Genomic DNA, 57,671 nt, shown 5'->3' with positions numbered 1-57,671 from the left:
CCACCACGTGCCGTAGGCGCCGGGCCAGGTGAACGAGCCCACCCCACCGGGGCCGAACAGCGGTGCCGACTTCGCCGCGTCGGTCACCACCGACAGGTTCAGGCCGAAGCCGCGGCCCACCCAGTACGGCATGCCCAGGAAGGGAATCCGCTTCTGCGCCTCGGTCAGTCGGTCCGTGCGCATCAGCCGGGCCGACTCCTCGGACAGCACCCGGGTGCCGTCGAGCGACCCGCCGGCCAGCAGCATCCGGGCAAACCGCAGGTAGTCGTCGACCGTCGACCACAGTCCGGCGCCGCCCTGGCAGAACGGCGGTGCGGCGATCGGGGCCGGACCCATGACGTTGTGCTGCAACGTGTTCTGGGCGTCCAGCCGATACATGGTGGCGGCGCGGCGCCGGGATTCCGGGGTGAGGAAGAAGCCGGTGTCGGTCATCTGCAGCGGCGCGAAGATGCGCTCGGACAGCACCTCGTGCAGCGGCTTGCCCTCGATCCGGGACACCACGATGCCCAGCACGTCGGTGGCGTGGCTGTAGGTCAGCTGCGCGCCGGGCTGATGCACCAGCGGCAGCTGCGCCAGCTCCGCGAGCCAGCGGTCCTGGTCCTGGCGCATCGGCAGCCGCGCGTAGGCCCGGGCCAGCGGACCCGGGATGGAGAACTGGTAGGCCAGCCCGCTGCGGTGGGTCATCAGATCGTCGACGGTGATCGGCCGCTGGGCCGGCACGGTCTGCTCGAGGGCGCCCCGCGGGTCGGCCAGCACCCGCATCTCGGCGAACTCGGGCAGCCAGCGCGTCACCGGATCGGTCAGGGCCAGCCGGCCGTCGTCGACCAGCGCCATGGCCGCGGCGACCGTCACCGGCTTGGTCATCGAGGCGATGCGGAAGACCGTGTCCCGCTGCATCGGCAGGCCGGCCTCGATGTCGCGGTAGCCGATCTCGTTGACCTGGCGGACCGCGCCGCCCTGCCACACCATGGTCACCGCGCCGGACAGCAGGCCGGCGTCGCAGGCCTCGCGGATGGAGGCGGCGTTCCCGTCGAGTTTCATCGTCGTCAGCGTAGGTCAGTCCATCGGGCGACCACCGGCGATGGGGTGTTCGCCGCGCGCGGCTGCTAAGCTGCCCGGCAGTTCGACATCCTTTAACGACCCGTCCAGAGAGGCGGAGAAGGAGGTCAGGTTCCTCCGTGGGCGCCAAAAGCGGCTCTGACGACACCGACCGGGAGCTGATGTCCGCAGCGGACGTCAGCCGCACCATTTCCCGTATCGCCCATCAGATCATCGAGAAGACCGCGCTGGACGGCGCCGATGCGCCCCGCGTGGTGCTGCTCGGCATCCCCACCCGCGGCGTGGAACTGGCCCGCCGGCTGGCCCGCAACATCGGCGAGTTCTCCGGTGTGGACGTGGCGCACGGCGCCCTGGACATCACGCTGTACCGCGACGACCTGAACACCAAACCGCCGCGCCCGCTGGAGGACACCTCGATCCCGACCGGCGGCATCGACGGCGCCCTGGTGATCCTGGTCGACGACGTGCTGTACTCCGGCCGCTCGGTGCGCTCGGCGCTGGACGCCCTGCGTGACATCGGCCGCCCCCGCGCCGTGCAGCTGGCGGTGCTCGTCGACCGCGGCCACCGCGAGTTGCCCATCCGCGCGGACTACGTCGGCAAGAACGTGCCCACCTCGCGCAGCGAGAACGTCAAGGTCCGGCTCGCCGAACCGGACGGCTACGACAGCGTCCGGATCGCCCCGCATGGAGGTCCCGCCCGGTGCAACACCTGCTGAACGCGGCCGATCTGAGCCGCGATGAGGCGACGGCCATTCTCGACGACGCCGACCGGTTCGCCGCGGCGCTGCTGGGCCGCGAGGTCAAGAAGCTCCCGACGCTGCGCGGCCGCACCGTGATCACCATGTTCTACGAGAACTCCACCCGCACCCGGGTGTCGTTCGAGGTCGCCGGCAAGTGGATGAGCGCCGACGTCATCAACGTCAGTTCCTCGGGATCCTCGGTGGGCAAGGGGGAATCGCTGCGCGACACCGCGCTGACGCTGCGCGCGGCCGGCGCCGACGCCCTGATCATCCGGCACCCCGCCTCCGGGGCCGCCCAGCAGCTCGCGCACTGGACCCGGCCGCTCGACCCGGCCGAGTCGGGGCCGGCGGTCATCAACGCCGGCGACGGCACCCACGAACACCCGACCCAGGCGCTGCTCGACGCGCTGACGCTGCGCCAGCGGCTCGGCGAGATCGCCGGCCGACGCGTGGTGATCGTCGGCGACGTTCTGCACAGCCGGGTGGCGCGCTCCAACGTCACGCTGCTGGCCACGCTCGGCGCCGAGGTGATCCTCGTCGCCCCGCCGACGCTGCTGCCCGTCGGGGTCGACGCGTGGCCGGTCACGGTCTCCCACGATCTGGACGCCGAACTGCCGGCCGCCGACGCGGTGTTGATGTTGCGGGTGCAGGCCGAGCGGATGAACGGCGGCTTCTTCCCGTCGCCGCGGGAGTACTCGGTGCTCTACGGGCTCTCCGAGCGCCGGCAGGCGCTGTTGCCCGAGCATGCGGCGGTGCTGCATCCGGGCCCGATGCTGCGCGGCATGGAGATCGCCTCCTCGGTCGCGGACTCGTCGCAATCGGCGGTGCTGCAACAGGTTTCCAATGGTGTGCACGTGCGGATGGCGGTGCTGTTCCATCTGCTGGTCGGGGCGGACCGCTCCGACGAGGTGGCCGCGGACGCGGGAGGTGTCAAATGAGCGTGCTGATCGCCGGGGTACGGCGCTACGGACAGGGTGATCCGGTCGACGTCGTCATCGAGGACGGGCAGATCGCCGAGATCGTGGCCGCGGGCACCGCCGAGACCACCGGGCGCACCGTGATCGAGGCGGCCGGTCAGATCCTGCTGCCCGGCTTCGTCGATCTGCACACCCACCTGCGCGAGCCGGGGCGCGAGGACACCGAGACCATCGAAACCGGTTCGGCCGCAGCCGCTCTCGGTGGATACACCGCGGTCTTCGCGATGGCCAACACCACGCCGGTGGCCGATTCGCCGGTGGTCACCGACCACGTCTGGCACCGCGGCCAGCAGGTGGGCCTGGTCGACGTGCACCCGGTCGGGGCCGTCACGGTGGGCCTCGAAGGCACCCAGCTGACCGAGATGGCCATGATGGCGGGCGGCGCCGCGCAGGTCCGGATGTTCTCCGACGACGGCCACTGCGTGCACGACCCGCTGGTGATGCGCCGCGCGCTGGAATACGCCAAGGGCCTCGGTGTGCTGATCGCCCAGCACGCCGAGGAGCCGCGCCTGACCGTCGGCGCCGTCGCCCACGAGGGTCCCACCGCGGCGCGGCTGGGCCTGACCGGCTGGCCGCGCGCCGCCGAGGAGTCCATCGTCGCCCGCGACGCCATCCTGGCCCGTGACGCCGACACCCGCGTGCACATCTGCCACGCCTCGACCGCCGGCACCGTGGAAATCCTGAAATGGGCCAAGGCGCAGGGTATCTCGATCACCGCCGAGGTCACCCCGCACCATCTGCTGCTCGACGACAGCCGGCTGACCGGCTACGACGGGGTCAACCGGGTGAACCCGCCGCTGCGCGAGGCCTCCGACGCCGTCGCCCTGCGCCAGGCGCTGGCCGACGGCGTGATCGACTGCGTGGCCACCGATCATGCGCCGCACGCCGAACACGAGAAGTGCTGTGAGTTCTCCCAGGCCCGCCCCGGCATGCTCGGCCTGCAGACCGCGCTGTCGGTGATTGTCGAGACCATGGTCAACCCGGGCCTGTTGGACTGGCGCGGCGTGGCGAAGGTGATGAGCGAGAACCCGGCCCGCATCGCCGGGCTGCCGGATCACGGCCGTCCGCTCGAGGTGGGGGAGCCGGCCAACCTGACGGTGATCGACCCGGACACCAGCTGGACGGTGTCGGGGCCCGGGCTGGCCAGCCGGTCGGCCAATACGCCGTTCGAGTCGATGACGCTGCCGGCCACGGTGACCGCGACGCTGCTGCGCGGCAAGGTCACCGCGCGGGACGGGGCGCCCGGCTCGTGAACACCCCGACCCTGATGGGTTCCCTGGTCTTCGCCGCGGTGGTCGCGGTGCTCATCGCCTTCCTCATCCACCTGGTGCTGCGGGGCTGGCGCCGACGCGCCGAGCGTCAGTTGGCGCTGATCGGGCAGCTGCCCGCGCTGCCGGACACCGTGGGACCCGCCCTGATCCCCGGCATCAAAGGCCTCTACGTCGGCAGCACGCTGGCGCCCAGCTGGCAGGACCGGATCGCCGTGGGCGACTGGGGTTATCGCTCCAAGGCCGTCATCACCCGCTACCCGGAGGGCGTGATGTTGCAACGCAGCGGCGCCACCCCGATCTGGATTCCCGACGAGGCGATCACCGCGATCCGGACCGAGCGGGGGATCGCGGGCAAGGCCCTGACCCACGAGGGGATCCTGGCGATCCGCTGGCGGCTGCCCTCGGGGACCGAGATCGACACCGGCTTCCGCGCGGACGACCGGCGACAATACAGCCAGTGGGTGTCCGACGGCACTGACGATTCATCCAACGGAGCGGAGGTCGTGTGAACGACGCAAGCAGCGATACCCGGGCCGTGCTGGTCCTCGAGGACGGCCGGGTCTTCACCGGCACGTCCTTCGGCGCGGTCGGGCACACCCTGGGCGAGGCGGTGTTCTCCACCGGGATGTCCGGCTACCAGGAGACGCTGACCGATCCCAGCTACCACCGCCAGATCGTGGTCGCGACCGCGCCGCAGATCGGCAACACCGGGTGGAACGGCGAGGACAGCGAGAGCCGCGGCGACAAGATCTGGGTGGCCGGCTACGCCGTGCGCGACCCCTCGCCGCGCCCGTCCAACTGGCGGGCCACCGGCTCGCTCGACGACGAACTGATCCGCCAGGGCGTGGTCGGCATCGCCGGGATCGACACCCGGGCCGTGGTGCGCCACCTGCGTAGCCGCGGATCGATGAAGGCCGGCATCTTCTCCGGCGCCGAGGCCGCCGCCCCGGCCGCCGAACTGCTCGAGCGGGTCAACGCCCAGCCGTCGATGCTCGGCGCCGATCTGGCCGGCGAGGTCAGCACCGACGTGCGCTATGCCGTGGAACCCGCGGGCGCACATCGGTTCACCGTCGCCGCGATCGACCTCGGCATCAAGACCAACACCCCGCGCATCTTTGCCGGCCGCGGCGTGCGCAGCGAGGTGGTGCCGTCGTCGACGACGTTCGCCGAGATCGCCGACCTCGAACCGGACGGGCTGTTCCTGTCCAACGGGCCCGGCGACCCGGCCGCCGCCGACCACGTGGTGGCGGTGGTCCGCGAGGCCCTCGGGGCCAACATCCCGGTGTTCGGCATCTGCTTCGGCAACCAGCTGCTCGGGCGCGCGCTGGGCCGCTCCACGTACAAGATGACCTTCGGGCACCGCGGGATCAACGTCCCGGTGATCGACCACACCACGGGCCGGGTGGCGATCACCGCGCAGAACCACGGCTTCGCCCTCGAGGGGGAGGCCGGCGAGCGGTTCGACACCCCGTTCGGCCCCGCGGTGGTCAGCCACACCTGCGCCAACGACGGTGTGGTCGAGGGCATTCGGCTGCTCAGCGGGCGGGCCTTCTCGGTGCAGTACCACCCCGAGGCCGCGGCCGGCCCGCACGACGCGGAGAACCTGTTCGACCAGTTCATCGCCGTCATGGCCGGAGAGGACCTCTCGTGAGCGGGCGAGTCCCCGGCCGACACGCCGACCATCTGACCGGGTTTGCGCACCTTCGCGCAGGAATGGGAGAGCGCTGATGCCGCGTCGTACCGACCTCGAGCACGTCCTGGTGATCGGCTCCGGGCCGATCGTCATCGGTCAGGCCTGCGAGTTCGACTATTCGGGCACCCAGGCCTGCCGCGTGCTGCGCAGCGAGGGCCTGCAGGTCAGCCTGGTCAACTCGAACCCGGCGACCATCATGACCGACCCGGAGTACGCCGACCACACCTACGTCGAGCCCATCACCCCGGCGTTCGTCGAGAAGGTCATCGCCCAGCAGGCCGAGCGCGGCAACAAGATCGACGCGCTGCTGGCCACCCTCGGCGGGCAGACCGCGTTGAACACCGCGGTGGCCCTCTACGAGAACGGCGTCCTGGAGAAGTACGGCGTCGAACTGATCGGCGCGGACTTCGACGCCATCCAGCGCGGCGAGGACCGGCAGAAATTCAAGGACATCGTGGCCAAGGTGGGCGGCGAATCCGCCCGCAGCCGGGTGTGTTTCACCATGGACGAGGTCCGCGACGCGGTCGGTGACCTGGGCCTGCCCGTGGTGGTCCGGCCCAGCTTCACCATGGGCGGCCTGGGCTCCGGCATGGCGGCCAGCCTCGAGGACGTCGAGCGGATGGCCGGCGACGGGCTGGCGGCGTCCCCGTCGGCCAACGTGCTGATCGAGGAATCGATCTACGGCTGGAAGGAATACGAGCTCGAGCTGATGCGTGACGGCCGCGACAACGTCGTGGTGGTGTGCTCGATCGAGAACGTCGACCCGATGGGCGTGCACACCGGTGACTCGGTCACCGTCGCCCCCGCGATGACGCTGACCGATCGCGAGTACCAGGTCATGCGCGACCTGGGCATCGCGATCCTGCGCGAGGTCGGCGTCGACACCGGCGGCTGCAACATCCAGTTCGCGGTCGACCCGCGCGACGGCCGGTTGATCGTCATCGAGATGAATCCCCGGGTGTCGCGGTCCAGCGCGCTGGCGTCGAAGGCCACCGGCTTCCCGATCGCCAAGATCGCCGCCAAGCTGGCCATCGGCTACACCCTCGACGAGATCGTCAACGACATCACCAAGGAAACCCCGGCCTGCTTCGAACCCACGCTGGACTACGTGGTGGTCAAGGCCCCGCGGTTCGCCTTCGAGAAGTTCCCCGGCGCCGACGCGACGCTGACCACCACCATGAAATCGGTCGGCGAGGCGATGTCGTTGGGCCGCAACTTCATCGAGGCGCTCGGCAAGGTGATGCGCTCGCTCGAGACCAAGCGGGCCGGCTTCTGGACCGGGGCGGACCCCGACGTCGGCGTCGAGGAGCTGCTGGCGCGGTTGCGGGTCCCCACCGACGGCCGGCTCTACGACATCGAACTCGCGCTGCGCAAAGGCGCGACGGTCGAACAGGTTTCGCAGGCCTCCGGCGTGGACCCCTGGTTCCTCGACCAGATCGCCGGGCTGGTCGAGCTGCGGGCGCAGCTGCTGGCCGCACCGGTGCTCGACGCGCAGCTGCTGCGCCGGGCCAAGAATCAGGGCCTGTCCGATCATCAGATCGCCTGTCTGCGTCCCGAACTGGCCGGCGAGGTCGGCGTCCGGGTGCTGCGCGAGCGCCTCGGCGTGCACCCGGTGTTCAAGACCGTGGACACCTGCGCCGCGGAATTCGAGGCCAAGACGCCGTACCACTACAGCAGCTACGAGCTCGACCCCGCGGCCGAGAGCGAGGTGGCCCCGCAGGCCGACAAGCCCAAGGTGCTGATCCTGGGCTCGGGTCCCAACCGCATCGGTCAGGGCATCGAGTTCGACTACAGCTGCGTGCACGCCGCCCAGACGCTCAGCGCCGCCGGCTTCGAGACCGTCATGGTCAACTGCAACCCGGAGACGGTGTCCACCGACTACGACACCGCCGACCGGCTCTACTTCGAGCCGCTGACCTTCGAGGATGTGCTGGAGGTCTACCACGCCGAACAGGTTTCGGGGGCCGGCGGCCCCGGTGTCGTCGGGGTGATCGTGCAACTCGGCGGGCAGACGCCGCTGGGCCTGGCCGACTCCCTCGAGCGCGCCGGCGTCCCCATCGTGGGCACCCGGCCCGAGGCCATCGACCTGGCCGAGGACCGCGGCCGGTTCGGCGAGGTGCTCGCCGCCGCGGGCCTGCCCGCACCGCGGTTCGGCACCGCCACCACCTTCGAGCAGGCCCGCACCATCGCCGCCGACATCGGCTACCCGGTGCTGGTGCGCCCGTCGTACGTGCTGGGCGGCCGCGGCATGGAGATCGTCTACGACGAGGAAACCCTGCAGGGCTACATCATGCGGGCCACCGAACTCTCGCCCGAGCATCCCGTGCTGGTCGACCGGTTCCTCGAGGACGCCATCGAGATCGACGTCGACGCGCTGTGCGACGGCACCGACGTCTATATCGGCGGCGTGATGGAGCACATCGAGGAGGCCGGCATCCACTCCGGCGACTCGGCGTGCGCGCTGCCCCCGGTCACGCTGGGGCGCACCGATATCGCCGCGGTGCGCCAGGCCACCGAGGCCATCGCCAAGGGCATCGGCGTGGTCGGCCTGCTCAACGTCCAGTACGCCCTCAAGGAGGACGTGCTGTACGTGCTCGAGGCCAATCCGCGGGCCAGCCGCACCGTGCCGTTCGTCTCCAAGGCCACCGCCGTGCCGCTGGCCAAGGCGTGCGCGCGGGTGATGCTGGGCGCCACCATCGCCGAACTGCGCGCCGAGGGGGTGCTCGCCGCCGAGGGCGACGGGGCCAGCCCGGCCCCCAACGCGCCGATCGCGGTCAAGGAGGCCGTGCTGCCGTTCAACCGGTTCCGTCAGGCCGACGGGTCGGGCGTCGACTCGCTGCTGGGGCCGGAGATGAAGTCCACCGGCGAGGTGATGGGCATCGATTCCGACTTCGGCAAGGCCTTCGCCAAGAGCCAGACCGCGGCCTACGGGTCGCTGCCGGTGCGCGGGACCATCTTCGTGTCGGTGGCCAACCGCGACAAGCGCTCGCTGGTGTTCCCGGTGAAACGGTTGGCGGATCTCGGTTTCCGGGTGCTGGCCACCGAGGGCACCGCGGAGATGCTGCGGCGGAACGGGATTCCGTGCGATGTGGTGCGGAAGAACTTCGAGGAGCCCAGCCCGGACCGCCCGGCCATGACGGCGGTCGACGCGATCCGCGCCGGCGAGATCGACCTGGTGATCAACACGCCGTACGGCAACTCCGGGCCGCGCGTGGACGGCTACGAGATCCGTTCGGCGGCAGTGCAGATGAACATCCCGTGCGTGACGACGGTGCAGGGTGCCTCGGCGGCGGTGCAGGGCATCGAGGCCGGCATCCGCGGCGACATCGGGGTGCGGTCCCTGCAGGAACTGCACGCCACGCTGGACGGCCACTGAGCATGGCCGGCTTCGGGACGCGGCTGGCCGAGGCGATCGCCGCGCGCGGGCCGCTGTGCCTGGGTATCGATCCGCATCCGGAACTGCTGGCGGCCTGGGGGCTGCCGGCCGACGCCGACGGGCTGGCCGCCTTCAGCGCCGTCTGCGTGGAGGCGTTCGCGGGCTTCGCCGTCGTCAAGCCGCAGGTCGCATTCTTCGAGGCGTACGGCGCGGCGGGCTACGCGGTCCTGGAACGCACGATCGCCGACCTGCGCGCGGCCGGGGTACTGGTGCTCGCCGACGCCAAGCGCGGCGACATCGGGACCACCATGGCCGCCTACGCCGCGGCGTGGCTGGGGGACTCGCCCCTGGCCAGCGACGCGGTGACGGCGTCGCCGTACCTGGGGTTCGGGTCGCTGCGGCCGCTGCTGGACACCGCCGAGGCCCACGGCCGCGGGGTGTTCGTACTGGCGGCCACGTCCAACCCAGAGGGTGCCAGCGTGCAGGCTGTGCGGCGTTCTGACGGCCGCACGGTGGCCCAGGGCATGGTGGACGCCGCCGCGCAGGTCAACGCGCGTGCGGCCGGCCTGGTGGGTGTTGTGGTGGGTGCGACGCTGGCCGAGGTGCCCGACGTCAGCGGGCTCGGCGGGCCGGTGCTGGTTCCCGGGGTCGGCGCCCAGGGCGGGCGGCCCGACGCGCTGGCCGGTCTGGGCGGCGCGCTGCCCGGACAATTGCTGCCCGCGGTCTCCCGCGAGGTGCTGCGCGCCGGGCCGGGGGTGGCCGAGGTCCGCGCGGCCGCAGAACGGCTTCGCGACACCGTCGCCTACCTGGCGTGACGCCGACACGCCCGCGACACGCGCGTTAACTTTCAGTTTCTTCGAAATCGGGCAGATTTCCGCTCCGAACAGCGGCATCAGGTGTCGACGCCGTCGCGGTCCAGGGCCGGCGAGCTGCCCGGAAATTGCGCTGAACAGGACTTATGAAATTGACGTCGGCGGCCGTGCGCCGGGTCGTCGGCGCCGGTCCCGGGCCCGCGGCCGGCGCCCCGGGGGCGCCGCGGACGCCCCAATACGCTGCGGCTTTGACGGAAAAACAGGGGGGTGGGGTTAGATTTCGTCAGGGAGGCTGGGTACGGTCGTCGTCGCTGGCCTGAAGTACCCGGCCAAACCAGATAGATGGCTAATGAGCAGGAGGAATCGTGGCCCTTCCCCAGTTGACCGACGAACAGCGCGCGGCAGCGTTGGAGAAGGCTGCTGCCGCACGTCGAGCCCGAGCTGAACTCAAGGATCGGCTCAAGCGCGGCGGCACCAACCTCAAGCAAGTCCTGAAGGACGCCGAGACCGACGAGGTCCTCGGCAAGATGAAGGTCTCCGCCCTGCTGGAAGCCCTGCCCAAGGTGGGCAAGGTCAAGGCCCAGGAGATCATGACCGAGCTCGAGATCGCGCCGACCCGCCGCCTGCGCGGCCTCGGCGACCGGCAGCGCAAGGCGCTGCTGGAAAAGTTCGACCCCTCCTAAGGGGGTCGTGGGCACCAGCGGGGGACCGGACGGCCGCGTGATCGTGCTGTCCGGCCCCTCCGCGGTCGGCAAGTCGACCATTGTCCGCTGCTTGCGAGATCGGGTCCCGGAGCTGTACTTCAGCGTGTCCGCCACCACCAGGGCGGCGCGCCCGGGCGAGGTCGACGGTGTCGATTATCACTTCGTCACGCCCGCGGCGTTCCAGGACCTGATCGACCGCGGTGAACTTCTCGAATGGGCCGACATCCACGGCGGGCTGCACCGCTCCGGGACGCCCGCCGAACCGGTCCGCGCGGCCATGCAGGCCGGGCGGCCGGTCCTGATCGAGGTCGACCTGGCCGGGGCACGGGCGGTCAAGCAGACGCTGCCGGCGGCCACCTCGGTGTTCTTGGCGCCGCCAAGCTGGGCCGTACTCGAGTCCCGACTGGTCGGGCGGGGCACCGAATCGGCCGAGGTCATAGCGCGCCGCCTGGCCACCGCGCGCGAGGAAATCGCCGCTCAGGGCGACTTCGATGCGGTGGTGGTCAACAGCGAATTGGAAACGGCCTGCGCCGAATTGGTATCCTTGCTGGTAACGCGCCCTTGAGATCAACATTTTGAGAACAAATCTTTCGAGAATTTGCTTTCAGCAACCGCCAGGAGAGTTTTTCAGTGACTAACACGCACGCCGACACCCTGACCGCCACCGACGCGGTCGACACCGCGGGATTCGGCGCCTACGACACGCCGTTGGGCATCACCAACCCGCCCATCGATGAGTTGCTGGAGCGGGTGTCGAGCAAGTACGCGCTGGTGATCTACGCCGCCAAGCGCGCCCGGCAGATCAACGACTACTACAACCAGCTCGGCGACGGCATCCTCGAGTACGTCGGCCCGCTGGTGGAGCCGGGCCTGCAGGAGAAGCCGCTGTCGATCGCGATGCGCGAGATCCACGGCGATCTGCTCGAGCACACCGAAGGCGAGTAGCGAGCAGCGCCCCCGAGATGGCTGCCAAACGGATCGTCGTCGGTGTAGCCGGCGGAATCGCGGCCTATAAGGCCTGTTCAGTAATTCGCCAGCTGTCCGAGGCCGGTCATCAGGTCCGCGTCGTTCCCACCGAATCCGCGCTGCAGTTCGTCGGGGCCGCCACCTTCGAGGCGCTGTCCGGGCAGCCGGTGCGCACGGGGGTCTTCGAGGATGTGCCCGAGGTCCCGCACGTCCGCATCGGGCAGCAGGCCGACCTGATCGTCGTCGCCCCGGCCACCGCCGATCTGCTGGCCCGGGCCGTCGCGGGCCGCGCCGATGATCTGCTGACCGCGACGTTGCTGACGGTGCGGTGTCCGGTGCTGTTCGCCCCGGCGATGCACACCGAGATGTGGCAGCACCCGGCCACCGTCGCCAACGTGGCCACGCTGCGCGCGCGCGGCGCCGTGGTGCTCGAACCGGCCGCCGGCCGACTCACCGGCGCCGACACCGGCCCCGGGCGACTCCCCGAACCCGACGAGATCACCACCTTCGCCGAACTGCTGCTGGCGCGCGGCGACGCGCTGCCGCACGACCTGTCGGGAACCCGCATCCTGGTGACCGCCGGCGGCACCCGGGAACCGCTGGACCCGGTGCGTTTCATCGGCAACCGCAGCTCCGGCAAGCAGGGCTACGCGGTGGCCCGGGTCGCCGCCCAGCGCGGCGCGGAGGTCACCCTGATCGCCGGCAACACCGCCGGCCTGGCCGACCCCGCGGGCGTCGAGGTGGTCCGCATCGGATCGGCCGCCCAACTGCGCGACGCGGTCTCCAAGCACGCCCCCGAGGCCAACGTCCTGGTGATGGCCGCCGCGGTCGCCGACTTCCGGCCCGCCTCGGTGTCGGCCGCCAAGATCAAGAAGGGCAGCGACTCGGAACCGAGTTCGATCGACCTGATCCGCAACGACGACGTGTTGGCCGCCACCGTGCGGGCCCGCACCGACGGCCAGTTGCCAAACATGCACACCATCGTCGGGTTCGCCGCCGAGACCGGTGACGCCAACGGCGACGTGCTGTTCCACGCGCGGGCGAAACTGCAGCGCAAGGGCTGCGATCTGCTGGTCGTCAACGCGGTCGGCGAGGGCCGCGCGTTCGAGGTCGACAGCAACGACGGCTGGTTGCTGGCCGCCGACGGCACCGAGGTGGCGCTGGAGCACGGGTCGAAGACGTTGATGGCGAGTCGTATCGTTGACTCGATCGCGGCGTTGGTCGGGGACCGATAATCCGCGAATCGCTGCCCTCAGCGTGCGCCGAAAGGTTGCGTCGCGGGCGGGATAAGCTTCGATGAACTAAACGATTTGGACCAGCAGTTGGGCCAGAAGGGCGGAAACGTGAGCGGTAAGAGTCGGCTGTTTACCAGTGAGTCGGTGACCGAGGGACATCCCGACAAGATCTGTGACGCGATCAGCGACTCGGTGCTCGACTCGTTGCTGCGCCAGGATCCCAGGTCGCGCGTCGCGGTCGAGACGCTGGTCACCACCGGCCAGGTGCACGTCGTCGGCGAGGTCACCACGACCGCCAAGGAGGCGTTCGCCGACATCACCCAGACCGTGCGGGAGCGCATCCTCGACATCGGCTACGACTCCTCGGAGAAGGGCTTCGACGGCGCGTCCTGCGGCGTCAACATCGGCATCGGCGCCCAGTCGCCGGACATCGCCCAGGGCGTCGACACCGCCCACGAGGCCCGCGTCGAGGGCGCCGGCGACCCGCTGGACGCCCAGGGCGCCGGTGATCAGGGGCTGATGTTCGGCTATGCCATCAAGGACACCCCCGAGTTGATGCCGCTGCCGATCGCGCTGGCGCACCGGCTGTCGCGTCGGCTGACCGAGGTCCGCAAGAGCGGCGTGCTGGACTACCTGCGCCCCGACGGCAAGACCCAGGTCACCGTCCAGTACGACGGGACCACCCCGGTCCGGCTCGACACCGTGGTGCTGTCCACGCAGCACGCCGCCGGCATCGACCTGGACGGGACGCTGACCCCGGACATCCGGGAGAAGGTCGTCAACACCGTGCTCGCGGATCTCAACCACGACACCCTGGACACCTCCGATTTCCGGCTGCTGGTCAACCCGACCGGAAAGTTCGTCCTCGGCGGTCCGATGGGCGACGCCGGCCTCACCGGCCGCAAGATCATCGTCGACACCTACGGCGGCTGGGCCCGCCACGGCGGGGGCGCCTTCTCGGGCAAGGACCCGTCCAAGGTGGATCGCTCCGCGGCGTACGCGATGCGTTGGGTGGCCAAGAACGTGGTGGCCGCGGGTCTGGCCGAGCGGGTCGAGGTGCAGGTCGCCTACGCCATCGGCAAGGCCGCCCCGGTGGGCCTGTTCGTCGAGACGTTCGGGACCGAGACCGTGGACCCGGCCCGCATCGAGAAGGCCATCACCAGCGTCTTCGACCTGCGGCCCGGCGCGCTGATCCGCGACCTGGATCTGCTGCGGCCCATCTACGCGCAGACCGCGGCCTACGGGCACTTCGGTCGCACGGACATCGAGTTGCCCTGGGAGCAGACTGACAAGGTCGAGGACCTCAAGGCCAGCGTCTGACTCAACCGGTGAACGCGTAGTCGTCGAGATCGAACCGGCGACTGCGCACATCGGCCTCGAACGTCGTCGCCGGCCGCAGCGGCACGTCGCCGTTCTTGTCGAAGTAGTAGCTGTTGGCCTGCGCGCAGCTGTCCTGCCAGAAGATCTGCCGGTGCCGCTTGCGCATCATCTCGGCGAAGTAGCGGGCGTTGGCCTCGGGGCGCACCTCGACGCGGGTGGCGCCGTCGTCCCGCGCCCGCCGCAGGCACCGCACGATGTGCCGGGTCTGGGTCTCGATGAGCGCGAAGAACGACGAGCCGACATATCCGTAGGGTCCGCACACGCAGAAGAAGTTGGGGAAGCCCGGCACGCTGACGCCCTCGTAGGCCTGCATCCGGTTGGCGCTCCAGAATTGCGACAGCGTGATCCCGTCCGGGCCGGTCAGCGCGAACGAGTCGCTGTCGACGTCCATCACCTTGAACCCGGTCGCCAGGATCAGCACATCGATCTCGTGGTCCGCGCCGCCCGCGGTGGACACCCCGGCCGCGGTGATCCGCTCGATGGGGTCGGTCACCAATTCGACGTTGTCGCGGTTGAACGTCGACAGATAGCTGTTGTGGAAGCCGGGGCGCTTGCAGCCCACCGCATAGCGCGGCGTGAGTTTGTCGCGCACCACCGGATCGTCGACCTGGCTGCGCAGATACGCCCGCCCGGCGGCTTCGGCGCGCGCGGCCATCGGGAACAGCGTGTGGTATTGGGCCGACAGCGGAAAGGTCACCTCGACGAGGGCCTGGCTCAGCACCCGGCCCACCAGCTTGCCGCCCGGGACCCGCATCGCCAGCCGCGCGGCCCAGGGGAGCGGCAGGTCCACCTTCGGGAAACACCAGATGGGTGTGCGCTGAAACACCGTGAGGCGCTGGACGATCGGGGCGATCTCGGGAATCACCTGGACCGCTGAGGCGCCCGTGCCGATGATCCCCACGCGTCGGTCCGCGAGTCGCACGTCGTGGTCCCACCGCGCGGTGTGCAGTGTGGGTCCGGCGAAGCTGTCCACCCCCTCGATGTCGGGCAGCTTGGGTTCGTTGAGCACCCCGGCGGCGTTGATCAGGTAGCGCGCGGTGAGCTCGCCGGAGTCGGTGCTGACCCGCCACAGGTTGTCCCGGGCGTCGAAGGCGGCCCCGGTGACGGTGGTGCCGAACCGCATCCGGTCGCCGATGCCGTACTTGGCCACGCAGTGCTCGGCGTAGGACTTGAGCTCGGCGCCGGGCGCGTAGGTGCGGGTCCAGTCCGGGCTCTGCTCGAAGGAGAACTGATACGAGAACGACGGGATGTCCACGCCGATACCGGGATAGGTGTTCCAGTGCCAGGTACCGCCGGGCTCGGGACCGGCCTCGACGATCAGGTAGTCGGACAGGCCGGCCCGGTCGAGTGCGATCGCGGTGCCGATCCCGGAGAAACCGGCGCCGATGATCAGCGTCTGGTGGTCGGGTTGGTGGCCCATGTCCCGACTCTAGGCGTGCAGTGCGGCCCTCAGGGCGGCCAATCCGCGATCCATCGCCGCGGTGGTCGCCGGCACCACCCCGGCGTAGCCGAGGTAGCCGTGGATCAGCGTCTCGGCGTGATCGACGGTGACGGCGACGCCGGCCTTGTCCAGCTGTTCGCCGTAGCTGATGCCGTCATCGCGCAGCGGGTCGTGGCCGGCCACGGCGATGTAGGCCGGCGCCAACCCGGTCAGGTTGGCGGCGCGGCTCGGCGCCAGCGTGGCGGGCAGCGCCGACAGATCGGACAGGTCGAGATCCGGGGCGTACCAGGCGCTGAACCCGGCGATGGCCTCGAGGTCCAGGATCGGCGCCTGCGCGTTCTCGGTGTAGGAGGCCAGCGTGGTGTCCCAGGTGATCGCCGGGTACCACAGCAGCTGGAAGCGCAGCTCCGGTCCGCCGGCGTCGCGGGCCAGCTGGGCCAGCACCGCCGCGAGGTTGCCGCCGGCCGAATCGCCGGCCACCGCCAGCCGCCGCGGATCGCCGCCGAACTCGTCGGCGTGCCCGGCGATCCACTGCAGCACGGCCCAGGCGTCGTCGACCGCGGCCGGGTACGGGTGCTCGGGGGCCAGCCGGTAGTCGACGGCGACGACGATCGCGTCGGTCCCGACGACATGCTGGCGCGCGGTCCCGTCGTGGGTCTCGAGGTCGCCGGCGGCGAACCCGCCGCCGTGCAGGAACAGCACCACCGGCGCCGGGCCCGAATGTTCCGGGGGCCAGTAGATCCGGATCGGGATGGGCCCGGCCGCACTGTCGACCTTGCGGTCCTCGGCGCGCACCTCCGGGTGCAGCGGCGCGCGCGGCAGATCCCGCAGGGCCTTGCGGGCCGCCTCGGGGCCGTCGGCGGGGGACAGGCGGAAGGGAACCGCCTCGAGGACCTGCTGCAGGATGGGGTCGATGCTCGCCATCGACTCAACCTAGCGGTAGCCGTCGGCTACCTTCGCAGAGTGGTATCCCCCTCCTCGGTGACACGCGCGCCGCAAACCCGGCTGTGGATCGCCGGCGTGGTGGTCGGCGCCGCCTACGGAATCTTCCTGCTGATCGCCGCGCTGCGCCTGCCCGCGGGCGCCGACCTGACCGGCCAGTTCTGGGCTCAGCCGGTGGTCAAGGCCGCGATGGCGCTGCTGTTGGCCGCGGCCGCGCTGAGCCACCCGCGGGTGCGCGAACGGCGCTGGCTACTGGGCGCGCTGCTGTTCTCGGCGCTGGGCGATCTCCTGCTGGCCATGCCGTGGTGGGAGCCGTCCTTCGTGGGTGGCCTCGGCGCGTTCCTGGTGGCGCATCTGTGTTATCTGGGCGCGTTGGTCCCGCTGGTCCGGGTCACGCCCGGGCGCGCCGGCGCCGCGGGGGTGGTGGTGCTCGCCTGCGCGGCGCTGCTGATCTGGTTCTGGCCGCACCTGGCGGTCGACGGGCTGACCGTGCCGGTGACGCTGTACATCGCGGTGCTCGGCGCCATGGTGTGCGCGGCCCTGCTGGCGCAGCTGCCCACCTGGTGGACGGCCGCGGGCGCGGTGTGCTTCGCGGTCTCGGACTCGATGATCGGGATCAGCGAGTTCATCCGGCACGACCAACTGCTCGCGGTGCCGATCTGGTGGGCCTACGCACTGTCCCAGGTGCTGATCACCGCGGGCTTCTTCTTCGGCCGCCCGTCCCCACCGTGACCGCCGAACGCAAGGCCGCCGAGCATGAGCCGATCGCTCGCGTGCTGCCGATGCTCACGGTGCCGCACCTGGATCGCGAGTTCGACTACCTGGTGCGCGAGGAACAGTCCGACGACGCCCAGCCCGGGGTCCGGGTCCGCGTCCGGTTCCACGGCCGGTTGGTCGACGCGTTCGTGCTCGAACGACGTTGGAACACCGACCATGAGGGCAAGCTCGGCTGGCTGGATCGGGTGGTGTCGCCCGAACGGGTGCTCACCCCGGAGGTGCGGCGGCTGGCCGATGCGGTCTCGGCGCGTTACGCGGGTACCCGGGCCGACGTGTTGCGCCTGGCGATCCCGCCGCGCCACGCCCGGGTGGAGAAGGAGACCGCGGCGGTGCCACCCCCCTTCGAGGCGACCGCGCCGGACGCCGCGGCCTGGGCGGGCTACGCCGGCGGTCCGGCCTTCCTGACCGCGCTCGAGGAGGCCCGCGCGGTGCGTGCGGTGTGGCAGGCCCTGCCCGGCGAGTCGTGGACCGACCGGATCGTCGACATGGCCGCGGCCACGCTGCGCGGCGGCCGCCGGGTCCTGGCGGTGGTCCCGGATCAGCGGGACGTGGATGCGTTGTCGCACAGCGCCGTCGCGCGCTGCGGCCCCGACGCGGTGGTCGCGCTGTCGGCGGGGCTGGGGCCCACCGCACGCTATCGGCGCTGGCTGTCGGTACTGCGCGGCGGGGCCCACTTCGTGATCGGCACCCGCAGCGCGGTGTTCGCGCCGGTGCACGATCTGGGTCTGGTCGTGGTGTGGGACGACGGCGACGACACGCTGGCCGAACCGCGGGCACCGTACCCGCACGCCCGCGAGGTGGCGATGCTGCGCGCGCATCAGTTGCGCTGCGGCGCAGTGATCGGCGGGTTCGCGCGCACCGCCGAGGCGCAGGCGCTGGTGCGCAGCGGCTGGGCGCACGACCTGGTGGCGTCGCGGCCGGTGCTGCGCGAGCGGGCCCCGCGGGTGGTCGCCCTCGACGACGACGGCTTCGAACAGGAACGCGACCCGGCGGCGCGCACCGCCCGACTGCCGTCGGTGGCGCTGCGGGCCGCCCGCACCGCGCTGCAAGCCGAGCAGCCGGTGCTGGTGCAGGTGCCGCGGCGCGGATATGTGCCCTCGCTGGCGTGTGCGCGATGCCGCACCGTCGCGCGCTGTCGACACTGCACCGGGCCGCTGTCGCTGACCGAACGCCGGGCGGTCGGCGCCGAATGCCGATGGTGCGGGCGCGTCGACCCGAGCCTGCGCTGCGTGCGGTGCGGTTCGGATGCGGTGCGGGCGGTCGTCATCGGCGCCCGGCGCACCGCCGAGGAGTTCGGCCGCGCGTTCCCCGGGGTCCCGGTGATCACGTCCTCGGGCGAACACATGGTCGACACGGTCGACTCCGGGGCCGGCCTGGTGATCGCGACGCCCGGCGCCGAACCGGTGGCCGACGGCGGATACGGGGCGGCCCTGTTGCTCGACGGCTGGGCGCTGCTGGGTCGGCAGGACCTGCGCGCGGCCGAGGACACCCTGCGCCGCTGGCTGGCCGCGGCGGCGCTGGTCCGCCCGCACCGCGACGGCGGGACGGTGGTGGCCGTCGCCGAGGCCGCGATCCCCACCGTGCAGATGCTGATCCGGTGGGATCCGGTCGGGGCCGCCGAGGCCGAACTCGACGAACGCGCCGAGGTGGGGCTGCCACCCAGCGTGCACATGGCCGCCCTCGACGGCACCTCCGACGGGGTGGCGGCGTTGCTGGCCGAGGCCGGGATTCCCGGTTCGGCCCTTGGCTCGGCTCTTGGATCGGCGGATGTGCTCGGACCCGTCGAACTGCCGGTGGGTGCGCGCCGACCGCCCGGACTGGACCCGAGCGCCGAGGTGGTTCGGATGCTCGTGCGGGTGGGCCGCGATCAGGGGTTGGCGTTGGCCTCGGCGCTGCGCGGGGCCACCGCGGTGCTCAGCGCCCGTCGCGAACACGATCCGGTTCGGGTGCAGATCGACCCGCTGCATTTCGGTTGAGCGCATAAGGTATTACCGGCCAAGCGGACGCGGAGAACGCGGGGGACTGTCATGGGTTGGTTCGGCCGAGGTCTCCGTTGGCTCACCGCAGCGATCGTCGTCGCCCTGGCGGTGCTGTGGCCGTTGGTGTTCACCGGGGAGTCCACCGGGGCCCCGGCCTCGGATCCGGTCACCATCACCGACTACCGCGCGGACTACCATGTCGACGCCGACGGGAACCTGGACGCGACCGAGACCATCACCGCGCGCTTCCCGGGGGACCGGCACGGCATCTTCCGCTACTGGGACGTGACCAACCCGAACAGCCCCCGGGTGCGGCAGGAGCCGACCATCACCTCGATCCGGATGGACGACGGCGAGATTCCCTACGAGTTGCAGTGGTCGGGCCGAGATCGCTTCCGGGTGGCCAAGATCGGCGACCCCGACCGCTACCTGGACTACGGCGAGCACGTCTTCGAGATCCGCTACACGGTGCCCGGTGTCCTCGACCCGGGCGATACCGGGGCGCAGTTCTACTGGAACGTGATCGCGCCGGGCTGGGACAACGTCATCGAACGCGCCGAGATCACCGTCACCCTGCCGGCCGCCGTGACCGGGGTGCAGTGCTGGGTCGGCCGGGGCACCGGCACCGGCACCCCCTGCCCGGGAATCCACGCCGACGCGACGAGGCTCACCATCCTCGCGGCGGGTTTGGCGCCCCGCACACCGGTGACCGTGCGGGCCGGGTGGACATGGCGGCGCCGGCGCGCACCGAATTGCCCTGGTCCTATCGCTGGGATCCGATCCTCGGCCGCTCCGTGCCGGGCGTGCTCGCGGTGGTGGGGCTGACGGTGCTGGCCGGGGCGGGCGCGGTCCTGATGTACCGCCGCACCGTCGAGCCGTCGCCGGGGTTCCCCCTGCAGTACGCCCCGCCGCCGGGCCTGAGTCCCGTGCAGTCCGAGTACATCCGCACCGAGGCGGTGAGCCGGAATGCGTTGACCGCCACGCTGTTCTACCTCGCCGAGCGCGGGCTGATCGAGATGCACCAGCACGGTGAGAAGAAGTGGTCGATCCGCAACGTCGCCCGCGCCCAGGACTGGGCCGACCTCGACCCGGCCAGCAAGGCCGTGGCTTCGGCCCTGAAGATCGATCGCGCGGGCGCGGAGTTCAAGGCCCACGGGACGGTGTCGGCGGGCAAGCGGCTCTCGCAGGCCAAGACCGATCTCGACGAGGCACTGCGGGCCTGGGGATTCGACGCGGGCCTGCTGGTGTCCCGGCCCTCGGAACACTGGGTGCGCGTCGCCAACCTGGTGGCGCTGCTCTGCGCGGGGCTGGCCACCTTGCGGTGGATCTTCCCGGCCACGATGTGGGTGGTGCCGTTCGCGGTCTTCTTCGTCCTGTCGGCCCGGTCCTGGCGCGCCGGCACCGGAACCCGGCGCACCGCCGCCGGCCGCGAATTATGGTCGCACGCGGGCGGTTTCCATCGCGTGTTGGTCACCGACTCGGCCGAGGCCCGATTCGATTTCGCCGCGCGCAAGGACCTCTACACCGCCTATCTGCCGTTCGCGGTGGCCGCCGGCGCGGCGGCGTTGTGGGCGCAGAAATACCAGGCGGCCACGGGCGCCGCGGCGCCGGCCCCCACCTGGTATCACTCCTCGGACTCCGGCCAGTCGTTCTCGGCAGGTTCGGGATCGGCCGGTTTTGATAGTTTCGAGTCGGCGTTGTCGTCGTCCATCGGCGCCTACACCGCCTCCCAGTCGTCCTCGAGCAGCAGCGGCGGCGGAGGCGGGGGAGGTGGCGGCGGCGGCGGAGGTGGAGGAGGCGGGTCATGGTGACGTTCGTGCTGGCCCTGGCGCTGCTGGTGGCCGTCGGCGTTCTGCTCACCTTCGTGGTCGGCTACAACAAGCTGCGGGCGGCCGACGTCCGGGTCGACGAGGCCCTGGGCGGTATCGACGTGGAACTGACCCGACGGGCGGCGCTGCTGCCGGCGCTGGTCAGCACGGTGGGTGCGGTCGCCCAGCACGAGCGGGCGACCCTGGAGCGCGTGACCGCCGCGCGCGCCGCGCTCACCTCGGCGACCGCCGGGGCCTCGGTGGCCCAGCGCAGCGCCGCCGAGCGGCAACTCAATCGCGCGCTGGGCCAGGTGCTGAAGGTGGGAGCCGGTCACCCGCAGCTGAATTCGTCGAACAACTTCCTGCACCTGCAGCAGACCCTGGCCGACACCGAGGACAAGCTCGCGTTCGCCCGCCAGTACTACAACGACGCGGTCGCGACCCTGAACCGGACCATCGGCACCATCCCGTGGATGTTGGTCGCCGGTTCGGCGGGCGTGACCGAGCGCGATTACTACCAGGACGAGCCCTAGACTGACCGGATGCGTTTGGTGTTTGCCGGCACGCCCACGCCGGCGTTGCCCTCGTTGCGTCGGCTGATCGCCTCGCCGCGCCACGAGGTGGTCGCGGTCCTCACGCGACCCGACGCCGTCTCCGGTCGGCGCGGCAAGCCGACCCCGTCGCCGGTCGCCGCGCTGGCCGCCGAGCACGGCATCCCGGTGCTCAAACCGGCCCGTCCCAATTCCGCGGAGTTCGTCGCCGAACTCGTCGAGTTGGGCCCCGAATGCTGCCCGGTGGTGGCCTACGGCGCGTTACTGGGCGAGCCGCTGTTGGCGGTCCCCCCGAGGGGTTGGGTGAACCTGCACTTTTCGGTGCTGCCCGCCTGGCGGGGTGCGGCGCCGGTGCAGGCCGCCATCGCCGCCGGCGATACCGTCACGGGCGCGACGACTTTCGAGATCGAACCGGCGCTGGACAGCGGACCGGTCTACGGCGTGGTCACCGAGACCATCCGCGGCGACGACACCGCCGGCGACCTGCTGGAGCGGCTGGCGGAGTCCGGGGCCGGCCTGCTCGAGGCCACCCTCGACGGGATCGCCGACGGCGCCCTGACCGCGGTGCCGCAGGCCTCCGAAGGGGTCAGCCTGGCGCCGAAGATCACAGTCGAGAGCGCCCGGGTCCGCTGGACGCTGCCGGCCCACGTGGTCGACCGCCAGATCCGTTCGGTGACACCGAATCCGGGGGCCTGGACCATGATCGGCGAGCTGCGCGTCAAGCTCGGCGCCGTGTCGGTGGTCGACGCCGACGCGCTGCAGCCGGGGCAGATCCGGGTCGAACGCAACCGCGTGCTCGTCGGAACCAGTTCGCAGCCCGTGCAATTGGGTTCGGTGCAGCCGCCGGGCAAGAAGCCGATGGCCGCGGCCGACTGGGCGCGCGGGGCCCGGCTGACGGAAGCGACCGCGACATGAACGACCGCCGCCCACCCCGCCGCGGCCGCTCGGCGCGCCGCCCGCTGGATCCCGCCCGCCGCGCCGCGTTCGACGTGCTGCGCGCGGTGTCCGAACGCGACGCCTACGCCAACCTCGCATTGCCGGCCCTGCTCGCCGAGCGCGGGATCACCGGCCGGGACGCCGCCTTCGCCACCGAACTGACCTACGGCACCTGCCGCAGCCGCGGCCTGCTCGACGCGGTGATCGCCGCCGCGGCGAACCGGCCCGTGGAGCGGATCGACCCGGTGTTACTCGAACTGCTCCGCCTCGGCGCCTATCAGTTGCTGCGCACCCGCGTCGAACCGCACGCCGCGGTGTCCACCACCGTCGAACAGGCAGGTATCGAATTCGATTCCGCCCGCGCGGGATTCGTCAACGGCGTGTTACGCACCATCACCGCCAAGGATGAGGCCGGCTGGGTGGCCGAGCTGGCGCCGGCGGCGACGACCGACCCCATCGGGCACCTGGCCTTCGCGCAATCGCATCCGCGCTGGATCGCCCAGGCGTTCTCCGACGCCCTGGGGGCGCGGGCCGGTGAACTCGAGGCGCTGCTGGTCAGCGACAACCAGCGTCCCGGTGTACACCTGGCGGCCCGCCCCGGCGTCCTGACCGCCGCGGAGCTGGCCGCCGCCGTCGACGGCGAGATCGGCAGCTACTCCCCGTATGCGGTGCACCTGCCCGGCGGCGACCCCGGTGCGCTGGCCCCGATCCGCGACGGCCAGGCGCTGGTCCAGGACGAGGGCAGCCAGTTGGTGGCCCGCGCGCTGACCCTGGCCCCGATCGACGGTCCCGACCAGGGGCGCTGGCTGGATCTGTGCGCCGGCCCGGGTGGTAAGACCGCCCTGCTGGCCGCCCTGGCCGCGCAGCGGGGGGCCGCGGTCACCGCAGTGGAACCGGCGCCGCGCCGGGCCGAACTGGTCGAGCAGAACACCCGTGGCCTGGACGTGGAGGTGCTGCGGGTCGACGGTCGCGATCCGGGCCTGCAGCCCGGCTTCGACCGGGTGCTCGTGGACGCGCCCTGCACCGGGCTCGGCGCGTTGCGGCGCCGCCCGGAGGCGCGGTGGCGCCGGCAGCCCAACGACATCCCCGAGCTGACCAAGTTGCAGCGCGAACTGCTCGCCTCGGCGATCGCGCTGACCCGCCCGGGCGGGGTGGTGCTCTACGCGACCTGTTCACCGCATCTGGCCGAGACCGCCGGGATCGTCGCCGACGCGCTGCGCCGGCAGCCGGTCGTCGGCCTCGATACCCGCGAGCTCTTCGCGCCGGTGCAGGATCTGGACGCCGGTGGCGCGGCAGCCGGCGCCGTGCAGCTGTGGCCGCACCGGCACGGCACCGATGCGATGTTCGCCGCCGCGCTGCGCCGGACCGAGTAGCTTGTCCCTGCCCGGTCGCCGGGGTGAAATCTCCCCGGGTGCAAGGGTTTTCGACGACAATTCACGCGCTGGGCGGAAGCCCGCGCCCTGACCGCGCTGATCGGGCGGTACCTGCTGGTCAGCCCGGTCCGAGGAAGGGGACCTCACCAAGTATTGTTAGGCTAACCTATTATGGTTCGGGACGGCTCGGGCCGATCTCCCGCACTCGAGAGGTGACAATACTCAATGACCGATTCGATAAGCCGACGGTCTTTCCTGGGGACGGGGCTGGTGTTGCTCACCGGAGTGGGCGCGGCTGTGTCCGGTTGTGCCACCGAGGAATCCCCGCAGCGCGAGGTGCGCTCGCTGCCGGACCCGATGGTGACCGAAGACTACGTCGTCTATCAGGATCTGGCGTACGCGGCGCCGGTGGGCGAGGGACACCTGCTGGACTTGTATATGCCGCACGACGCCACGTGGTCGGTTCCGGTCGTGATACATCAACTCGGGTCGGCATTCCGCAGTGATGACTCCAAGGGGGAGGCGTTGGCCGCTGAAGCCCCACCCGCCCCGCCGGTCCCGCCGCCGCCGGCGGATCCAGCGTTGCCGGATGCGCCGATCGCACCCGCCGAGTTGAGCGGCATGGTCGGCCCGCGCGAGATCGCGCGCAAATGGGTCCGGCACGGTTATGCCGTTGTCGGGCTCAATGTTAGGAACAGCAGCCAGACAAAATTTCCCGGACAGTTGCACGATGTCAAGGCCGCCATCCGATTCCTGCGAGCGAACGCGGGCGCCTACGGCCTGGATTCGACGCGATTCGCGATCATGGGAAGCAGCAGCGGCGCATGGGTCGCGACGATGGCGGCACTGACCGCGGACATCCCGGAGTTCGAGGGCGATCTCGGCAATCCCGGCTGGTCCAGTGCGGTCCGTGCCGTGATCGATCTCTACGGTCCGACCGACTTTCTGGCGATGGACAGTCACGCGCTGCCCGGCGAGGCCACCCATGACGCCGCCGACTCGCCGGAATCCGAGCTCATGGGTTTCCCGATCCAGTCCGATCCGGCGGCGGTCGCCGCGGCCAACCCGGCGCGCTATGTCCACGCGGACAGCCCACCGGCCTACATCGTGCACGGCGCCGCCGACCCGTACGTGCCGGTCAATCAGTCCGAGATCCTGTTCGACGCCTATATGCGGGCCGGCGGCACCGCGTCACTGACGGTGGTGCCGGGGGTCGGGCACACCGACGCCTATCTGGATAGTCCCGGGCACTCCCAGGGACGTACGGTCCGGGCAACGGCCAACGGGGTCACGACGACGTCGGACGGACCTGCTCCCACCTTCCATTCCCTGCTGGAGTTTCTCGACACCAACCTGCGCGTCGATCGACCCGTAGGTGGCTCGGGAACACCCGGCTGACGGTGCCCCAGCGTGCTCTGGCAACTCGGAAGGATCCCACAGTGAATTGGAGCCGGTGGTGGGGGCCACGCTCGGTCCGGCCGGCCCGCGGGGCGATCCACCGTCAACTTGCGGCCGTTCTACTGGCGGCAGCGCTGTGCGGCTGCGCCGCCGAAGCACCGGTCGGACAGGCCGAATCATCGGACCAGACAGTGCTTTTCGCCGACGAATTCGATGGCCCGGCCGGTGCCCTGCCCGGCGGGCAATGGCATTACGCCAAGGGCGGCGGCGGCTGGGGCAACAAGGAGCTGCAGACCTATACCGACAATCCGGAGAACGTCAGCCTCGACGGGAACGGCCACCTGGTCATCACCGCGCTGCTCGATGGTCCCGAGGGGATCACCTCGGCGCGGCTGATGACGGAAGGCAGCTTCGAGTTCACCCACGGCCGCGCCGAGGCGCGGATCGCGCTTCCCGCGGGCACGGGACTGCACCCGGCGTTCTGGTTGCTCGGCAGCAACGTCGATGACGTCAGTTGGCCGGAGTGCGGCGAGATCGACGTGATCGAAACCATCAACCTCGCCACGGACTATCACACCGGAATCCATGCACCCAGCGCCGAGTCGGAGCGAGGACAGGAGATTGCGAAGTCCGGTGCGGTGCCGTTCCCGCTGGCGGGACAGTTCCGCACCTACTGGGTGGAGCGTAGCCCCGGCAAGATCGTCACCGGCATCGATGACCGGACGCTGTTCACCGTGAAGCCGGCGGACCTGGCCGCCAAGGGTGACTGGGTGTTCGACGATCCGTTCTTCCTGGTGCTGAACCTTGCGGTGGGCAGCGATTGGTCCGGACCTCCGGACGATTCCACGCCGAATCCGTCACGGATGGTGGTGGATTGGGTCAGGGTGACCGCCCATCCGTCCGGCCGATGATCCGGGTGGCGCCCGATCGGCCGGTCTCGACGTTGCTGCGCTGGTGCGCCGCCGCAGTGGGTTGGGCGGGGATGTCGGCGGCCGTGCTGGGGATTTCGGCGCATTCGATCGGGACCGTGAGCACCACGATGACGTTGATCGCCTCGTTCACCCCGCTCGCGGTACTGGCCGGTGTCCTCGCGGTGCCGGCGCTGCTGGTGGCGCGGCAGCGGGTGGCCGTGGTGCTGGCGGCCGTGGTTGCGGTGGCCGGGATATGGTCGCAGCTACCGCAATTCATCAGTGCTGACCCCGCGACGCAGGCGGACGGATCGGTGACGGTCCGGCTCATGCAGGCGAACATCTGGCTGGGACGGGCCGACCTGGAAGCGCTGACCCGAACCGCTACGGCCAACGACGTCGACGTGCTGACCGTCATCGAACTGACACCGGAGGCGGTGCACCGACTGACCGAGACGGGCCTGACCGACGCGCTGCCGTACTCGGTGCTGTATCCGCGCAAAGGCGGTGGGGGCGCGGGGATCTTCTCGCGCTTCCCGCTGCGCGACGGCGCGGTGCTCGACGGGTTTGCGCTGAACAACATCAAGGCCGTCGCCGACATCCCGGACCTCGAACCCCTCGTCGTCTACGCCCTGCATCCGCTACCCCCGTATCCGGAGCCGGCGTGGAAGTGGGCCTATGAATTGCGCCGACTCCGGGGCGCGTTGGCCGAGGATCCGCGCCCGCTGGTGGTCGGCGCCGATTTCAACTCCACCTACGACCACCGCCAGTTCCGGGATCTGTTGGCCAACTCCGCCGTCGAGGGCGCCGGCCCGCTGCTGGACGCCGCGAATTTCCTCGGCAAGGGGATGGTCGGAACCTATCCGGCCGGCCGCCGCTACCCCGCGGTGCTGGCCATCGACAAGGTCCTCACCCGCGGCGGTACCCCGACGGACCTGCGCCGGATCGATCTGCCGGGTTCAGATCATCACGGTGTTGTCGGCGACATCCGGTTCGACACGTCCTCGTGAGCCCGGCCGGCGTCGTAGTCGGCCATGAAGCCGGCCACAGCGGAGGCATACGGTTCCCGCAGAATCGAATTGTGGTCACACGACAGCGTTTCCGTACGCAGATCACCGGTCAGTAGCCGGCTCCACAGCGCTGGATTGGCGGGGTTCAGGCAGCTGAGGAGTAGCAGGGCGCGACCGCTCCACGGTTGTGGGCGGTGCAGTCGGCCGACCCGGACGCCGACCTCCTCCAGGGCCTGCGCCTGCCGCTGGCCGTTGTACTGGACCAGCCCGGCCGTCGGGATCAGGATCCGCCGTCGCCAGAGTTCCCGACGGCTCTGCAGGTGCTCGGCCGCCGGTGCCGCAGCGCGCGCAGCCAGCGCCGGGTTCTCCCGGCGTGCGGCACGGACCACCGCGGGCGGCATGAACGGATCCAAAAGCGTGACCAGTTCTACGGTTTCGCCCTCGCGTTCGAGTTGCCGGGCGATGTCGAGGGCGATGTAGCAGCCCAGCGAGTGACCAACCAGACGATAGGGACCGCTCGGCTGCAGCCGGCGCAGATCGGTCAGGTGCCGGCGGGCCGCGCGGGCCACGGACCAGTCCGGCAACCCGCGGTTCTCCAACCCGTGCGGAATGAACGCGTACACCGCGGTCGCCGGGTCGATCCGATCGGCCAGCGGGACAAAGGACAGTGCCGAGGCGCCGGCGCCGGTGAAACAGAACAGCACGGGCCCGTCACGCCGGCCGGCGTCCAGCGCGCGCAGGGGCACGGTGGTGGGCGCCAGCGTCCTGCGGTGCTCAGGGAGCTGTGCCGAGGTTCGGTCGGTGACGGTGGTGGTGAACTGCGCCAGGGTGGGGGCACTGGCCAGGTCCGCATGCGAGAGGCGCACGCTGTGGGTGTCGCCGACCCGACTGAGCATGTCGGTGACGGCCAGCGAATCGCCGCCGAGGGCATAGAAGCTCTCGGTGCGCCCGACCTCCGCGAGTTGCAGTACCTCGCACCAGATCTCGGCGATCGTCGTCTCCAGGCCGCCGCGGGGTGGTTCCGAGACGGCCCGGGTCGGCACCGGCAGCGCCTGCCGGTCGACCTTGCCCCGTTCGGTGCGGGGGAGTTCCGACAGGATCATCAGGTCGGCCGGGACCATCCAGGCCGGCAGGTCGTGGTGCAACCGGGTGCGGATCTCGGCGATCGAGGGCGTTCGCGCGTCGGGCCGGGCGACCAGATAGGCCGCCAGCCGCGGGTCGGCGGCTTCGACTGCACCGGGCCGCGGGCTGAGCACCACGACGGCCTCGCGCACCTCCGGGTAACTCAGCAACACCGCCTCGATCTCGGCGGGCTCGACCAGGTAGCCGCGCACCTTGACCGCGGTGTCGGCCCGGCCGAGCAGAATCAGGTTCCCGTCGGAGTCCAGGCGGCCGACGTCGCCGCCGATGAACGATCGGGTGCCGTCGGCATTGCACAGAAAGCGGCTCGAGGACGCTTCGGGTTCCAGGTAGCCCAGCGCCAGGTAGCGCGAACTCACCGTGACCGCCCCGGTGTCATCGACGTCGATCCTCTTGTGCGGTGAGGCGGTTCCGGCCGGGATGGCGCCGTCGGGCAGCTCGGCGGCGGGGTCGACGTCGTAGGTCGCGATGGAACTGGCCTCCGAGGAACCCACCCAGTTGGTGAACACCGCGCGAGGCGCCAGACCCCGGGAGCACTCCACGTGTCGGGCGTAGGCCGCTTCTCCCGTGGTCACCACCCGCGACAGACTCGGCAGTTGATCCCCGTGCGCGGCGGTTGCCAGCGCTTCGAGGAACGCGGGGGTCGCCACCATGATCTCGGCACCGCTTTCTCCGATGCGTTCGAAGGCGGCGCGGGCGTGTTCGCGCCGGGAGTCGATGGCGATCACCTCGGCGCCGTTGAGCAGCGAGCCGATCAGCACATTGAGTCCCGCCCCGAAGCTGATCGGCATGCACAGCGCCACCCGGCGTCCCGGTCGGATACCAAAGCGGGTGCTCATGAGCTGCGCGTCGCACAACCACATGCCGTTGCCGTGCAGGACCGCCTTCGGAACCCCGGACGAGCCCGAGGTGAACTGGATGCTGGTCACGTCGTCCCGGCCGGCCGTCGGCGGTGGGGCGTCGATGTCGCCGCCGACCGTGTCGGCGACGGTGGTCTCGACGCGGCAGGTCGGCGCCAGCGCCGCGGCGAGGTCGCCGTGCGGGTCGTCGGTCAGCAGCAGGTCGGCGCACCGGCCATTGCGGGTCAGAATCTCGACGATGGTCTGCACTCGCGGCACCGGCAGTCCGGGGTCGAGGGCAACGAGCACGGTGGTCGAGCTGAACGTCCCGAGGACGGCTCCCACGGTCGCCGGCGACAGACCGGCCGAAAGCAGTACCACCTGATTGTCGTTGGCCGTCGACATCCGTGCCGCCCAGAAGCGGGCGGCGGCGGAAAGGTCACGGTAAGTGATCGCGTCGGCGGCGGTGCGCACCGCGATGCGGTCGGGCTGATCCTGCACCACGGCGGCGAATTGCGCTGCCACCGAGTCGAACTGCAGCGGGCTGTCGGTGTATTGCGGCGTCGTGGCCGTGGAGTCATCGGCGGTTTCGGTCGGGGTGGAACTGCGCAGCGCACGCCGGACGTGTCGGAAGGTCGGCACCGCGACGATGGCGACGGAGATCAACTCGGCGCTCAGATAGGCGTATCCGACGGCGTCGATGCCCCAGATCGGTGTGGTGTAGGCGACCCCGCAGATGATCAGGATGGCGCCGAACAACTGGACGGTGACCGCCAGTCTGAGGCGGCGGCGCAGCCGAGCCATGGCGGTATAGATGCTCAGCACCGCCAGCATCGGCAGCGTCAGCGCCATCAGGCGGATCAACCGTCCGCCCTCTTCGGCGTACTCCGGACCCATGATGGACAGCACCGTGGGACCGGCCACGAACAGACCCGCGCTGCCGAGGATCCCTGCGGCCGAACACATCACGGTGAATCGCAAGGTACAGGCGCGCAGGTCTGCCCCGGGTGCCGAGGCGGTGGCGATGAAGGGAGCGGCGGTCGCGCCGAGCAGCACACCGAGGGTGCTGACCAGCAGCCAGCACATCGAGAAGTAGGCGTTCATCTCGGTGCCCAGCCGGGAGACGATGATCAGCGGCACCACCAGCGGGACCACCACCAGGACGGCATTGATGGCACAGGAACTCGCGAAGAACTGGAAAAGCGACGAGCGCGGTGGCAGATCGGGGTCGCCGTCATGGCGGCGGCTGACGGGCGTGATCACCCGCAGGCCCACCACGATCGCGATCACAGCCGCCGGCAGCATCCAGGACCATACAATTGCTGAGCCGGTGGCGAGCGGGATCAGCGCCGCCACGGCGATCAGTTTGATGACCGACTGGCTGACGTTCTTGGTCAGGATCACGCGGGTGCGGCCCAGTCCGATCAGGATCTGATCCTGCAACGCAAAGAGCGCCAGAATCCCGACGAAACCGGGGAACAGCAGCATTTCGACGGCGTCGGGAAAGAGCTGCTCGCGCGGGCCCAGCACAAGAAATACGGCGCCGAACAGCATGGCCGTCGTGACGACCACGGCAATCCCGGAGCGAACGTAACGTCGTGAATCCCGGCCGGCTACGGGCAGGAACCGCTCGTAGAGGCTGCCGAGGCTCAGCGTGGCCAGGGTGGCCGTCGTGGCCGCGGAGGTGATGATGGCCGACGCCCGGCCGACCTCAGCGGTGCTGTAGCCGCGCGCGGCCACCGTCCAGAAGACGAATCCCAGCACACCGGTCGCGGCGCTGGAGGCGATGACCGCCATGATGTCGATCCCGAGCGCCCGTCCCCGCAGCCAGGACCGCCGCCCCGTCGTGGATCCGAGCTCAGCGTTCGTCACAGAACTCAGTGATGGGCAGTCCGACGTGGCGTGATTCGGTGGGGACGTAGCCGAGGAGGTGGTCGCCGGTTTTGAGTTCGGTGACGTTGTTGACGGTGCCGCCGGGTCCGAGGAGTCGGACGTGCCAGTCGTCTTGGGTGATGACGTTGATGGTGGCTCCGTCGGGGGTGGTGGCGGTGATGGAGAGTAGGGGGCGGCGTTCGATTTTGACTCGGCCGATGCGGACTTCGCGGGCGGTGCCGTCGCTGCGGATGGCGAGGATGGGTTGTCCGGCGCGGAGTTCGGAGACGTAGCGGGTGCGGTTGTCGGGCATCAGGACGTAGGAGTGCACGGCGCCGGCGTTCCAGCGGAAGGGGCGGGTGGGCATGTAGGGCAGGGGGTGGGTTTCGCTGCAGGACAGGAACATTCCGCTGGCGAAGGAGCCGATGAGGCAGCCTTCGTCGGTTTCGAGTAGTGAGCAGGTGTCGATGCAGGCGCGGTCGCCCATGCCGATGTGTTCGATTCCGGTGACGGTGAGTTCGACCAGGGGGATGGTGTGGTGGCGGTGGGTGACGACTTGGGCGAGGGTGGCGACGTCGTCGGGGCTGGTGGGGGTCAGGAGGAGGCCGTCGGAGCCGTGTTCGAGGACGAGTTTGACGATTTCGGCGTCGGTGATGTCGTTGACGACGGTGACGGTGTGTCCGCCGGAGTTTTCGGCGGCGGCGATGACGATTTCGAGGGGGATCTTGGTGGGGTCGGTGAAGGTCAGGACGGTCCAGGGGGTGCTGCGGACGGCGTTGCAGGCTGTCTGCAGGGTGGTGGCGTCGGAGACGATGAGTTCGGTTCCCCATTGGGACTGGCCCGATGGGGGGTTGGTGTTGTGGTTGGTGCTGGTGGACAAGACGATGTCGACGGTGAGGTCGGTCAGTTCGTCGGGTTGGTGGTCGGCGGTGACGGCCAGGATGCGGCGGATGGTCGGGGGGAGGTCGCTGAGCAGGACCAGGTCGTCGGAGACGATGCCGTCGATGCGGTGGTGGATGGCCGCCTGCAGCACCGCATCCCGCAGATCGCCGGAAACACCACGCAAGTCGATCCAGGCGAAATGCTCTACCCGCCGGCCCTCGCCGTTGCCTACGGCGGGAGTGATGTTGTCGGTCACGATATCGGATACGTCGCTCATGAACTGGGTCCTCTTAGATGATGAAAGTTGGTCATTGTCAGTCTGTTTCGAATCTCTGCGCGGCGCCGGCGAATCACGGCGCTGGGCCCTCGAGGGGCGACCAACAGCCTTCCGAGCCTAACCCACACGACGGCGGAGAACTGCTGCAGGTGCAGGTGTTGTGCCGGGTGCGTACCGCCACGACGCTGGCCGCAGGGGAGTCGCCGGATCGGAAGTCCATCAGCTACCCCCGATCCCGAGCGCGTCGTTCTGCTCGGGCGCGACCCAGTTCCACCATTCCTCGCCGGAGCCGGCATGGAGGTAGATGACGGTTTCCCCGTCGCGGTACACGGCCTCCCACTTCGGGGAGGCGTCCAGGTACTCCCGGAACTCGGCCACCCCTTCGGGCCGGTATCGACGGTAATACTCGATGGCCCGCTGCGACTGCTCGCTGAAGATCATGTAGGTGTCGAAAGGATGCTGCTCGACATTCCACTCCAGGTCGCCCAACTGTTCCCGGGTCGGGAATTTCGCCCGGTCCCTACCCAGGTCCATACTGATCGGCTTGTCGAAGTCCGGGAACTTCAACGTCTGCTCGGCATAGGGTGCGCCGATCCGGGCGGGCATACCGCTGGGATGCATCATCATGATGCGGGTCCCGGGTCGAGCGTCGGCGGTGATTTGCTCCATGAGCGCGATCTGGTGCTTGGTTTCGTAGACGAAGGGCCACAGCGCCACAAAGGAATTCAGACTGGCCAGCGAGATCACGGCCATCCCTAAGGTTGCGGCGACGGCAGGTAGCGCGATGCGGCCCCGCGCCGGCCGCTCGAGCGCCCACACCAGCAGGGGAGCGATGAGGAATCCCAAGCCCAACAGGCTGTACAGGTAGACCCGGAAGATGGCCTCGCCGCCGTAGCTCATGCCGAGGAGCATCAGCAGGGGACAGAACGCCAGGATGGCTGAAACCAGCACCGGCCGACCATTTCTGCGCAGCCACCAGGCGGCTCCGAGCGCGATCAGGAACACTGCCGCCGACACCGAACGACACACCGCGGAGGTGAACCAACTCGCCGGGGTGCCGACCGCGTCGCCCAGATTGCTCTCGGCGTTCTTGACGGGACTGGTGCCGGAGAGCAATCCGTACGGGGCCACCGCTTCCAGATTCATCAGCAGGTATCCGCCGGCAACGGCGGCCATCACCAGCAGGATCCACCACGGTCGGACCCGCTTGGCGATCATGAGCAAGGCGGTGACCAGCAGCAGCCAGTACGGCGTCAACTGATGGGTGGGCACGATGGCCACGAACGGAAGGATGGCAAGGATCCCGGCCGTTCGATGCTCGCGGGATCTGATGAGGAGCGTCAGCAGTCCGATCGCCATCACCAGGGCCCAGGACTGCGGCGAGAAGTAGTCCTGGCCGACCCAGTTCACGATCTCGATGACGAAGGCGGCGGCTATTGCCACCAGGGGACTGAATCCGAAGGCCCGTGCCGCGCTGTAGACGACCACCGAGATCAGGATGTGAATGACCGGCGTCCAGACGTGCGCGAGGGTCGTCGGATCGAGGCCGGTGACATCGCAGAACCAGGTCATGGCGACGAAGAAGGACGGCCACTTGGTATAGATGTCGGTTCCGGGCGGCATGATCAGACCGTGCTGCTGGATGTAGTCCACCACCGCGATGTGCTTGTACGTCCAGTCATAGAGCGGTATTTCGGTCGCGACGAAGGTGGTGACGCGGGAGACCGTGATCGCGCTGCCAAGTGCGAACACTGCCGCGGCCAGTTGACGGGCGCGGATGGCCAAGGCGAAGGACACCGTCGTCAGCATGATGGCGACACCGATCAACGGTCCGGTTCCGGAGAACAGCAGGCCGTAGAGGCTGGCATCGACGCCGGGTAGGCCCGGCACACTGACGGCCCAGACCGTCAGCGCGATGATGCTCAGCACGAGCGAGGAATTCAGCCGTACCGCAGGTACTTTGACCGTGCTGCGCAGCGACTCCATGGTGGGCACGCCCGGCCAGCCGTTGCGGTGGTACCACAGTCCGCTGCTGCCCAGGACTGCGACGACGCCGACCACGAGGATCCCGTGGGGATCCCACCGGTAGGACCACATGGCGCCCACGGTCACGAGCGTCACCGCGGACATACCCAAGGCGAGGGTCACCCCAGCGCGGCCGCGGACGGGGACGCTGACCCAGCTCAGGATCGCCGCACCGGGCGCGACGGCGATGAAACCGGCCAGCAGCAGAGCGCTCAGCCACGGCGGCAACGGGATCAAGGCGAACAGACCCAGAACCGCTCCGACGGCGGCGAGGTCGGCGGGTCGACCCGAGACCCGTAGGCGTGGCTGATCGGCAACGGCCGGCACGTGCACCACGTCGGTGCTCGGTTCGACGGGAGTGCTCAGTGCTGGTTGGGTACTGGCTAGTTGGATGCTGGTGCTCATCACGCCCGGTTCAGGGATGAGTGCGCAGCGCCGGCGGTAGCGGCGAGCGGAACAGGGCGGCGGCCCTGGCGCCGCCCGCGCCACAGCGCCCACGGGCCGCCCAGTACGGAGAAGATCTCGGTAGCGCCTACTCGACGGGGGACCATGCCGTTGAACTCGCTCTTGGGCGCAGCGATCGCACCGTAGGCAAGCCCGCGATCCGCGGTGTCGCGCAGTCGCCGGCGAGCGACCGTGAAGGCAAGGCGGCGACCGTCGCGGTCGAGCATCACCTTTGTGGCCCAGGCGCCGAAACCCACGCCGTAGCCCGTGGCCTGCTCCAACAGGGTCGACGCTTCAGCACGGTGTCGATGCCAGACGATCGCCGCGGGATCGTTGACCAAGACGCGGCCGGCCATGACGAGTCGATAGAACATATCGATGTCCTCACCGCCCCGGGTCGGCGAGCCGGCCCCCAACGCCTCGTCGAATCCGCCCATCTCGATGGCCTCGGCCCGTTTGATCGCGAAGTTCGCGCCGGTTCCGTAGCGACCCACCTGAAAGGGGAACAGCGGGACGCCCGCGGGCTGGTCGTCCATCGAGAAACGGGTGGGCACCAGTGTGGATGCCCACGACACGCGTTGGTCGAAATAGGCTTGGGCCGCGGTCCGGAGTTCACCGCTGGGGACCAGGCCGCAGATGCACGCAGCGTCCGGGTTCCGGGCGAATCCTCTGGCGAGAGCGCGTAACCAGTGGGGGTCTACGACCACATCGTCGTCGGTGAAAGCCACGATCTCGTGGCGGGCGGCGCCGACTCCCGTGTTGCGAGCGTTGGACAGCCCCGGCTTGGGTTCGACGACGCGGCGCACCCGCGGGTCGGCGAGCTCGGCGATCACCCGTGCGGTCTTGTCGTCGGGCGGCGCATTGTCCACGACCACCACCTCGAACTCCGGGTAATCCAGCGCGGTGATCGAGGCCAGCGCATGGGCCAGGTCCTGCGGGCGATCCCGGGTGCACACGACCACCGAAATAGGCAGCGCCACAGCGGGATCAGACTTTTCCCGGGTAGTAGGTTCAGTGGGTATCGGCAGCGTGACGGTGCCGTCGACGATCTCGGCCTCGACGAAGTCGAGCAGATCCAGGTCGTCGCGCAACAGGACGCGCGCCTTCCGGTAGTGATCGGCGCCGACGGGGCGCACCTCCACCTGGCCGCGGGCCCGGTCGTCGGCAGTGACCTCGAGCCAGCCGACCCAGCGCGCGTGGGGGCTGCCGTCGGGCGCACCGTTGCTGGGCATCGCCGCTGCAAGTTCGCGGATCATCAGATATTCCTCACTCGTACCCAGTCAACGAGCATCGTGACCGGAAATGGGGTGGTGTCGTCCGCCTGCCCGGGCCATTCGCCACCGACGGCAAGGTTCAACAACAGAAAGAACGGCTGGTCGAACACCCAACTCGTGCCGGGTTCCAGGTTGTACTCGGTGATGGTGACCAGGGTGACGTCGTCGACACCGGTGACTATCCGCCCGGGCGTGCGTTCCACCCAGTAGGTACGAAATTCGCCGGCGAGCGGGAACGGGACCGGGCCGCTGCCCGAGATCTGTTGTCCGCGTTCCGATCCGGTCTGCGGCGCGTGCACACCCGTGTGGTACTCGGTGGCGTCGTTCAGCGTCTCGATGACGTCGATCTCCCCGGCAGCCGGCCAGCCGACCTCGTCGATGTTGGCGCCGAGCAACCAGAATGCGGGATGCAGGCCGGTGCCCGCCGGCAGCGCGATGCGCGCCTCGGCCCGCCCTCGGGTGAATTCGAAGGAATCCTGGGTGAACAGCCGCGCCGAAGTGATGACTCCGGCCGCGTCGCGGCGCGCGGTGATGGCCAGGTGGCCGTCGCCGTCGAGGCCGACATTCGCCGGATCGTCGGTGTACTCCTGCATCTCCTGGTTGCCCCAACCGCCGCCACCGATCGCGAACTGCCAGGGGCCGTCCGGCAGGGGGCCCGCCGGTCCGTCGAACTCTTCGGCGAACACAAAGCTGTCCCGGGCATCGTCGGCGTGGCCGACGAGCGATGGTAGGACGCAACCCGCGGCCAACAACACGGTGGCGATCACGGCGAGCCGGGCATACGGCCGTCGCCAGGGTCCCCGAGCCCGAATCATGGTTCGGCTGCTTCGAGTTCGGCCGGCGACTCCGGAATGGTCACCTCTGTTCGAGCGTGCCGACCCGAGACACCCAACACGATCGCCGCGATGAGGACCGAGTAGACCGCCACGCGTTCAGTGCCGCCGGAACCGAGGAGGGTCACGAAATGCCCGGTGTAGGCAAAGCGGGCGATGATGCCGAGCAGTCCGACCACCGCGGCGAACAGCTTGGCGGAGGCGGGAAGTCGAGTGGTGTTGGAAGCACCGATCAGCAGCATCGCGATGGGGCCCAGCACAGTGAACACCGCAAGGCCGGTGGCATACGTCGGATAGCTCACCTGTTCGGTGAATATCCCGGAGACTGCGAAGCCCGCGCCGGCGGCCGCCAGCAGCACGCCGTGGGTGGCCGCGACCGACCGAGCGGCCATCCAGGACAGCGCGAGAGTGATGATCGCGAGTCCGGTGAGCACTGTGGCGATGTTGAGAACTGGGTACAGGGCGCTGCACGGCCAGGTTCCCTCGGTTCCGCAGAACGCCACGCCCAGGGGGCCGATCCGGTCCTCCCGATAGCTGTAGTGGCCGCGCCAGGTTGCCGAGACGACCCATTCGGCCGCGAAAAAGCACAGGGTTGTCAGCGCGGCCACCAGCGCGGTTCGCGGGCCTGCCAATGCCGTCAGGATCCTGGTCATCGAACGTGATCCTGACGTGCCGTGCCGACCGCGACCACCCGGGTTCTTCCGAGCAGTGCTGCCTGCACCAGGCCGAGCGCGAAACCCGCACAGGTGAGCGCGAATCCGCCGACGAGGGCGGCGGCTCGGGCCGGATTGCCTCGGGCATGCCACAGTCCCGAGGTGAGGATCTTGGTGGTGTAGCTGCGTTCACTCGACAGGGCGTCGCGCTGGCCGGCCATCCGGGTGAGGATGGATTTGGAGCGGCCCTCCTGGAAGCAGCGTCGGGTGAAGTACTTGACGGTCGCACGGTTGGCGGGGACGTAGTGACTGACCCGGAATCCGGTGTTTCGGACGATCCGGTGGTCGGGAAACTCCCGTTGCAGGCGAACACCCATGTGGGTCTCCTCGCATCCGGTGGGAAACGCACCGTACCGGCCGAGGTCGCTGGAGAACCCGTTGATCTGGTGCAGGGCCTCGCGCCGGACCGCCATGGCGGCTCCGATCGGGTTGCGGAGCGCGCCGCCGTGATCGGGCAGCCCCCGGTAGTCGCAGCCGACGACCCAGCCGAACTCCGCGGGGAACCAAGCCGGTGCCGCGCCGTTCTCCCAGTTGCCGTCGATGGCGCCACCGATCGAAACCACCGATTCGTCGGCGAAGGCGGCCCGGACCGCGGCAAGTGCGCCTGGCTGCAGCGCTGCGTCATCGTCGATGAACACGACGACCTCCTGGTCGGCGAGCTGGGTACCGGTATTTCGAGCACCGGAGACCCCTTGCTCGAAGACGTTGTTGGACAGAATGACCCGGTCGCCGAAGACGGCGGCGAGATCGGCCTGGAGCTCGTCATTGTGGTCGACCACCACGATCACCTTCTCGCCGGGTGCCGTTTGGGCCAGCGCCGACTCCGCAGCCTTGATCAGCTGCTCCCGGCGGGCAAACGTGAAGCAGCACAGCACGAAGCTCAGTCCGACGTGGCGTGATTCGGTGGGGACGTAGCCGAGGAGGTGGTCGCCGGTTTTGAGTTCGGTGACGTTGTTGACGGTGCCGCCGGGTCCGAGGAGTCGGACGTGCCAGTCGTCTTGGGTGATGACGTTGATGGTGGCTCCGTCGGGGGTGGTGGCGGTGATGGAGAGTAGGGGGCGGCGTTCGATTTTGACTCGGCCGATGCGGACTTCGCGGGCGGTGCCGTCGCTGCGGATGGCGAGGATGGGTTGTCCGGCGCGGAGTTCGGAGACGTAGCGGGTGCGGTTGTCGGGCATCAGGACGTAGGAGTGCACGGCGCCGGCGTTCCAGCGGAAGGGGCGGGTGGGCATGTAGGGCAGGGGGTGGGTTTCGCTGCAGGACAGGAACATTCCGCTGGCGAAGGAGCCGATGAGGCAGCCTTCGTCGGTTTCGAGTAGTGAGCAGGTGTCGATGCAGGCGCGGTCGCCCATGCCGATGTGTTCGATTCCGGTGACGGTGAGTTCGACCAGGGGGATGGTGTGGTGGCGGTGGGTGACGACTTGGGCGAGGGTGGCGACGTCGTCGGGGCTGGTGGGGGTCAGGAGGAGGCCGTCGGAGCCGTGTTCGAGGACGAGTTTGACGATTTCGGCGTCGGTGATGTCGTTGACGACGGTGACGGTGTGTCCGCCGGAGTTTTCGGCGGCGGCGATGACGATTTCGAGGGGGATCTTGGTGGGGTCGGTGAAGGTCAGGACGGTCCAGGGGGTGCTGCGGACGGCGTTGCAGGCTGTCTGCAGGGTGGTGGCGTCGGAGACGATGAGTTCGGTTCCCCATTGGGACTGGCCCGATGGGGGGTTGGTGTTGTGGTTGGTGCTGGTGGACAAGACGATGTCGACGGTGAGGTCGGTCAGTTCGTCGGGTTGGTGGTCGGCGGTGACGGCCAGGATGCGGCGGATGGTCGGGGGGAGGTCGCTGAGCAGGACCAGGTCGTCGGAGACGATGCCGTCGATGCGGTGGTGGATGGCCGCCTGCAGCACCGCATCCCGCAGATCGCCGGAAACACCACGCAAGTCGATCCAGGCGAAATGCTCTACCCGCCGGGCATTTCCACTGCGGTCGGCGGTGGCCACCGGCGTGATGCTGTCGGTGACGACGGAAGAAAGGTCTGGCACAGGTTGGGTTTCCTCGCGTGGTGCGGATCGATGAGATCAGGCGGATTCGAGCGTCGGACTCAACGCTCGGGACGCCGCGGGCCGTCCGCTGTGCAGGCGGCGGGAAAGCTCGGCGGCGACCCGTTGGGGCTCGTCGGCCCCGAAGATGAGGCGCCCGAAACTCAGTCCGGCCACGTTGGATTCGGCGACCTCGCCGCCGAACGCGATGGCGGATTCATCGCCGGAGTCGGACGGGCCGCCTGCGACGAGGACGGGCAGGGGACAGGAGTGCACGACGTCGTTCATCGCGCTGCGGTTGCCCGCGTAGTCCAATTTGACCAGATCGGCGCCGAGGTCGGTGGCGATCGCCGCCAGGTGCGACAGGGTGTCCACCAATTCCACCGGGGAACCGATGTTCGGCCCGCGTGCGTACATCATGGCCAGCAGTGGGATGCCGAGCATGTCGCAGGCCGACGATACGGCGCCGAGGTCGGCCAATTGTGCCGACTCCGTGGGTGAACCGACGTTGACGTGGACGCTGACCGCATCGGCGCCCAGCCGGAGGCACTCTTCGACGGTCCCGACCAGCACCTTGCCGGTCCGGTCCAGTGCCAGATCCGTTCCGGCCGACAGGTGGATGATCAACCCCATGTCGGTGAAGTGGATCGGGTTGATCGACCGTGCCCGACCCTTGTGTACGACAATCGCGTCGGCGCCGGCGGCCGCCAGCATCTCCGCCGTGCGGTCCGCGTGGTCGGCTTTGCCGAGCGGGCCCATGGTCACCGAGTGGTCCATCGGTACCACCAGGGCACGCCGCGAATGCGGATTGAAGATGCGGGACAAGCGAATCCGCTTGCCGCTATCGCCACGTCGACGCCAACCGTGGTTGTCGAACATGGTCGCTCCTATCGCAAAGCCTTCGGTTGACAGTTAGGTAATGCTAGCCTGAAAAAATCCTGAGAAGGGGGCTACGTCCGCGTCTCGGCTCGCCACGGGGTGGGGAACGGCAACCCGAAATACACCTCGCCCAGGGCATCCTGCTCTGCGTCCGAAGACGCCCAGCGCCGCAACTGTGCGCGTCGCAGTTCGTACTCCATGGGGTCATCGCTGAGACGGTGCAGAACCGAGGTCAGCTTCGCCGAAAAGTTCTGTGCCTGCCACACTCTCGGTAAGGCAGTGGCACTGTAGGCGTCCAGGAACTCGCTGTTCCCGGTGCAGTAGTACGCGCCGAGTGCGTGGGACAGCACGCATGCGTCCGACAGTGCGAGGTTGAGTCCCTTGGCCCCGGTGGGCGGCACGATGTGGGCGGCGTCGCCGAGCAGGAACAGTGATCCGTATTGCATCGGCGCGGTGACCTCGCTGCGCAGCAGGGCGATGCTGCGGTCGAAGATCTCTCCGGTTTCCAGCGGCGGGTGGTCGTCAGATTCACTGCGGCGCAGCAGTTCTTGCCAGATCCGCTCGTCCGGCCAATCCTGCAGTTCGGTGTGGGCCGGTACCTGGAGGTACTGCCGGGTGATGCGCGGTCCGCGCATGCTGTGTACCGAAAGCCCGTCGGGGTGAGCGCAATACATGCCTTCGGCGGTGACCGGGGCGGTGTGCGCGAGGATCCCCAGCCATGCCACCGGATAGCTGCGGACGAATCGGGCCAGCGCGCCGGCCGGCGGCAGAGTCCGGCATATCCCCTGGCTGCCGTCACAGCCGGCGACGAAATCAGCATCGATGCGGTGAGTTTGCTGGCCATCGGAGAAGGTGACGACAGGTCGGTCCGTGTCGATGCCGGTGACCGATACCTCATCGGCACCGAAGATCAATGGTTGTCCTGCAGATATGCGGGCCTCGATGAGGTCATGGACGACCTCGGCTTGACCGTATACATAACTGTGTCGACCCGATCGCGAATTTAAATTCAAATGGTGGGTTTCGCGATCGAAACGAATGTAGAAGCCGTTGTGGACCAGGGCCCGGTCGTGCAATCGTTCGCCCAGGCCGAGGTCGGTGAGCAGGTCGACGCTGGGCTGTTCCAGGACTCCGGCGCGCACTCGCTGCTCCACGTAATCGCGGGTGCGGCGCTCGACGATGATGCTGTCAATACCCTGAAGGTGCAGCATATGGCCCAGAACGAGGCCCGCGGGCCCGGCACCGACGATGGCAACTTGGCAGCGCACGGTAGACCTGTTCTTCCTGTCGTCGACTGATGATCGGCGGGCGTCAGCCTAGCCGGTAGTTAGGGTAGGGTTACCTTCTTGTGACGCTCATCACCCGGAGTGGGGTAGAGGCAAGCCTGGCCTAAATATATATTACGGTGTCTCAGAACCGTCTCAGGTTTGTCCTTTATGTGAGCCGATGGAATTCGTTGTGTACGGCTCGAGACCACAGGTGTTCTGGTCGCCGACCGAACGAGAAAGAGGCTGAGTTTTCGTGACTGAATTGGTTTCCGAACCTACTGATAGCCGGCCTGAGGAGACCTTTGCTGCACTTGATGCTGGCGAACGTAGCCCGAGTCGGCCGGACGGCAATGCGAAGGGCGGCGGGGGAGCCGACAAGCCGAAGGTCACGGTGGTCATCCCCGCGCTGAACGAAGCGCTGAACCTTCCCTACGTCGCCGAGCGCATGCCCCCGGTCGATCAGATCGTAGTGGTGGACGGGGGATCCGACGATGACACGCTGGCGGTGGCCCGGAAGCTTTGGCCGGACGCTACCGTGATCAGCCAGACTCGTCGAGGCAAGGGTAATGCGCTGGCCTGCGGATTCGAGGAGGTCCGCGGGGACATCGTGGTGATGATCGACGCCGATGGTTCCACCGATCCCGCCGAAATCCCGTTGTTTGTCGAGGCATTGACCGAAGGTGCCGACCTCGCCAAGGGCAGCAGATTCGTGCGTGACGGCGGTAGCGACGACATCACCGCGTTCCGCCGGCTGGGTAACTGGGGGTTGAACTGGTTGGTGAACCGGATCTTCCACACCTCCTTCACCGATCTCTGCTATGGCTACAACGCGTTCTGGCGGGCGGTGCTGCCGACCTTGGACCTCCCGCCGACCCACCTTGCCGCGCCGCAGTGGGGTGATGGATTCGAGATCGAGACGGTCATCAACGTTCGGATCGCCCGTAGTGGCCTGAGTATTCGCGAGGTTGGAAGCTTTGAGCGCGAGCGGATTCATGGGCGGAGCAACCTGAATGCGGTCAGCGATGGGTGGCGGGTGTTGCGCACGATCAATCGCGAACGTCGCGAGCACAAGGCGGTCAAGGCCCGGATCTCGCTGCGGGACTGAGCCCTTCGTGACCGGAGTGTGAGTATGTGACCAGCGCGTTGTGACCGGAAGCGCCGCCGGCCACAGGGGTAGCCCCCAAAGAGGTCCAAAGTCACTGTAGGGTGCGGTGCGGCGAACTCTGGCAGCAAACTGCAGGACGACATGGCTACCGGGCCGAGTGCCCGAAGTTTGATGCCGAACACCCGTGTTGGAACTACCGAGCGCTGCCGCGCACGTGTGCATGAAAGCGCCTTGTAACCAATTGAATTCAAATTCAAAGCTGATTTCTGTCGGCCCGCGACTGAATGAAGATGTCGTAAAGTCGGGCGTCTGCAGGGTATGCAAATAGAACTTCTATCTTGGCAGATAGCAAACTACGTAGCGCTTGTTTCTGAGAATGGTCTCAGCTAATCTTCAGGCGGCCGTAGGGGCCAACCTTCCCGCATTTCCTTCCCCCAGGAGAACCATGGCGTTCACAGATCCTGCTCTACCGGGCGTCGAGTCCCCGGCAGAGTCCCCACGACCCGCATCGTTGCGCAAGCGAGCACTGATCGTCGGTGTCGCTCTGGTCGGTGCTTCGGCGATCACAGCGAGTCCAGCGACTGCAGCCGTACCGGCCCTGGCATCCGCGAAGGCCTACGAGGTCCAATTGGCCGCCGCGGTCGACCCTTTGGCGACGTGGCAATCCACTTTCGAGACGGCGTTCGGTCATATCCAGTACGGGCTGAACGAAATGGGCACGCTGTACCCGGTGCTCGGCCAGGAGCTGCTGCAGGTGGCGCCGGCGTTGTTCCAGGAGTTCGGCGGCATGCTGACCAACGTCGGTGGCTGGCAGCAGGTGATGAACAATCTGCCGGGATACGCCGAACGCATCCAGGCCGCGATCGAGGCCAGCCAAGAGGCCGGCGATGTCCCTGACGACATCCCGACCTTCGACGAGATGATCCAGAATGTCTCGGGCTATCTCCAGAACTATGAATTCAACAACGCTTTCGCGGAATTCAACCAGTACTTCCTGTGGAACGCCGGTGGTGGGGCCTGGCCGTTGCTGCGTGAGCTCACGATCGGTACCGAGATTCTGCAGACCGTCGGGGCCTACCGTCTCGCCAGCGCGTGGGATGCGTTGTTCGTCGGCCCGGATGGGCAAGGCGGCGCCGTCACCGATCTCACCATGTACGTGTTCGGGCCGGTCGTCACCGCTGCGATGGCGTTCACCGAAAGTCTGGATGACATCGCCGCTGCGGCGATCGACAACGACTGGGAGAACGCAGTTGCGCACTTGCTCAACATCGCGCCCAACACACTCAACGCCTACCTCAACGGTCACAACCCTCGTGTTTCCGGGTTTGACTGGGACTGGGCGGGCGCGCTCACCAACCTCGGAACCCTCGAGTACTTCGCGTTCAAGCTCCCGCGTGATCTGACTTGGGCGCTGCTGAACCCCCTGGTTCCGGAGGAGTCGGAAGCCGCCGAACTGGCGGGGCTGCCGGAAGCCACCTCGACCAGGCTGGCCGCGGTGAAGAGTCTGCTGAACCTGGATCTCGGTGCGCTGGTCCCGGGAGCCGAATCCGACACGGACGGAGCGGAATCCGGCACGGTGGTCGAGAAGGTCATCGACAAGATCGTCAACGGCGAGGAGACCGCCGAGACTGTCGAGGGCGAGGAGTCCACCGAGACTGTCGAGGGTGAGGAGTCCACCGAGACTGTCGAGGGTGAGGAGTCCACCGAGACTGTCGAGGGTGAGGAGTCCACCGAGACTGTCGAGGGTGAGGAGACCGCCGAAACCGGTTCCGAGGTTGTCGAGACGCCTCCCGCCACCGACAGTGAGACGGCTCCGGTCGTGACCGCGCCGGTCGAAGATGTGGTCGAGGACGCGCCGGTGTTGGAGGAAAAGGCGGATTCCGCCGCAGAGTCCGCCAAGACCGGCCTCGACAACACCAAGAACAAGATCCGCTCGATCCGGAACAAGCTCGCCGATCGTTTCGGCGGCAAGGGCGAGTCCAGCAAGCCGTCCAGCTCCAAGCCGGGCAGCGACTCCTCGGAGAGCAAGTCCGACAAGAGCGACTCCGGGTCCAGCACCGATAAGTCCAAGTCGGACAGCAAGTCCGGGTCGGAAAGCTCCAAGTCGGACAGCGCCAAGTCGAGCAGCGGTTCTGACAGCAAGTCGGACCGCGGCAGCGATTCGAAGCGCAAGAGCAAGTCCAGCGACAGCGACTAGAGTCGCACCCCCATGCGGCGGCTGGCCCCCTTACCTGAGGAGGGGGCCAGCCGTCGTATCGCAGCCAAGAGAGATGCACCTTCGATGACGTCCGCCAGCTCTCGCCGCAACCGCGTCCGAGTCGCGGCTCTCGACGTGGTGCACAGTCGGCGTTGGACGACGGTGCTGGTGGGCCCGTTGGAACTGCCGCCCAGGGCTCAACTGTTGGAGCGTTACGCGGCGCTGGTCGAGCGGGGAGTATCGGCTCGACTGAGCCTGGAACCCTCGCTCGAGAGCCGTCGGTGGCAGCAGCTGCCGATCGACGCGTCGAAGGTGATTACCGCGATCGACGCGGCGCCGCGGGGCGAACCCTCTACCGCGCTGGTGCCGCTGGTGCGGGCGATGCGCACCACCGACATCGCCGGCGGGGTTCGGATCCTCTGCGCCGGTGACCAATTGGCGATCGACTTCTGTCACGGGCTGGGGGAGGTGGCCCTGGTGCATCTGATTCTCGATGTGCTGCTCGGCGCCGTGGACCCCCGCGATCCGGACCTGCTCGCGCCCTACCGCAATCGGCTGTCCCCGTTGGTTCGCGCGGGCCTGCAGACCTTCGGCACCAGTCCCCGCCGCGTCGCGGCCGTCCTCGCGGAATACCGGCAGCGCGCAACCCGGTCGGTGACCGATCTGCCCCCGGACCAGGTGCGTGAACCATTCCGGCCCGCCGCCACCACCGGGGTCGTGGGACTGCCGTCCGCCGCGGTCGCCGAGCTGCGGGAACGACGCGATGCCAGCCTGCCGGGCGTCAGCCTGGTGGCCCTGAGCACCCAGGCATTGTGGGAAGCGTTCACGGATACCGATCTGGCCGTGGACGACTCAGTGACGATTCCGTTCGACGTACGCCGCTATCTGCGGGCGGGGACCAGCACGCTGAGCCCGTTCACCGCCGGTCTGGACTACATCCTGGGCGCCGGGGACGGCCCGCGACAGTTGCAGGCGGACATGGATCGATCCGCGCGCAGTGGACGTCCGGTGGCGAACCTGCTGATGGGCACCGTCAAGACCCGTCTGGGCCGGCGACGCGCGGTTGCCGACGTCCATCCGGTGCGCCCGCGAATGAGATTGCTGCACTCCAACGTCGGGACGCCCGAGCGCTCCGGTCGCTGGCCCTTCACCGATCCGCGTTCGGGGTACATGCTGGTCGCCAGCGACCCGGCCGGCCCCGAGGGCGTCACGGTCACCTCGGCGGCGATGTCCGGCAATCTCTGGCTCACCGCCGAATTCCACGGCAGCGTCTTCGACCCAGATCAGGTCGAGACCGCACTGGGCACCGTCGCCGACCGGATGTATGACTTGACCTCGGGTGGGCACAGTAGGCTGGCGGCATGCCAAAACCGCCCGCTACCCCGATGATCGCCCCGTCGATCCTGGCTGCTGACTTTGCCCGGTTGGCCGAGGAGACCGCCGCGGTCGCCGGGGCCGACTGGTTGCACGTGGACGTCATGGACAACCACTTCGTCCCCAATCTGACGCTCGGCATGCCGGTGGTGGAGAGCCTGCTGAAGGTCACCGACATCCCGATGGACTGCCACCTGATGATCGCCGCACCCGAGCGCTGGGCGCCGCCGTACGCCGAGGCCGGCGCCCACAACGTGACCTTTCACGCCGAGGCCACCGACAATCCGATCGCGGTGGCCCGCGACATCCGCGCCGCCGGCGCCAAGGCCGGGTTGGCGGTCAAGCCGGGCACCCCGCTGGAGCCCTATCTGGAGATCCTGCGGGATTTCGACACCCTGCTGATCATGTCCGTGGAACCCGGATTCGGCGGGCAGAAGTTCATTCCCGAGGTGCTGCCCAAGGTGGAGACCGCCCGCCGCTTGGTGGACGCGGGCGAACTGAAGATCCTCGTCGAGATCGACGGCGGTATCAACGACGAGACCATCGAGGCCGCGGCGGCGGCCGGGGTCGACTGTTTCGTCGCGGGGTCGGCGGTCTATGGCGTCGAGGAACCCGCGGCGGCGGTGCGGTCGCTGCGCGAACAGGCCGCCAAGGCCTCGCCGCATCTGCGGCTATGAGCTTCGAGGCCGCCATGCGGTTGGCCATCGCGCAGGCCGACCGGGTCAAGGGCACCACGTATCCGAACCCGCCGGTGGGCGCCGTCGTGCTGGATTCGGCCGGCGACATCGTCGGCGTGGGGGCCACCGAACCCGTCGGCGGCGCGCACGCGGAGGTCGTGGCTTTGCGCGCGGCGGGGGAGCGGGCGCGCGGCGGCACCGCGGTGGTCACCCTGGAGCCGTGCAACCATCACGGCCGCACTCCACCGTGTGTGGATGCGCTTCTGGCGGCGGGCATTTCGACCGTCGTCCATGCGGTGGCCGACCCCAATCCGGTGGCCGCCGACGGCGCGGCGCGACTTGCCGGGGCCGGTGTCACCACGGTGCCCGGGGTGCTCGGGGCCGAGGTCGCCGGCGGTTCGTTGCGCGAGTGGCTGCACAAGCTGCGGACCGGTCGTCCCCACGTCACCTGGAAGGTCGCGGGCAGCGTCGACGGACGCAGCGCGGCGGCCGACGGCACCAGCCAGTGGATCACCAGCCCGCAGGCCCGCGCGGATGTGCATCTGCGGCGCGCGGCCGCCGACGCGGTGATCGTCGGAACGGGCACGGTCGTCGCCGACGACCCCGCGCTCACGGCAAGGACCCCGGACGGTGCGCTCTACGACCGGCAACCGCTGCGCGTCGTGGTCGGCCTGCGCGAGGTGGCCGCGGATCGCAAAGTGCGCAACGCGGATTCGCCCACGATGCTGCTGCGCACCCGCGACCCCGCCGAGGTCCTGCGCGCGCTGGCCGATCGCACCGACCTGTTCCTCGAGTCCGGGCCCGCGCTGGCCTCGGCGTTCCTGCGGGCCGGGCTCATCGACCGGATCCTGGCCTACGTGGCACCGGTGCTGATCGGCGGTCCCAACACGGTGATCGACACCATCGGCGTCGACACGCTGACCCAGGCCCCGCGCTGGAGCTACGACAGCGTGCTGCGGGTGGGGCCGGACGTGCTGCTGAGCCTGGTCCCGGACTGATCCGGCTAGGCCGAACTCGCCAGCACCTCAACAGTTTTGCTGCAGAAGGCCGGCAGATCATCGGGTTTGCGGCTCGACACCAACGTGTTCGGCCCGTCCGTGCACACCGTGACCTCCTCGTCCACCCAACTGCCCCCGGCGTTGACGATGTCGGTGCGCACGCTGGGCCACGAGGTCAGCTTCCGGCCGCGCAGCACCTCGGCCTCCACCAGCGTCCAGGGCCCGTGGCAGATCACCGCGACAGGCTTGCCGGCATCGAAGAACGCCTTGGCGAAACCCACCGCATCGGAGTTGGTGCGCAGATTGTCGGGATTGGCCACGCCGCCGGGCAGCACCAGACCCGCATAGTCGCCCACCTCGGCGTCGGCGGCGGCGACGTCGGCCTCGAAGGTGTCCGCCTCGGTCAGGTGGTTGAACGCCTGCACCTTGCCGGTCTCGGTCGACACCAACACCGGCGAACCGCCGGCCTGCTGGACGGCCTCCCACGGTTGGGTCAGTTCCACCTGTTCCACGCCCTCCTGGGCGACCAGGAACGCGACTTTCTTACCTGTCAGATCATTCGTCATACCCGCCGGGTACCCGATCGATCCGTCTTCTAGCGCGGATCCCGGCGCCGGTGCGCACCGCCGCCGCCGGCGGGCAGGCGGGTGGTGGCCGCTTCGTCGGCCCGGGCCGCGCCGAGCACCTGAGTGGCGGGTTCCGCGTCGTCCCGGGGATCGAGATCCGGGCCGGGGGATCCCTCGTCGGCGTGGGTGTGCTTGCCGGCGATCAGCAGGCCGATGGCCGCACCGACCACGCAGACGATTGCGGTGACGCCGAACATCTCGCCGTACTGCATCGAGAACGCCAGCTGGTAGCGGGCCGCCTCGGCGGCGAGCTTGGCGGCCAACGTCTCGCCACCCTCGCTGGGCAGGGTCGCCAGGATCTGGTTGAAGCGGTACAGGCCCCATGCCGACAGCGCCGCGACGCCGATCAGCATGCCCGTCATGCGCGCCACCACGACCAGCGACGAGGCGATGCCGTGCTGAGCCGACGGCACCACGCGCAGCGCGGCCGACGTCAGCGGCCCGATCACCAGGCCCAGGCCGAATCCGGCGATCACCAGGTCGGTGCTGAACGCCGGAAGTTCGAACAGGCCCAGGTCATGGCTGACCGACAGCACGTCGACGCGCCAGTGCGACACCAGCCAGTAGGCGAACGCGGCGATGAGCATGCCGACGAACACCACGATGCGGTCGCCCACGCGGGTCGCGATGACGCCGCCGAGCACCGCGCCCACCGGCAGGGCGGCCAGGAACCAGCTCAACTTCAGCGCCGCTTCCACCTGGTCCAGGCCCAGCACACCCTGGCCGAACAGCTCGACGTTGACCAGCGTGACCATCAGTGCGGCCCCCGCACACAGCGAGGTGCCCAGCGCGGCCAGGAACGGCACGAACTTCACACCGGCCGGCTCGATGAGTTTGGTGCGCGAGACCCGTTCCCAGACGAAGAACGCCAGCGTGACGATCAGCGCGATGCCGACCAGCAGCAGACCGTTGCTCGGCAGCACTTCCTTGCCGTCGGGCTCGGGGTTGTACAGACCGATCACCAGCAGCCCGAGCGCAATGGCCAGCAGCAGCCCGCCGACCACGTCGACCCGCTCGCGCGGACCGGCGCCGCGATCGCGGCCCGGGACGCTGAAGTGGATCATCACCATGGCCAGCAGCGCCAGCGGGATGTTGATCCAGAACACGTCGCGCCAGGTGTTGAGCATCGACACCACCGCGATGCCCCACAGCGGGCCGAGCACGCAGCCCAGCTCCTGGGCGGCACCGATGCCGCCGAGCACCGCGGCGCGGTTGCGGGCGGCCCACAGGTCGGCCGCCAGGGCCAGCGTCACCGGGAGCAGGGCGCCGGCGGCGATACCGAGGATGACGCGACCGATCACCAGCGTCGTCAGGTCCTCGGCCAGCGCCGTGACCACCGAACCGATCGCGAAGCCGGCCAGGCCCACCTGCAGCACCAGCTTGCGGCCCACCCGGTCGGAGGCCCGGCCCAGCAGCGGCATGGCCGCGATGTAGCCGAGCAGATAGCCGGTGATGATCGGCGCGACCTGCTGGATCTTGTTGATCGGGATGCCGACGTCTCGCATGATGTCGGTCATGATCGTGACCACGACGTAGGTGTCGATGGCCCCGAGCAGGACTGCGAGCCCGCCCGCGCTGATCGCGGTCCAGCGCCTCGTTTCCGGGCGCATTACACCTGCGGCTTGGTGACGGTGACGGGCTCGTTCCACTTCGACAGGGTCAGCTCGATGGAGCTGTCACCGGTCGGCTCGATCTGAGCGCGCACCAGGTTGTGGTCGCCGCCGTTCTCGATCCACGCGGTGCCCGGCACGGGCGAGGTGGCCTTCAGCGAGGGGATCAGCTGGTTGACCGCGTCGGCGCTGACCTCACCGGTGACCCGGACGGTGTCGATGCCGTCGATCTGCTCGGTGCCCTCGGACTTGGCGTCGGAGAAGTTGGCCAGGATGTTGGCCACCCCGGCCTCGGGGTTCAGGATCGTCGACGGGTCGTAGATGTCGGCGGCCGGTCCCATGTCCAACCAGCTGTCGGGGGTCAGCGCCGCGAACAAGGTGCTGTCGATGACGACGAGGTCGACGTCGACATCGGAGCCCGCCATCGTGATCTTGGCGCTGCCCTGCACGGCGGTGGCCGGCACGTTGGTCAGGTCGCCCGAGAGCTGCTTGACGGGCAGGCCCTCGATGGTGCCGTCGACGAGGATCTCGAGGTGGGCGCTCTGCAGGCCCTTGGTGGTTTGGCTGGACTGCTGCAGCAGGCCGGGCGCGTCGGGCAGCGACTCCGCGGGGGCATCGGAGCCCGAGGAGCAGCCCACCACCAATGCGGTGGCGGCGCCGGCGGCGGCAAGGGACAGGACAATCCGGGACACAAGTCGGCGCGGTTGCATGACTGCATCGTAGAGGGTGCCACCCCGCTGTCGGGCTTTTGAGCGCCCACCTGAGTAGCCTTACTGCCCGTGTTCACCGGAATCGTCGAAGAACTCGGCGAAGTCATCGCCAAAGAAGACCTGGCCGACGCGGCGCGTTTCGTCATCCGCGGACCCGTCGTCACTGCGGATGCCGGCCATGGCGATTCCATCGCCGTCAACGGGGTGTGCCTGACCGTCGTCGAGGTGTTGCCCGACGGGCAGTTCAGCGCCGACGTGATGGCCGAGACCCTGGACCGGTCCAGCCTGCAGGCGCTCGCGGCGGGGTCGCGGGTCAATCTCGAGCGCGCGGCCGCCGTCAACAGCCGCCTCGGCGGGCACATCGTGCAGGGCCACGTCGACGGCACCGGCACGGTGGTGTCGCGAACCCCATCCCAGCACTGGGAAGTGGTGCGGATCACGCTGCCCGAGGCGATCTCGCGGTACGTGGTGGAAAAGGGTTCGATCACCGTCGACGGCATCTCCCTGACCGTCTCCGGCCTGGGTGAACGCGACGAGAACACCGATTCGGCCTGGTTCGAGGTATCGCTGATCCCGACCACCCTGAGCATGACCACGCTGGGCGGCGCGCCCGTCGGCACGCCGGTCAACCTGGAGGTGGACGTCATCGCCAAATATGTTGAGCGTCTGCTCAGCGAGAAGGGGAAGTAACCGGCGCGCTCCGGTGGTTCATACTGGTGAGATATACCGTTTTTGAGCCCGTCGCGGGCTCCCAGCAGAAACCGGCAAGGTGGCGCAGATGACCAGGCTCGATACCGTCGAACGGGCGGTCGCCGATATCGCGGCGGGTAAGGCCGTGGTCGTCATCGACGACGAGGATCGCGAGAACGAGGGCGACCTGATCTTCGCGGCCGAGAAGGCCACCCCGGAACTCGTTGCGTTCATGGTCCGCTACACCTCCGGTTATCTGTGCGTGCCGCTGGCCGGCGAGGTGTGCGACAAGCTGGGCCTGCTGCCGATGTACGCGGTCAACCAGGACAAGCACGGCACCGCCTACACCGTCACCGTCGACGCCAAAGTGGGTGTGGGAACCGGTATCTCGGCCTCCGACCGGGCCACCACCATGCGGCTGCTGGCCGACCCCGAGGCCGTCGCCGATGACTTCACCAAGCCGGGACACGTCGTCCCGCTGCGCGCCAAGGACGGCGGGGTGCTGCGGCGCCCGGGCCACACCGAGGCCGCGGTGGACCTGGCCCGGTTGGCGGGTCTGCAGCCGGCCGGCGCGATCTGCGAGATCGTCAGCCAGAAGGACGAAGGCGCGATGGCCCGCACCGAGGAACTGCGGGTGTTCGCCGACGAGCACCAGTTGGCCCTGATCTCCATCGCCGACCTCATCGAATGGCGGCGCAAGCACGAGAAGCACATCGAGCGCATCGCCGAGGCCCGGATCCCGACCCGGCACGGCGATTTCCGTGCGGTCGGCTACAGCAGCGTCTACGAGGACGTCGAACACGTCGCGCTGGTCCGCGGCGAGATCGCGGGGCCCAACAGCGACGGCGAGGACGTGCTGGTGCGGGTGCACTCCGAATGCCTCACCGGCGACGTGTTCGGTTCGCGGCGCTGCGACTGCGGTCCGCAACTGGACGCGGCCATGGCGATGGTGGCCCGCGAGGGCCGCGGCGTCGTGCTCTACATGCGCGGCCACGAGGGCCGGGGCATCGGCCTGATGCACAAGCTGCAGGCCTATCAGCTGCAGGACGCCGGCGACGACACCGTCGACGCCAACCTGAAGCTGGGCCTGCCCGCCGACGCCCGCGACTACGGCATCGGCGCGCAGATCCTGGTGGATCTCGGGATCCGGTCCATGCGGCTGCTGACCAACAACCCCGCCAAGCGCGTCGGCCTGGACGGCTACGGGCTGCACATCACCGAGCGGGTGCCGCTGCCGGTGCGCGCCAACGCCGACAACATCCGCTACCTGCTGACCAAGCGGGACCGGATGGGCCACGACCTGACCGGACTCGACGACTACCACGAGTCGACCACCATGGACGGCTACGACGAGGCGGTCTACCTGCTGGGCGACCGGCACACCCAGTCCGCGCCCGACGCGACCGGGAACAATCCGTGAGCGGCGGTGCGGGCATCCCGGATATGCCCGAACTCGACGCCGCCGACGTGTCCCTGGCCATCGTCGTGAGCACCTGGCACACCGCGATCTGTGATGCGCTGCTCGACGGCGCGCTGCGGGTCGCGAAGGCCGCCGGTGTCGCCGAACCCACCGTGGTGCGAGTGCTGGGCGCCATCGAAATCCCGGTGGTGGCCCAGGAGTTGGCCCGCCGGCACGACGCGGTGGTGGCCCTCGGCGTGGTGATCCGCGGCCAGACACCACATTTCGACTACGTCTGCGATGCGGTGACCCAAGGCCTGACCCGGGTCTCGCTGGACGAGGCCACCCCGGTGGCCAACGGCGTACTGACCACCGACACCGAGGAGCAGGCGCTCGACCGCGCGGGGCTGCCGGGATCGGCCGAGGACAAGGGCGAACAGGCGGCCGCGGCCGCCCTGAGCACCGCGCTGACCCTGCGGGATCTGCGCGCGGCCAGGTGAGATCCTTGGTCGACAAGCCCGTCTGGGACGCCGAGCTGCGTCCGAGGCTGACGCCGATCTTCGCGGTGGTCGCGGCGGTCATCATCGCCCTGGCGCACATCGTGGTCGGTTTCCTGTTGAAGATCGGTTCCAGCGGGGTGATCTTCCAGACCGCCGACCAGGTGGCCATCGGGATCCTCGGCGTGGTCATCGGCTGCGTGGTGCTGCTGTTCACCCGCCCCCGGCTGCGCATCGGTCCGCAGGGACTGGCGGTACGGAATTTGCTGGGCGAGAAGCTGATCAGCTGGTCCGACGTCGAAGGTGTCTCGTTTCACACCGGTGCGCGGTGGGCCCGCGTCGACCTGCCCGACTACGAATACCACCCGGTGATGGCGATCCAGGCGGTGGACAAGGCCCGCGCCGTCGAGGCCATGGACACCGTGCGCGCGCTGATGGACAAGTATCAGGTCGGCCGGTAGCTCGCGCGCCGGGAGCAGTCCCACGACGGTACTAGGCTGGAGCAGTGCCTGATCCGTCGACCTACCGCCCCGCCCCGGGATCCATCCCGGTCGAGCCCGGCGTCTACCGGTTCTCCGATCAGCACGGCCGGGTCATCTACGTCGGCAAGGCCAAGAGCCTGCGCAGCCGCCTCACGTCGTACTTCGCCGATGTCGCGAGTCTGCACCCGCGCACCCGGCAGATGGTCACCACCGCCGCCAAGGTGGAGTGGACCGTCGTCAACACCGAGGTCGAAGCGCTGCAGCTCGAGTACAACTGGATCAAGGAATTCGATCCGCGCTTCAACGTCCGCTACCGCGACGACAAGTCCTACCCGGTGCTGGCCGTCACGCTCAACGAGGAATTCCCCCGGCTGTTCGTCTACCGCGGGCCGCGGCGCAAGGGGGTGCGCTACTTCGGGCCGTACTCGCACGCCTGGGCCATCCGCGAGACCGTCGACCTGCTCACCCGGGTGTTCCCGGCGCGCACCTGCTCGGCGGGAGTGTTCAAGCGACACAGCCAGATCGGGCGACCGTGCCTGCTCGGCTACATCGACAAGTGTTCGGCGCCGTGTGTGGGACGGGTCAGCGCGGAGGAGCATCGCAAGATCGTCCAGGACTTCTGCGACTTCCTGTCCGGCAGGACCGACCGGTTCGCGCGCGAGCTCGAACAGCGGATGACCGCCGCGGCCGAGGAGCTCGATTTCGAGCGGGCCGCCCGACTGCGCGACGATCTCTCGGCGCTGCGCCGCGCCCTGGAGAAGCAGGCCGTGGTGTTCGGCGACGGGACCGACGCCGACGTCGTGGCGTTCGCCGACGACGAACTCGAGGCCGCCGTGCAGGTCTTCCATGTTCGCGGCGGGCGGGTGCGCGGTCAGCGCGGCTGGATCGTCGAGAAATCCAGTGAGCCGGGCGATCTGGTGGAGACCGTGCAGGAGCAGCTGGTCGAACAGTTCCTCACTCAGTTCTACGGTGAACAGGCCGAGTTGGGCAGCGCCAGCGACGGCGGCGGCGACGAGGCGACCAACCCGGTACCGCGCGAGGTGCTGGTGCCGTGCCTGCCCGGTGACGCCGAGCAGGTCGCCGAGTGGCTGTCGCGGTTGCGGGGCTCGAAGGTGGCGCTGCGGGTGCCGCGGCGCGGCGACAAGAAGGCTCTGGCGGAGACCGTGCGCCGCAACGCCGTCGAGGCGCTGCAGCAGCACAAGCTCAAGCGGGCCGGCGACTTCAACGCGAGATCGGCTGCCCTGCAGAGTATCCAGGAGGCGCTCGGGCTGGCCGAGGCGCCGTTGCGCATCGAATGCGTGGACATCAGCCACGTGCAGGGCACCGACGTGGTGGCCTCGCTGGTGGTGTTCGAGGACGGGTTGCCGCGCAAGTCCGACTACCGGCACTACAGCATCAAGGAAGCCGCCGGCGATGGCCGCTCCGACGACGTGGCCTCCATCGCCGAGGTCACCCGGCGCCGGTTCTGGCGGCATCTGCAGGACACCAAGAACCCCGAAGAGTTTGCCCCGGAAGGAAAGTCGCGCAAGTTCGCCTACCCGCCCAACCTCTACGTGGTGGACGGCGGTGCGCCCCAGGTGAATGCGGCCGCGGCGGTGCTCGAGGACCTGGGCATCACCGACGTCGCCGTCGTCGGCCTGGCCAAGCGGCTCGAGGAGATCTGGGTGCCCGGCGAACCGGACCCGGTGATCATGCCGCGCACCAGCGAGGGCCTGTACCTGTTGCAGCGGGTCCGCGACGAGGCGCACCGCTTTGCCATCACCTTCCACCGCAGCAAACGCTCGAAGCGGATGACGGCCTCGGCGCTGGACTCCATTCCCGGCCTGGGGGAGCATCGGCGCAAGGCGCTGGTGACCCACTTCGGCTCGGTGGCCCGACTCAAGCAGGCCTCGGTCGACGAGATCACCTCGGTGCCCGGGATCGGGGTGGCCACCGCCACCGCGGTGCTCGACGCGCTGGGGGTGCGAGCCGATTCCGAGGTATCCACACCAACAGAGGCCGCGGTGGGCGATGATGGCATCGCTGAACGGACATCGAGATGACTGACGATACAGACGAAGTGGTACGCGAGGCCGACACGGGACAGATCGGAGCGGACCGCGAAACCGGTATCGACGTGGTGCTGGTCACCGGCCTGTCCGGGGCCGGGCGCGGCACCGCGGCGAAGGTCCTCGAGGACCTCGGCTGGTACGTCGCCGACAACCTGCCGCCGGAATTGATCGCCCGGATGGTCGAGCTGGGTCTGGCTGCGGGCTCGCGCATCACCCAGCTCGCGGTGGTGATGGACTCGCGCTCGCGGGGCTTCACCGGCAACCTGGATTCGGTGCACCACGAGCTGGCCGCCCGCGGCATCGTCCCGCGCGTGCTGTTCCTCGAGGCCTCGGACGAGATGCTGGTCCGCCGCTATGAGAACAACCGGCGCAGCCACCCGATGCAGGGTGATCTGACGCTGGCCGAGGGGATCGCCGCCGAGCGATCGATGCTGGCGCCCGTGCGGGCCGCCGCCGACCTGGTGATCGACACCTCCCGGCTGTCGGTGCGGGAGCTGCGGGAGGTCATCGAGGGCGCGTTCGGGACGGAGACCGCTCCGGTCACGAGTGTCACCGTCGAGTCCTTTGGGTACAAGTACGGCTTGCCGATGGATTCCGACATGGTGATGGACGTGCGCTTCTTGCCGAACCCGCATTGGGTCGACGAGTTGCGTCCGCACACCGGCCAACACCCGGCGGTGCGCGACTACGTGCTGGCCCAACCCGGCGCCGAACACTTCCTGGGCACCTACCATGAACTGCTGGGGCTGGTGGTCGATGGCTACCGGCGGGAGGGCAAGCGATACATGACGGTGGCCATCGGCTGTACCGGGGGCAAGCACCGCAGCGTGGCGATGGCCGAGGCGCTGGCGGAGCGACTGCGCAAAGGTGAGGGCCTGGCGGTGCGGGTACTGCACCGGGATCTGGGGCGCGAATGACCCCGCAGCGCATCGTCGCGCTCGGCGGCGGCCACGGCCTCTACGCCACGCTGTCGGCGGCACGGCGGCTCACCCCGCACGTCACCGCGGTGGTGACGGTCGCCGACGACGGTGGATCCTCGGGGCGGCTGCGCAGCGAACTCGACATCGTGCCGCCCGGCGATCTGCGAATGGCCCTGGCCGCCTTGGCATCCGACAGTCCCCACGGGCGGTTGTGGGCGACCATCATCCAGCATCGGTTCGGCGGTAACGGCGCGCTGGCCGGGCATCCGATCGGCAACCTGATGCTGGCCGGTCTCAACGAGGTGCTGGCCGACCCGGTGGCCGCGCTCGACGAGGTGGGACGGATCCTCGGGGTCAAGGGCCGGGTGCTGCCGATGTGTCCCATCGCGCTGCAGATCGAGGCCGATGTGGCCGGCCTGGAGTCCGACCCCCGGATGAGCCGGTCGATCCGCGGGCAGGTGGCCATCGCCACGACCCCCGGCAAGGTCCGCCGCGTCCGGTTGCTGCCGGGCAACCCGCCGGC

47 protein-coding genes and 2 pseudogenes (2 of these 49 only partly in view) are annotated in these 57,671 nt (G+C 69.2%); 33 read left to right on the top strand and 16 right to left on the bottom strand.

What is annotated here, in order from left to right; translation table 11 throughout:
• A protein-coding gene (locus EL338_RS13415) for a serine hydrolase domain-containing protein (RefSeq protein ID WP_126334202.1) crosses the window boundary here: on the bottom strand, positions 1-1,041 show its 5' portion. Its footprint begins 165 nt before the window's first position; only the first 1,041 of its 1,206 coding nucleotides appear in the window; the start codon lies at positions 1,039-1,041; its stop codon lies beyond the left edge, outside the window.
• A gap of 179 nt (positions 1,042-1,220) precedes the next feature.
• Here EL338_RS13415 and pyrR point away from each other — a divergent pair, with 179 nt between their 5' ends.
• The 12 genes from pyrR (at position 1,221) to metK (ending at position 14,153) form a co-directional block, all read left to right on the top strand.
• Positions 1,221-1,775, top strand: a complete 555-nt coding sequence (gene pyrR, locus EL338_RS13410; protein ID WP_235666520.1) for a bifunctional pyr operon transcriptional regulator/uracil phosphoribosyltransferase PyrR — start codon at positions 1,221-1,223, stop codon at positions 1,773-1,775.
• Positions 1,760-2,737, top strand: coding sequence for an aspartate carbamoyltransferase catalytic subunit (locus EL338_RS13405; RefSeq protein WP_126334200.1), 978 nt, complete (start codon positions 1,760-1,762; stop codon positions 2,735-2,737). Before pyrR ends, EL338_RS13405 begins: the two co-directional genes overlap by 16 nt.
• A complete protein-coding gene (locus EL338_RS13400; RefSeq protein WP_126334199.1) occupies positions 2,734-4,029 on the top strand; it encodes a dihydroorotase in 1,296 nt (431 codons plus the stop codon). Before EL338_RS13405 ends, EL338_RS13400 begins: the two co-directional genes overlap by 4 nt.
• Positions 4,026-4,556: a PH-like domain-containing protein gene (locus tag EL338_RS13395; protein WP_126334198.1), complete on the top strand. Its 531-nt coding sequence runs from the start codon at positions 4,026-4,028 to the stop codon at positions 4,554-4,556. The genes EL338_RS13400 and EL338_RS13395 overlap by 4 nt, the downstream gene beginning before the upstream one ends.
• On the top strand, positions 4,553-5,698 hold the full coding sequence (gene carA, locus EL338_RS13390) for a glutamine-hydrolyzing carbamoyl-phosphate synthase small subunit (RefSeq protein WP_235666138.1): 1,146 nt from the start codon (positions 4,553-4,555) through the stop codon (positions 5,696-5,698). The genes EL338_RS13395 and carA overlap by 4 nt, the downstream gene beginning before the upstream one ends.
• Before the next feature lie 76 nt (positions 5,699-5,774).
• On the top strand, positions 5,775-9,116 hold the full coding sequence (gene carB / locus EL338_RS13385; RefSeq protein WP_126334196.1) for a carbamoyl-phosphate synthase large subunit: 3,342 nt from the start codon (positions 5,775-5,777) through the stop codon (positions 9,114-9,116).
• Positions 9,117-9,118: 2 nt separating this feature from the next.
• Entirely contained in the window at positions 9,119-9,931 is an 813-nt protein-coding gene (gene pyrF / locus EL338_RS13380; RefSeq protein ID WP_126334195.1) for an orotidine-5'-phosphate decarboxylase, read from the top strand.
• Positions 9,932-10,293: 362 nt separating this feature from the next.
• The gene (gene mihF / locus EL338_RS13375) at positions 10,294-10,611 is read left to right on the top strand and encodes an integration host factor, actinobacterial type (RefSeq protein ID WP_099022083.1); all 318 of its coding nucleotides are present in this window, start codon (positions 10,294-10,296) and stop codon (positions 10,609-10,611) included.
• A 7-nt stretch (positions 10,612-10,618) separates the two neighbouring features.
• Positions 10,619-11,197 carry a guanylate kinase gene (gene gmk / locus EL338_RS13370; RefSeq protein ID WP_126334194.1) on the top strand — a complete coding sequence of 193 codons (579 nt, stop codon included), beginning with the start codon at positions 10,619-10,621 and terminating at the stop codon, positions 11,195-11,197.
• A gap of 65 nt (positions 11,198-11,262) precedes the next feature.
• Positions 11,263-11,577, top strand: coding sequence for a DNA-directed RNA polymerase subunit omega (rpoZ, locus tag EL338_RS13365; protein WP_126334193.1), 315 nt, complete (start codon positions 11,263-11,265; stop codon positions 11,575-11,577).
• A 17-nt stretch (positions 11,578-11,594) separates the two neighbouring features.
• Entirely contained in the window at positions 11,595-12,833 is a 1,239-nt protein-coding gene (gene coaBC, locus EL338_RS13360; RefSeq protein WP_126334192.1) for a bifunctional phosphopantothenoylcysteine decarboxylase/phosphopantothenate--cysteine ligase CoaBC, read from the top strand.
• A 108-nt stretch (positions 12,834-12,941) separates the two neighbouring features.
• The gene (gene metK / locus EL338_RS13355; RefSeq protein WP_126334191.1) at positions 12,942-14,153 is read left to right on the top strand and encodes a methionine adenosyltransferase; all 1,212 of its coding nucleotides are present in this window, start codon (positions 12,942-12,944) and stop codon (positions 14,151-14,153) included.
• Position 14,154: 1 nt separating this feature from the next.
• Here metK and EL338_RS13350 read toward each other — a convergent pair whose 3' ends face one another.
• Both EL338_RS13350 and EL338_RS13345 read right to left on the bottom strand, forming a co-directional pair.
• Positions 14,155-15,633 carry a flavin-containing monooxygenase gene (locus EL338_RS13350; protein ID WP_126334190.1) on the bottom strand — a complete coding sequence of 493 codons (1,479 nt, stop codon included), beginning with the start codon at positions 15,631-15,633 and terminating at the stop codon, positions 14,155-14,157.
• Between the two features lie 9 nt (positions 15,634-15,642).
• Entirely contained in the window at positions 15,643-16,578 is a 936-nt protein-coding gene (locus EL338_RS13345; RefSeq protein WP_126334189.1) for an alpha/beta hydrolase, read from the bottom strand.
• Positions 16,579-16,635: 57 nt separating this feature from the next.
• Here EL338_RS13345 and EL338_RS13340 point away from each other — a divergent pair, with 57 nt between their 5' ends.
• The 9 genes and pseudogenes from EL338_RS13340 to EL338_RS13300 all read left to right on the top strand — a co-directional run bounded on the left by EL338_RS13340 (position 16,636) and on the right by EL338_RS13300 (position 27,336).
• Complete coding sequence (locus tag EL338_RS13340) at positions 16,636-17,328, top strand: lysoplasmalogenase (protein WP_235666137.1); 693 nt, start codon at positions 16,636-16,638, stop codon at positions 17,326-17,328.
• Positions 17,329-17,378: 50 nt separating this feature from the next.
• Positions 17,379-19,349 carry a primosomal protein N' gene (locus EL338_RS13335; protein WP_126336849.1) on the top strand — a complete coding sequence of 657 codons (1,971 nt, stop codon included), beginning with the start codon at positions 17,379-17,381 and terminating at the stop codon, positions 19,347-19,349.
• Between the two features lie 51 nt (positions 19,350-19,400).
• Positions 19,401-21,163 (top strand): annotated as a pseudogene (locus EL338_RS13330) (DUF2207 domain-containing protein).
• On the top strand, positions 21,157-21,693 hold the full coding sequence (locus EL338_RS13325; protein WP_126334188.1) for a LemA family protein: 537 nt from the start codon (positions 21,157-21,159) through the stop codon (positions 21,691-21,693). The pseudogene EL338_RS13330 and the gene EL338_RS13325 overlap by 7 nt, the downstream one beginning before the upstream one ends.
• 9 nt (positions 21,694-21,702) lie before the next feature.
• Entirely contained in the window at positions 21,703-22,626 is a 924-nt protein-coding gene (fmt, locus tag EL338_RS13320) for a methionyl-tRNA formyltransferase (protein WP_126334187.1), read from the top strand.
• A complete protein-coding gene (locus EL338_RS13315; RefSeq protein ID WP_126334186.1) occupies positions 22,623-24,020 on the top strand; it encodes an RsmB/NOP family class I SAM-dependent RNA methyltransferase in 1,398 nt (465 codons plus the stop codon). The genes fmt and EL338_RS13315 overlap by 4 nt, the downstream gene beginning before the upstream one ends.
• Positions 24,021-24,245: 225 nt before the next feature.
• Entirely contained in the window at positions 24,246-25,418 is a 1,173-nt protein-coding gene (locus EL338_RS13310; protein ID WP_126334185.1) for an alpha/beta hydrolase, read from the top strand.
• 95 nt (positions 25,419-25,513) lie between these two features.
• Positions 25,514-26,329 carry a glycoside hydrolase family 16 protein gene (locus tag EL338_RS13305; RefSeq protein WP_179967277.1) on the top strand — a complete coding sequence of 272 codons (816 nt, stop codon included), beginning with the start codon at positions 25,514-25,516 and terminating at the stop codon, positions 26,327-26,329.
• A gap of 5 nt (positions 26,330-26,334) precedes the next feature.
• Positions 26,335-27,336 (top strand): endonuclease/exonuclease/phosphatase family protein, encoded by a 1,002-nt coding sequence (locus EL338_RS13300; protein ID WP_235666135.1) that lies wholly within the window; start codon positions 26,335-26,337, stop codon positions 27,334-27,336.
• Here EL338_RS13300 and EL338_RS13295 read toward each other — a convergent pair.
• The 10 genes and pseudogenes from EL338_RS13295 to EL338_RS13255 form a co-directional block, all read right to left on the bottom strand.
• Positions 27,294-31,187 carry an alpha/beta fold hydrolase gene (locus tag EL338_RS13295; protein ID WP_235666134.1) on the bottom strand — a complete coding sequence of 1,298 codons (3,894 nt, stop codon included), beginning with the start codon at positions 31,185-31,187 and terminating at the stop codon, positions 27,294-27,296. The genes EL338_RS13300 and EL338_RS13295 overlap by 43 nt on opposite strands.
• Positions 31,174-32,346, bottom strand: coding sequence for a 3-dehydroquinate synthase II family protein (locus EL338_RS13290; RefSeq protein WP_126334184.1), 1,173 nt, complete (start codon positions 32,344-32,346; stop codon positions 31,174-31,176). The genes EL338_RS13295 and EL338_RS13290 overlap by 14 nt, the downstream gene beginning before the upstream one ends.
• 219 nt (positions 32,347-32,565) lie before the next feature.
• Positions 32,566-34,776 carry a phosphatidylglycerol lysyltransferase domain-containing protein gene (locus EL338_RS13285; protein ID WP_179967202.1) on the bottom strand — a complete coding sequence of 737 codons (2,211 nt, stop codon included), beginning with the start codon at positions 34,774-34,776 and terminating at the stop codon, positions 32,566-32,568.
• A complete protein-coding gene (locus tag EL338_RS13280) occupies positions 34,776-36,071 on the bottom strand; it encodes a glycosyltransferase family 2 protein (RefSeq protein ID WP_235666133.1) in 1,296 nt (431 codons plus the stop codon). Before EL338_RS13280 ends, EL338_RS13285 begins: the two co-directional genes overlap by 1 nt.
• Positions 36,071-36,904, bottom strand: coding sequence for a glycoside hydrolase family 16 protein (locus EL338_RS13275; protein ID WP_126334183.1), 834 nt, complete (start codon positions 36,902-36,904; stop codon positions 36,071-36,073). The genes EL338_RS13280 and EL338_RS13275 overlap by 1 nt, the downstream gene beginning before the upstream one ends.
• Positions 36,901-37,575: a hypothetical protein gene (locus EL338_RS13270; RefSeq protein ID WP_126334182.1), complete on the bottom strand. Its 675-nt coding sequence runs from the start codon at positions 37,573-37,575 to the stop codon at positions 36,901-36,903. The genes EL338_RS13275 and EL338_RS13270 overlap by 4 nt, the downstream gene beginning before the upstream one ends.
• Entirely contained in the window at positions 37,572-38,510 is a 939-nt protein-coding gene (locus tag EL338_RS26275; protein ID WP_235666517.1) for a glycosyltransferase family 2 protein, read from the bottom strand. The genes EL338_RS13270 and EL338_RS26275 overlap by 4 nt, the downstream gene beginning before the upstream one ends.
• Positions 38,499-39,668 (bottom strand): annotated as a pseudogene (locus EL338_RS26340) (3-dehydroquinate synthase II family protein); the annotation flags it as partial. The gene EL338_RS26275 and the pseudogene EL338_RS26340, both read right to left, overlap by 12 nt.
• Positions 39,669-39,704: 36 nt before the next feature.
• Positions 39,705-40,544, bottom strand: coding sequence for a 2-amino-3,7-dideoxy-D-threo-hept-6-ulosonate synthase (locus tag EL338_RS13260; RefSeq protein ID WP_126334180.1), 840 nt, complete (start codon positions 40,542-40,544; stop codon positions 39,705-39,707).
• Positions 40,545-40,615: 71 nt separating this feature from the next.
• On the bottom strand, positions 40,616-41,755 hold the full coding sequence (locus EL338_RS13255; RefSeq protein ID WP_235666132.1) for a 4-hydroxybenzoate 3-monooxygenase: 1,140 nt from the start codon (positions 41,753-41,755) through the stop codon (positions 40,616-40,618).
• A 310-nt stretch (positions 41,756-42,065) separates the two neighbouring features.
• Here EL338_RS13255 and EL338_RS13250 point away from each other — a divergent pair, with 310 nt between their 5' ends.
• From EL338_RS13250 to ribD, 5 genes are all read left to right on the top strand, one after another.
• Entirely contained in the window at positions 42,066-42,917 is an 852-nt protein-coding gene (locus tag EL338_RS13250; protein WP_235666131.1) for a glycosyltransferase family 2 protein, read from the top strand.
• Positions 42,918-43,629: 712 nt separating this feature from the next.
• Positions 43,630-45,114 carry a hypothetical protein gene (locus tag EL338_RS13245; protein WP_126334178.1) on the top strand — a complete coding sequence of 495 codons (1,485 nt, stop codon included), beginning with the start codon at positions 43,630-43,632 and terminating at the stop codon, positions 45,112-45,114.
• Positions 45,115-45,198: 84 nt separating this feature from the next.
• Positions 45,199-46,503 (top strand): hypothetical protein, encoded by a 1,305-nt coding sequence (locus tag EL338_RS13240; protein ID WP_126334177.1) that lies wholly within the window; start codon positions 45,199-45,201, stop codon positions 46,501-46,503.
• A complete protein-coding gene (rpe, locus tag EL338_RS13235; protein ID WP_126334176.1) occupies positions 46,476-47,165 on the top strand; it encodes a ribulose-phosphate 3-epimerase in 690 nt (229 codons plus the stop codon). The genes EL338_RS13240 and rpe overlap by 28 nt, the downstream gene beginning before the upstream one ends.
• A complete protein-coding gene (ribD, locus tag EL338_RS13230; protein WP_126334175.1) occupies positions 47,162-48,163 on the top strand; it encodes a bifunctional diaminohydroxyphosphoribosylaminopyrimidine deaminase/5-amino-6-(5-phosphoribosylamino)uracil reductase RibD in 1,002 nt (333 codons plus the stop codon). Before rpe ends, ribD begins: the two co-directional genes overlap by 4 nt.
• A 5-nt stretch (positions 48,164-48,168) precedes the next feature.
• Here the strand turns inward: ribD and EL338_RS13225 are convergent, their stop codons facing one another.
• Genes EL338_RS13225 through EL338_RS13215 form a run of 3 tightly spaced genes read right to left on the bottom strand, consistent with a single transcriptional unit; the run spans position 48,169 to position 51,109 of the window.
• Complete coding sequence (locus tag EL338_RS13225; RefSeq protein ID WP_126334174.1) at positions 48,169-48,729, bottom strand: type 1 glutamine amidotransferase domain-containing protein; 561 nt, start codon at positions 48,727-48,729, stop codon at positions 48,169-48,171.
• 29 nt (positions 48,730-48,758) lie between these two features.
• Entirely contained in the window at positions 48,759-50,399 is a 1,641-nt protein-coding gene (locus EL338_RS13220; protein ID WP_126334173.1) for an MFS transporter, read from the bottom strand.
• The gene (locus tag EL338_RS13215; protein ID WP_126334172.1) at positions 50,399-51,109 is read right to left on the bottom strand and encodes an LppX_LprAFG lipoprotein; all 711 of its coding nucleotides are present in this window, start codon (positions 51,107-51,109) and stop codon (positions 50,399-50,401) included. The genes EL338_RS13220 and EL338_RS13215 overlap by 1 nt, the downstream gene beginning before the upstream one ends.
• 69 nt (positions 51,110-51,178) lie before the next feature.
• On the opposite strand from EL338_RS13215, the gene EL338_RS13210 reads away from it, so the two are divergent.
• The 7 genes from EL338_RS13210 to yvcK all read left to right on the top strand — a co-directional run.
• Positions 51,179-51,799 (top strand): riboflavin synthase, encoded by a 621-nt coding sequence (locus EL338_RS13210; protein WP_126334171.1) that lies wholly within the window; start codon positions 51,179-51,181, stop codon positions 51,797-51,799.
• An 88-nt stretch (positions 51,800-51,887) separates the two neighbouring features.
• Positions 51,888-53,219 carry a bifunctional 3,4-dihydroxy-2-butanone-4-phosphate synthase/GTP cyclohydrolase II gene (locus tag EL338_RS13205; RefSeq protein WP_126334170.1) on the top strand — a complete coding sequence of 444 codons (1,332 nt, stop codon included), beginning with the start codon at positions 51,888-51,890 and terminating at the stop codon, positions 53,217-53,219.
• A complete protein-coding gene (ribH, locus tag EL338_RS13200; protein ID WP_126334169.1) occupies positions 53,216-53,698 on the top strand; it encodes a 6,7-dimethyl-8-ribityllumazine synthase in 483 nt (160 codons plus the stop codon). The genes EL338_RS13205 and ribH overlap by 4 nt, the downstream gene beginning before the upstream one ends.
• A 5-nt stretch (positions 53,699-53,703) precedes the next feature.
• Complete coding sequence (locus tag EL338_RS13195) at positions 53,704-54,156, top strand: PH domain-containing protein (RefSeq protein ID WP_126334168.1); 453 nt, start codon at positions 53,704-53,706, stop codon at positions 54,154-54,156.
• A gap of 44 nt (positions 54,157-54,200) precedes the next feature.
• The gene (gene uvrC / locus EL338_RS13190; protein ID WP_126334167.1) at positions 54,201-56,219 is read left to right on the top strand and encodes an excinuclease ABC subunit UvrC; all 2,019 of its coding nucleotides are present in this window, start codon (positions 54,201-54,203) and stop codon (positions 56,217-56,219) included.
• Positions 56,216-57,145, top strand: a complete 930-nt coding sequence (gene rapZ, locus EL338_RS13185) for an RNase adapter RapZ (RefSeq protein WP_126334166.1) — start codon at positions 56,216-56,218, stop codon at positions 57,143-57,145. The genes uvrC and rapZ overlap by 4 nt, the downstream gene beginning before the upstream one ends.
• A protein-coding gene (gene yvcK / locus EL338_RS13180; protein WP_126334165.1) for a uridine diphosphate-N-acetylglucosamine-binding protein YvcK crosses the window boundary here: on the top strand, positions 57,142-57,671 show its 5' portion. 520 nt of this gene lie beyond the right edge of the window; 530 of the gene's 1,050 nt are visible here — the first part of the coding sequence; its start codon is at positions 57,142-57,144; the stop codon falls past the right edge of the window. Before rapZ ends, yvcK begins: the two co-directional genes overlap by 4 nt.

It is taken from the genome of Mycolicibacterium chitae (assembly GCF_900637205.1).
GTDB classification, from domain to species: domain Bacteria; phylum Actinomycetota; class Actinomycetes; order Mycobacteriales; family Mycobacteriaceae; genus Mycobacterium; species Mycobacterium chitae.
The sequence above is the reverse complement of the archived record's forward strand: the minus strand, read 5'-3'. Positions and strand labels throughout refer to the sequence as shown.

Bases quoted from the DNA above. Each gene is read 5' to 3' on its own strand.
- pyrR (WP_235666520.1), top strand. From the start codon at position 1,221: ATGTCCGCAGCGGACGTCAGCCGCACCATTTCCCGTATCGCCCATCAG.
- EL338_RS13400 (WP_126334199.1), top strand. From the start codon at position 2,734: ATGAGCGTGCTGATCGCCGGGGTACGGCGCTACGGACAGGGTGATCCG.
- carB (WP_126334196.1), top strand. From the start codon at position 5,775: ATGCCGCGTCGTACCGACCTCGAGCACGTCCTGGTGATCGGCTCCGGG.
- pyrF (WP_126334195.1), top strand. From the start codon at position 9,119: ATGGCCGGCTTCGGGACGCGGCTGGCCGAGGCGATCGCCGCGCGCGGG.
- coaBC (WP_126334192.1), top strand. From the start codon at position 11,595: ATGGCTGCCAAACGGATCGTCGTCGGTGTAGCCGGCGGAATCGCGGCC.
- EL338_RS13350 (WP_126334190.1), bottom strand. From the start codon at position 15,633: ATGGGCCACCAACCCGACCACCAGACGCTGATCATCGGCGCCGGTTTC.
- EL338_RS13345 (WP_126334189.1), bottom strand. From the start codon at position 16,578: ATGGCGAGCATCGACCCCATCCTGCAGCAGGTCCTCGAGGCGGTTCCC.
- EL338_RS13335 (WP_126336849.1), top strand. From the start codon at position 17,379: ATGCTCACGGTGCCGCACCTGGATCGCGAGTTCGACTACCTGGTGCGC.
- EL338_RS13325 (WP_126334188.1), top strand. From the start codon at position 21,157: ATGGTGACGTTCGTGCTGGCCCTGGCGCTGCTGGTGGCCGTCGGCGTT.
- fmt (WP_126334187.1), top strand. From the start codon at position 21,703: ATGCGTTTGGTGTTTGCCGGCACGCCCACGCCGGCGTTGCCCTCGTTG.
- EL338_RS13315 (WP_126334186.1), top strand. From the start codon at position 22,623: ATGAACGACCGCCGCCCACCCCGCCGCGGCCGCTCGGCGCGCCGCCCG.
- EL338_RS13310 (WP_126334185.1), top strand. From the start codon at position 24,246: ATGACCGATTCGATAAGCCGACGGTCTTTCCTGGGGACGGGGCTGGTG.
- EL338_RS13290 (WP_126334184.1), bottom strand. From the start codon at position 32,346: ATGAGCGACGTATCCGATATCGTGACCGACAACATCACTCCCGCCGTA.
- EL338_RS13285 (WP_179967202.1), bottom strand. From the start codon at position 34,776: ATGAGCACCAGCATCCAACTAGCCAGTACCCAACCAGCACTGAGCACT.
- EL338_RS13280 (WP_235666133.1), bottom strand. From the start codon at position 36,071: ATGATCCGCGAACTTGCAGCGGCGATGCCCAGCAACGGTGCGCCCGAC.
- EL338_RS13275 (WP_126334183.1), bottom strand. From the start codon at position 36,904: ATGATTCGGGCTCGGGGACCCTGGCGACGGCCGTATGCCCGGCTCGCC.
- EL338_RS13270 (WP_126334182.1), bottom strand. From the start codon at position 37,575: ATGACCAGGATCCTGACGGCATTGGCAGGCCCGCGAACCGCGCTGGTG.
- EL338_RS13260 (WP_126334180.1), bottom strand. From the start codon at position 40,544: ATGTTCGACAACCACGGTTGGCGTCGACGTGGCGATAGCGGCAAGCGG.
- EL338_RS13255 (WP_235666132.1), bottom strand. From the start codon at position 41,755: ATGCTGCACCTTCAGGGTATTGACAGCATCATCGTCGAGCGCCGCACC.
- EL338_RS13245 (WP_126334178.1), top strand. From the start codon at position 43,630: ATGGGCACGCTGTACCCGGTGCTCGGCCAGGAGCTGCTGCAGGTGGCG.
- EL338_RS13240 (WP_126334177.1), top strand. From the start codon at position 45,199: ATGACGTCCGCCAGCTCTCGCCGCAACCGCGTCCGAGTCGCGGCTCTC.
- rpe (WP_126334176.1), top strand. From the start codon at position 46,476: ATGCCAAAACCGCCCGCTACCCCGATGATCGCCCCGTCGATCCTGGCT.
- ribD (WP_126334175.1), top strand. From the start codon at position 47,162: ATGAGCTTCGAGGCCGCCATGCGGTTGGCCATCGCGCAGGCCGACCGG.
- EL338_RS13225 (WP_126334174.1), bottom strand. From the start codon at position 48,729: ATGACGAATGATCTGACAGGTAAGAAAGTCGCGTTCCTGGTCGCCCAG.
- EL338_RS13220 (WP_126334173.1), bottom strand. From the start codon at position 50,399: ATGCGCCCGGAAACGAGGCGCTGGACCGCGATCAGCGCGGGCGGGCTC.
- EL338_RS13215 (WP_126334172.1), bottom strand. From the start codon at position 51,109: ATGCAACCGCGCCGACTTGTGTCCCGGATTGTCCTGTCCCTTGCCGCC.
- EL338_RS13205 (WP_126334170.1), top strand. From the start codon at position 51,888: ATGACCAGGCTCGATACCGTCGAACGGGCGGTCGCCGATATCGCGGCG.
- rapZ (WP_126334166.1), top strand. From the start codon at position 56,216: ATGACTGACGATACAGACGAAGTGGTACGCGAGGCCGACACGGGACAG.